At 67.3% G+C, this 51,737-nt stretch carries 52 protein-coding genes and 1 pseudogene; 23 read left to right on the plus strand and 30 right to left on the minus strand.

Annotated elements, in window-relative coordinates; all coding sequences use genetic code 11:
* Positions 1–60: 60 nt before the first annotated feature.
* Positions 61–1,200 (minus strand): MFS transporter, encoded by a 1,140-nt coding sequence (locus tag ACZ3HV_RS19930; protein ID WP_465686334.1) that lies wholly within the window; start codon positions 1,198–1,200, stop codon positions 61–63.
* 135 nt (positions 1,201–1,335) lie between these two features.
* Here ACZ3HV_RS19930 and ACZ3HV_RS19935 point away from each other — a divergent pair, with 135 nt between their 5' ends.
* From ACZ3HV_RS19935 to ACZ3HV_RS19980, 10 genes are all read left to right on the plus strand, one after another.
* Positions 1,336–2,130: an ANTAR domain-containing protein gene (locus ACZ3HV_RS19935; protein WP_465686335.1), complete on the plus strand. Its 795-nt coding sequence runs from the start codon at positions 1,336–1,338 to the stop codon at positions 2,128–2,130.
* A gap of 118 nt (positions 2,131–2,248) precedes the next feature.
* Positions 2,249–4,807 (plus strand): tetratricopeptide repeat protein, encoded by a 2,559-nt coding sequence (locus tag ACZ3HV_RS19940; RefSeq protein WP_465686337.1) that lies wholly within the window; start codon positions 2,249–2,251, stop codon positions 4,805–4,807.
* A gap of 141 nt (positions 4,808–4,948) precedes the next feature.
* Positions 4,949–5,785, plus strand: a complete 837-nt coding sequence (locus ACZ3HV_RS19945; RefSeq protein WP_465686339.1) for a hypothetical protein — start codon at positions 4,949–4,951, stop codon at positions 5,783–5,785.
* 165 nt (positions 5,786–5,950) lie between these two features.
* Positions 5,951–7,573 (plus strand): substrate-binding domain-containing protein, encoded by a 1,623-nt coding sequence (locus tag ACZ3HV_RS19950; RefSeq protein ID WP_465686341.1) that lies wholly within the window; start codon positions 5,951–5,953, stop codon positions 7,571–7,573.
* A gap of 3 nt (positions 7,574–7,576) precedes the next feature.
* Positions 7,577–8,536, plus strand: a complete 960-nt coding sequence (locus ACZ3HV_RS19955; RefSeq protein ID WP_360373786.1) for an ABC transporter permease — start codon at positions 7,577–7,579, stop codon at positions 8,534–8,536.
* Positions 8,533–9,408 (plus strand): carbohydrate ABC transporter permease, encoded by an 876-nt coding sequence (locus ACZ3HV_RS19960; RefSeq protein ID WP_465686343.1) that lies wholly within the window; start codon positions 8,533–8,535, stop codon positions 9,406–9,408. Before ACZ3HV_RS19955 ends, ACZ3HV_RS19960 begins: the two co-directional genes overlap by 4 nt.
* 23 nt (positions 9,409–9,431) lie before the next feature.
* Positions 9,432–10,439 carry a LacI family DNA-binding transcriptional regulator gene (locus ACZ3HV_RS19965; RefSeq protein WP_465686345.1) on the plus strand — a complete coding sequence of 336 codons (1,008 nt, stop codon included), beginning with the start codon at positions 9,432–9,434 and terminating at the stop codon, positions 10,437–10,439.
* Positions 10,436–11,170, plus strand: coding sequence for a phosphotransferase (locus ACZ3HV_RS19970; protein ID WP_465686347.1), 735 nt, complete (start codon positions 10,436–10,438; stop codon positions 11,168–11,170). The genes ACZ3HV_RS19965 and ACZ3HV_RS19970 overlap by 4 nt, the downstream gene beginning before the upstream one ends.
* Positions 11,171–11,188: 18 nt before the next feature.
* Positions 11,189–11,731 (plus strand): molybdenum cofactor biosysynthesis protein, encoded by a 543-nt coding sequence (locus ACZ3HV_RS19975; RefSeq protein WP_465686349.1) that lies wholly within the window; start codon positions 11,189–11,191, stop codon positions 11,729–11,731.
* A 43-nt stretch (positions 11,732–11,774) separates the two neighbouring features.
* Positions 11,775–12,476, plus strand: coding sequence for a class E sortase (locus ACZ3HV_RS19980; RefSeq protein ID WP_465686351.1), 702 nt, complete (start codon positions 11,775–11,777; stop codon positions 12,474–12,476).
* Here the strand turns inward: ACZ3HV_RS19980 and ACZ3HV_RS19985 are convergent.
* The 5 genes from ACZ3HV_RS19985 to ACZ3HV_RS20005 form a co-directional block, all read right to left on the minus strand.
* Positions 12,454–14,211: a hypothetical protein gene (locus ACZ3HV_RS19985; protein WP_465686353.1), complete on the minus strand. Its 1,758-nt coding sequence runs from the start codon at positions 14,209–14,211 to the stop codon at positions 12,454–12,456. The genes ACZ3HV_RS19980 and ACZ3HV_RS19985 overlap by 23 nt on opposite strands.
* 387 nt (positions 14,212–14,598) lie before the next feature.
* Complete coding sequence (locus tag ACZ3HV_RS19990; protein WP_465686355.1) at positions 14,599–15,153, minus strand: TetR/AcrR family transcriptional regulator; 555 nt, start codon at positions 15,151–15,153, stop codon at positions 14,599–14,601.
* A 94-nt stretch (positions 15,154–15,247) separates the two neighbouring features.
* The gene (locus tag ACZ3HV_RS19995) at positions 15,248–15,670 is read right to left on the minus strand and encodes a hypothetical protein (protein ID WP_465686357.1); all 423 of its coding nucleotides are present in this window, start codon (positions 15,668–15,670) and stop codon (positions 15,248–15,250) included.
* 43 nt (positions 15,671–15,713) lie between these two features.
* The gene (locus ACZ3HV_RS20000; protein ID WP_465686359.1) at positions 15,714–16,451 is read right to left on the minus strand and encodes an SAM-dependent methyltransferase; all 738 of its coding nucleotides are present in this window, start codon (positions 16,449–16,451) and stop codon (positions 15,714–15,716) included.
* Between the two features lie 53 nt (positions 16,452–16,504).
* Positions 16,505–17,272: an SDR family NAD(P)-dependent oxidoreductase gene (locus tag ACZ3HV_RS20005; RefSeq protein ID WP_465686361.1), complete on the minus strand. Its 768-nt coding sequence runs from the start codon at positions 17,270–17,272 to the stop codon at positions 16,505–16,507.
* A gap of 180 nt (positions 17,273–17,452) precedes the next feature.
* Between ACZ3HV_RS20005 and ACZ3HV_RS20010 the strand changes: the two genes are divergently transcribed.
* From ACZ3HV_RS20010 to ACZ3HV_RS20020, 3 genes are read left to right on the plus strand one after another with little or no spacing between them, the layout of a single operon-like run.
* Positions 17,453–18,709 carry a neutral zinc metallopeptidase gene (locus tag ACZ3HV_RS20010; protein WP_465686362.1) on the plus strand — a complete coding sequence of 419 codons (1,257 nt, stop codon included), beginning with the start codon at positions 17,453–17,455 and terminating at the stop codon, positions 18,707–18,709.
* A gap of 24 nt (positions 18,710–18,733) precedes the next feature.
* Entirely contained in the window at positions 18,734–20,077 is a 1,344-nt protein-coding gene (locus ACZ3HV_RS20015) for a neutral zinc metallopeptidase (RefSeq protein ID WP_465686364.1), read from the plus strand.
* A complete protein-coding gene (locus tag ACZ3HV_RS20020; RefSeq protein ID WP_465686366.1) occupies positions 20,077–20,994 on the plus strand; it encodes a neutral zinc metallopeptidase in 918 nt (305 codons plus the stop codon). The genes ACZ3HV_RS20015 and ACZ3HV_RS20020 overlap by 1 nt, the downstream gene beginning before the upstream one ends.
* Here the strand turns inward: ACZ3HV_RS20020 and ACZ3HV_RS20025 are convergent.
* From ACZ3HV_RS20025 to ACZ3HV_RS20095, 15 genes and pseudogenes are all read right to left on the minus strand, one after another.
* The gene (locus ACZ3HV_RS20025) at positions 20,987–21,442 is read right to left on the minus strand and encodes a GNAT family N-acetyltransferase (RefSeq protein ID WP_465686368.1); all 456 of its coding nucleotides are present in this window, start codon (positions 21,440–21,442) and stop codon (positions 20,987–20,989) included. The genes ACZ3HV_RS20020 and ACZ3HV_RS20025 overlap by 8 nt on opposite strands.
* 243 nt (positions 21,443–21,685) lie before the next feature.
* Positions 21,686–22,483, minus strand: a complete 798-nt coding sequence (locus ACZ3HV_RS20030; RefSeq protein WP_465686369.1) for an IclR family transcriptional regulator — start codon at positions 22,481–22,483, stop codon at positions 21,686–21,688.
* Positions 22,484–22,545: 62 nt separating this feature from the next.
* Positions 22,546–23,451: a beta/alpha barrel domain-containing protein gene (locus ACZ3HV_RS20035; protein WP_465686371.1), complete on the minus strand. Its 906-nt coding sequence runs from the start codon at positions 23,449–23,451 to the stop codon at positions 22,546–22,548.
* Complete coding sequence (locus tag ACZ3HV_RS20040; RefSeq protein ID WP_465686807.1) at positions 23,448–24,440, minus strand: CaiB/BaiF CoA transferase family protein; 993 nt, start codon at positions 24,438–24,440, stop codon at positions 23,448–23,450. The genes ACZ3HV_RS20035 and ACZ3HV_RS20040 overlap by 4 nt, the downstream gene beginning before the upstream one ends.
* A gap of 38 nt (positions 24,441–24,478) precedes the next feature.
* Positions 24,479–25,294, minus strand: a pseudogene (locus tag ACZ3HV_RS20045) (GntP family permease); the annotation flags it as partial.
* Positions 25,295–25,554: 260 nt separating this feature from the next.
* The gene (locus tag ACZ3HV_RS20050; protein WP_465686373.1) at positions 25,555–26,082 is read right to left on the minus strand and encodes a hypothetical protein; all 528 of its coding nucleotides are present in this window, start codon (positions 26,080–26,082) and stop codon (positions 25,555–25,557) included.
* Between the two features lie 54 nt (positions 26,083–26,136).
* A complete protein-coding gene (locus ACZ3HV_RS20055; RefSeq protein ID WP_465686375.1) occupies positions 26,137–27,123 on the minus strand; it encodes an N-acetylglucosamine kinase in 987 nt (328 codons plus the stop codon).
* Positions 27,120–28,373: a 6-phospho-beta-glucosidase gene (locus ACZ3HV_RS20060; protein ID WP_465686377.1), complete on the minus strand. Its 1,254-nt coding sequence runs from the start codon at positions 28,371–28,373 to the stop codon at positions 27,120–27,122. The genes ACZ3HV_RS20055 and ACZ3HV_RS20060 overlap by 4 nt, the downstream gene beginning before the upstream one ends.
* Positions 28,374–28,383: 10 nt before the next feature.
* The gene (locus tag ACZ3HV_RS20065; RefSeq protein WP_465686379.1) at positions 28,384–29,571 is read right to left on the minus strand and encodes an ROK family transcriptional regulator; all 1,188 of its coding nucleotides are present in this window, start codon (positions 29,569–29,571) and stop codon (positions 28,384–28,386) included.
* Between the two features lie 223 nt (positions 29,572–29,794).
* A complete protein-coding gene (locus ACZ3HV_RS20070; RefSeq protein ID WP_465686381.1) occupies positions 29,795–30,790 on the minus strand; it encodes a DUF2891 domain-containing protein in 996 nt (331 codons plus the stop codon).
* A gap of 10 nt (positions 30,791–30,800) precedes the next feature.
* Positions 30,801–31,772, minus strand: a complete 972-nt coding sequence (locus ACZ3HV_RS20075; protein WP_465686383.1) for a DUF979 domain-containing protein — start codon at positions 31,770–31,772, stop codon at positions 30,801–30,803.
* Positions 31,769–32,470, minus strand: a complete 702-nt coding sequence (locus tag ACZ3HV_RS20080) for a DUF969 domain-containing protein (protein ID WP_465686384.1) — start codon at positions 32,468–32,470, stop codon at positions 31,769–31,771. The genes ACZ3HV_RS20075 and ACZ3HV_RS20080 overlap by 4 nt, the downstream gene beginning before the upstream one ends.
* Positions 32,471–32,805: 335 nt before the next feature.
* Positions 32,806–33,483: a uracil-DNA glycosylase gene (locus tag ACZ3HV_RS20085; protein WP_360362908.1), complete on the minus strand. Its 678-nt coding sequence runs from the start codon at positions 33,481–33,483 to the stop codon at positions 32,806–32,808.
* 562 nt (positions 33,484–34,045) lie between these two features.
* Complete coding sequence (locus ACZ3HV_RS20090) at positions 34,046–34,612, minus strand: TIGR03086 family metal-binding protein (protein WP_465686387.1); 567 nt, start codon at positions 34,610–34,612, stop codon at positions 34,046–34,048.
* A gap of 1,225 nt (positions 34,613–35,837) precedes the next feature.
* On the minus strand, positions 35,838–36,383 hold the full coding sequence (locus ACZ3HV_RS20095; RefSeq protein ID WP_465686389.1) for a hypothetical protein: 546 nt from the start codon (positions 36,381–36,383) through the stop codon (positions 35,838–35,840).
* Positions 36,384–36,504: 121 nt separating this feature from the next.
* On the opposite strand from ACZ3HV_RS20095, the gene ACZ3HV_RS20100 reads away from it, so the two are divergent.
* Positions 36,505–37,038 (plus strand): hypothetical protein, encoded by a 534-nt coding sequence (locus ACZ3HV_RS20100; protein WP_465686391.1) that lies wholly within the window; start codon positions 36,505–36,507, stop codon positions 37,036–37,038.
* Positions 37,039–37,099: 61 nt separating this feature from the next.
* Here ACZ3HV_RS20100 and ACZ3HV_RS20105 read toward each other — a convergent pair whose 3' ends face one another.
* The 4 genes from ACZ3HV_RS20105 to ACZ3HV_RS20120 all read right to left on the minus strand — a co-directional run bounded on the left by ACZ3HV_RS20105 (position 37,100) and on the right by ACZ3HV_RS20120 (position 39,739).
* Positions 37,100–37,513 carry a DUF6086 family protein gene (locus ACZ3HV_RS20105; RefSeq protein WP_465686394.1) on the minus strand — a complete coding sequence of 138 codons (414 nt, stop codon included), beginning with the start codon at positions 37,511–37,513 and terminating at the stop codon, positions 37,100–37,102.
* A 153-nt stretch (positions 37,514–37,666) separates the two neighbouring features.
* Positions 37,667–38,056 (minus strand): hypothetical protein, encoded by a 390-nt coding sequence (locus ACZ3HV_RS20110; protein ID WP_465686396.1) that lies wholly within the window; start codon positions 38,054–38,056, stop codon positions 37,667–37,669.
* A gap of 105 nt (positions 38,057–38,161) precedes the next feature.
* Positions 38,162–38,497, minus strand: coding sequence for a hypothetical protein (locus ACZ3HV_RS20115; protein WP_465686398.1), 336 nt, complete (start codon positions 38,495–38,497; stop codon positions 38,162–38,164).
* 249 nt (positions 38,498–38,746) lie between these two features.
* The gene (locus ACZ3HV_RS20120; protein ID WP_465686401.1) at positions 38,747–39,739 is read right to left on the minus strand and encodes a phosphotransferase; all 993 of its coding nucleotides are present in this window, start codon (positions 39,737–39,739) and stop codon (positions 38,747–38,749) included.
* 252 nt (positions 39,740–39,991) lie between these two features.
* On the opposite strand from ACZ3HV_RS20120, the gene ACZ3HV_RS20125 reads away from it, so the two are divergent.
* The 6 genes from ACZ3HV_RS20125 to ACZ3HV_RS20150 all read left to right on the plus strand — a co-directional run bounded on the left by ACZ3HV_RS20125 (position 39,992) and on the right by ACZ3HV_RS20150 (position 43,536).
* Positions 39,992–40,285 (plus strand): barstar family protein, encoded by a 294-nt coding sequence (locus tag ACZ3HV_RS20125; RefSeq protein WP_465686403.1) that lies wholly within the window; start codon positions 39,992–39,994, stop codon positions 40,283–40,285.
* 130 nt (positions 40,286–40,415) lie between these two features.
* A complete protein-coding gene (locus tag ACZ3HV_RS20130) occupies positions 40,416–41,054 on the plus strand; it encodes a GNAT family N-acetyltransferase (protein ID WP_465686406.1) in 639 nt (212 codons plus the stop codon).
* 462 nt (positions 41,055–41,516) lie between these two features.
* Positions 41,517–41,828 carry a hypothetical protein gene (locus tag ACZ3HV_RS20135; protein ID WP_465686408.1) on the plus strand — a complete coding sequence of 104 codons (312 nt, stop codon included), beginning with the start codon at positions 41,517–41,519 and terminating at the stop codon, positions 41,826–41,828.
* A 63-nt stretch (positions 41,829–41,891) separates the two neighbouring features.
* Entirely contained in the window at positions 41,892–42,200 is a 309-nt protein-coding gene (locus tag ACZ3HV_RS20140; protein WP_465686410.1) for a hypothetical protein, read from the plus strand.
* Positions 42,201–42,382: 182 nt separating this feature from the next.
* On the plus strand, positions 42,383–42,646 hold the full coding sequence (locus ACZ3HV_RS20145; RefSeq protein ID WP_465686412.1) for a hypothetical protein: 264 nt from the start codon (positions 42,383–42,385) through the stop codon (positions 42,644–42,646).
* A gap of 296 nt (positions 42,647–42,942) precedes the next feature.
* Positions 42,943–43,536: a tyrosine-type recombinase/integrase gene (locus ACZ3HV_RS20150; RefSeq protein WP_465686808.1), complete on the plus strand. Its 594-nt coding sequence runs from the start codon at positions 42,943–42,945 to the stop codon at positions 43,534–43,536.
* Between the two features lie 175 nt (positions 43,537–43,711).
* Here the strand turns inward: ACZ3HV_RS20150 and ACZ3HV_RS20155 are convergent, their stop codons facing one another.
* The 3 genes from ACZ3HV_RS20155 to ACZ3HV_RS20165 form a co-directional block, all read right to left on the minus strand.
* Positions 43,712–44,275: a DUF1990 family protein gene (locus ACZ3HV_RS20155; RefSeq protein ID WP_465686414.1), complete on the minus strand. Its 564-nt coding sequence runs from the start codon at positions 44,273–44,275 to the stop codon at positions 43,712–43,714.
* Positions 44,276–44,319: 44 nt separating this feature from the next.
* Positions 44,320–45,342 carry an LCP family protein gene (locus ACZ3HV_RS20160; RefSeq protein WP_465686416.1) on the minus strand — a complete coding sequence of 341 codons (1,023 nt, stop codon included), beginning with the start codon at positions 45,340–45,342 and terminating at the stop codon, positions 44,320–44,322.
* 84 nt (positions 45,343–45,426) lie between these two features.
* Complete coding sequence (locus tag ACZ3HV_RS20165) at positions 45,427–46,230, minus strand: helix-turn-helix domain-containing protein (protein ID WP_465686418.1); 804 nt, start codon at positions 46,228–46,230, stop codon at positions 45,427–45,429.
* A 63-nt stretch (positions 46,231–46,293) separates the two neighbouring features.
* Here ACZ3HV_RS20165 and ACZ3HV_RS20170 point away from each other — a divergent pair, with 63 nt between their 5' ends.
* Positions 46,294–47,082 (plus strand): phytanoyl-CoA dioxygenase family protein, encoded by a 789-nt coding sequence (locus tag ACZ3HV_RS20170; protein ID WP_465686420.1) that lies wholly within the window; start codon positions 46,294–46,296, stop codon positions 47,080–47,082.
* A 129-nt stretch (positions 47,083–47,211) separates the two neighbouring features.
* Positions 47,212–47,505: an HU family DNA-binding protein gene (locus tag ACZ3HV_RS20175; protein WP_360362924.1), complete on the plus strand. Its 294-nt coding sequence runs from the start codon at positions 47,212–47,214 to the stop codon at positions 47,503–47,505.
* A gap of 3 nt (positions 47,506–47,508) precedes the next feature.
* Here the strand turns inward: ACZ3HV_RS20175 and ACZ3HV_RS20180 are convergent, their stop codons facing one another.
* Both ACZ3HV_RS20180 and ACZ3HV_RS20185 read right to left on the minus strand, forming a co-directional pair.
* Positions 47,509–48,540, minus strand: coding sequence for an SMP-30/gluconolactonase/LRE family protein (locus ACZ3HV_RS20180; RefSeq protein WP_465686423.1), 1,032 nt, complete (start codon positions 48,538–48,540; stop codon positions 47,509–47,511).
* 50 nt (positions 48,541–48,590) lie between these two features.
* Positions 48,591–49,526, minus strand: a complete 936-nt coding sequence (locus ACZ3HV_RS20185; protein WP_465686425.1) for an SMP-30/gluconolactonase/LRE family protein — start codon at positions 49,524–49,526, stop codon at positions 48,591–48,593.
* A gap of 130 nt (positions 49,527–49,656) precedes the next feature.
* On the opposite strand from ACZ3HV_RS20185, the gene ACZ3HV_RS20190 reads away from it, so the two are divergent.
* Positions 49,657–51,612, plus strand: coding sequence for a M13 family metallopeptidase (locus ACZ3HV_RS20190; protein WP_465686428.1), 1,956 nt, complete (start codon positions 49,657–49,659; stop codon positions 51,610–51,612).
* Positions 51,613–51,737 lie beyond the last annotated feature (125 nt).

Below are 51,737 nucleotides of genomic sequence, written 5' to 3' on the forward strand. Positions count from 1 at the left end.
TCATTGGTCCTTCGCAAGCCCAATTTTCCCTTACAGACAAGGCACTCTCGCCTTTTCACCTCACGTGTTGTCCAAATTCCCGTGAAACGCCGAGGCTAGGGTCAGGGCGATGGCGCCTTGGAGGATGTAGGCGACGAGGTAGACGGCGGCGACCGTGCCGCCGCGGTGGTGGGCGGGGGCGTGGGTGTTGATGAGGCCGAGACCGCCGGAGAAGAGCAGGCCGTACGCCGTGCCGCCGACGATCGTCGTGGCTACGAAGAGGGGCAGGGAGTGCGCGGTTGCGGCGAGCTCGAGGAGGGCGAGGTCGACGAGGGTGAGGATGGCGCCTGGTGGGACCAGGCGGCTCGCCGGGAAGCGGCGGCCGACGATCGCGGTCACGCCGGTCGCGAACGAGAAGATGGCCAGCAATAGGCCGATGACGAAGATGTTGCCGGTGCCGACCAGGTCACGGACGATCTCGGCGCCTAGGGCCAGGAAGACCGATCCGAACGCGTAGGCAGTGGTGACCGCTAGGGCAGAGGCGACGTACAGGCCTCGGATGCCCTTGGCGACAGTGATTGCGCGCGGCCGCCAGGGAGCCTGGTTCGCGTCCTTGATGTGGCGCGGCATCTGCCAAACAAAAGAGAAGACGATCGCGATCACGGCCAGCAGGACCCAGAAGTCCAGGTGCAGCGGTGCCGGCGCGTACTCGATCAGGCCGCCGCCGACGGTCGTCGCCATGGCCAGACCGACTGCGGTCGCGGCGGTCGTGATGGATGAGGCCCACGCCGCTTTCCCGCGGGCGCTGAACTCGACTGCCGCGGCCGTCGCCGGGGTGAGCGCCAGGCCGACACCTCCTCCCATCAACGCGCGACCGGCGTACACCCAGCCGACGGACGGGGCGATGGCGAAGAGGAGTACGCCGGCCAGCAGTGCGCCGACGCCGTACAACATGGTCGCCCGACGGCCGATGTAGTCGGAGAGCTGGCCGAAGACAAGCAGAAACGCGACCAGCACGACCGGGTAGACCGCGAAGATCGCGGTCGTCGCGGTGGGGGTGAGGTGCCAGGTCGAGGCGTAGAGCGGGTACGTCGTGGTAGGCGCGGCGCTGGTCCACAAGCTAATGCCCGCGACCGCGGCCGCGGTCCAGAAACTGGCGCTGCGGCTGAGGGTACGGCGAGGTTGGGTGGCGACTGAAGCGGGCAGATCGAGGGCAGTCATGCCGTTCCTTCGGGAGAGGAGAGCGATGACACCCACAACACCTGAGTTGCTGTTTGCAATCCAGCTAGCCGTAGTGATCCCCGTCACACGCCGTCCGCTGGGTCCGGCGGAGGCGGGCTGGCCCATGATGGGGGCATGGCGGAGGGGATTCTGGAGTTGGCCCAGGAGCTGATCGAGGTCAGCCGACTGGTCGAGGACGACGACGTCGCCACGACGCTGGGGCGGTTCGTCAGTCGCGTGGTGCGGACGGTGCCGGACTGCGAGGAGGCGTCGATCAGCGTGCTCGTTGGCGGCAAGGCGGAGACTGTTGCTCGGTATCACCAGACGACCGACGAGTCCGCCGAGCCGGCCCGGGCCGCGCTCGCCGAGCGGATGGTCGAGGCGGACGGGCCGTTGTACGAGACGATGACGTACGGCGAACCGCACCGGATCGGCGATTTGGCGGCGGACCACCGCTGGCCGGAGTTCGCGGCGAGTGCGATCAACGCCGGATACCGCAGCTGCCTGTTTCTCCCGCTACCCGCGGTGACCGGTGGTTCCGCTGCGGCGTTCAGTTTGTTCTCACCCACGAAGGACGCGTTCGGGAGTACGTCGTACGACGTCGTGCTGCTGTTCGCACTGCATGCCGGAGTGGCCTTCGACAACGTGCAGTTGTTCAACGACAGCCGGACACTGGTCGAGCAGTTGCGGACCGCCATCACGACCCGGACGGTGATCGGTCAGGCGCAGGGGTTGCTGATGCATCGGTACGGGCTCACGTCCGAGGTGGCGTTCGACGTCCTGAAGCGGTGCTCGATGGACGCCAACGTCAAGCTCCGGGAGGTGTCGGTCGACCTGGTGCAGGCACAAGATGTGGGCCAGCTGTCAGCGGCGCTCCGAAAGTACGGCCTGCAGTCCGAGGATGGGACCGAGCTGCCGCCGAGTCAGTGACCTCACTACAGCATGCAGGAAACGCGGCGTAGTGCTGAGGATACGCAACTGCACTATGGACCCGGCGTCTGAGCCTCGGGTCTCGACGACACGCCCCCAAGGCATCGAGACTGACCGCATGGGTGGGGGAATGGTGTCGATGTTGTTCTCGGACATCGAGGGGTCGACCGTACTGCTCCGGCGCCTGGGTGACAGGTACCTGGACGCGCTGGAAGGACATCGGCGCATCCTGCGTGACGTCTGGGCGACGTACGGCGGGACCGAGATGGGGACCGAGGGCGACAGCTTCTTCGTCGTCTTCCCGAAGGCCGCGGATGCGGTCGCCGCGGCCGTCGACGGGCAACGCGGACTGAACGAACACTGCTGGCCCGGTGGTGAGCGGCTCCGGGTGCGGATGGGGATCCATACCGGTACGCCGGGCGTGTACGACGGCGACTACTGGGGAATGGACGTCCACCTGGCGGCCCGGATCGCGGCCGCGGCGCACGGCGGGCAGGTGATCGTGTCAGCGGTCACGGGCCGGCTCACGCAACTGCCGGACGGCGCCACCCTCCGCGACCTGGGTACCCACCACCTGAAGGACATCCCCGAACCGGAGCACCTCCTCCAAGTCACCGTCGAAGGGCTCCAGTCCGACTTCCCGCCACCCCGCACCCTCGGTACGCCGACCAGCCTGCCGGCCACGGCCACTCCACTGCTCGGCCGCGAACCCGACCTCGCCCGCATCACCGGCCTGCTCGACGAACCGGAGGTCCGGCTGGTCACGCTGACCGGACCGGGTGGGGCGGGGAAGACGCGGCTGGCGGTGGGTGTGGCCAACGAAATGACGAGCCGATTTCCGGGCGGCGTGTACTTCGTTCCGCTGGCGTCCGTGACATCCGGGGAAGTGATGTGGACGTCGATCGCCGAAGTGCTCGACGTCCCGCCCCAGCAGCGTAAACGGGTCACGGCCTACCTGGCCGAGCGCACGCTGCTGCTCGTACTCGACAACCTCGAGCAGCTACCGGACGCGGACAAGGTCGTTGCCGAGATCATCGAAGGTGCGGCGCACGTCAGGATCGTCGCGACCTCGCGGCGCGCACTCGGCCTGATCGGCGAGTACCAGCATCCGGTGGTGCCGCTCGGGTTGCCGGACGACGAGGCCGACGCCGAGCAGTCGGCCGCCGTACAACTGTTCGTTCAGCGCGCACAGGCCGTCCGGCCCGCCTTCACGCTGACCGCGGACAACGTGGCCGAGGTGGTCGCCATCTGCCGTCGGCTCGACGGTCTCCCGCTCGCAATCGTGCTCTGCGCACCGCGGATCCGGTTGCTCAGCGTCAAGGAACTGCTGGCCCGGATCGACCAGGCTCTCGACATCACGTCGACGAGCAGTGTGACCCCGGAGCGGCAGCGCACATTACGCGAGACCATCGCCTGGTCCTACGACCTGCTTGGTCCGGAACACCGATCGCTGTTCCGCCGGCTCGCAGTCTTCTCCGGTGGCGCCGATTTCGCCGCGATCGAGGCCGTTGCCACCGGCACCGATCCGTTCGACGCCGTGGCCGAGCTCCACGACGCCAACCTGGTCACGCTGTCCGACAGTCCTGATGGCAGCACCCGGATCACTCTGCTGGAGACGATTCGCCAGTACGCCGATGACGAGCTGCGGGCCACCGACGAGGCCGACCTGGTGCGTGGCAAGCATGCGACCTACTTCGCCGGCCTGGCGGAGAATCTCGAGACTCTGAAAAGGTCGAGGTACGACGCGGCTCTCGAACGTGCCGAGACCGACCTCGACAATTTCCGCGCCGCCCTCGGCTGGGCCGCCGAGCAGGACGTCCCCACCAGTCTCCGGTTGTGCTCGGCCGTCGGCTGGCTGTGGTTGGTCGGCGGGTCCTTCGCGGAGAGCCGCCGCTGGCACGAGTACGTCGTCGCCCGGGCCGGAACCTCGTCCTCGCCGGTCCTGGCCGCTTGCCTCCGCGGGCTGAGCAATGTCCTTCTCGTGCAGGGCGAAGCGAGCCGCGCCCACGAGATCGCGGTTCGCGCCCTGGAGATGGCGCGGGAGCTGGAGGATCCGGCCGGCATCGCGTTCGGGATGACGGTGCTCGGCACGGTGCAACGCCGGCAAGGCGATCTCGAGGCGGCGCAACGAACCCTTGCGGAGGCCGTCGAGCGACTTCGTCACGTCGACGACGAGTGGCGGCTGGCGCGCGTACTCAGCCACCTCGGCGGCGTCGAGGAGGAACTGGGCAAGTTCGATCGCGCCGAGGAACTGCTGCGTGAGTCGCTCGCGATCACCGAGGTGCTCGGTGACACGCACGAAGTCGCCGTCCAAGGCCAGAATCTGGCGTACCTGCTCACGCTCGCCGGCCGCGTCGACGAGGCCGGTGAACTGGCTCGCGGACTGGTGCCGACCATTGTGGCACTCGGCAGTCCGACTCTCACGATGGCGTTCTCGAACACGATGATGAACATCCTCCTCCGGCAAGGGGATCCCGTGACTGCCGCTCGGTTGTTCGGTGCGGAGGAGGCGATGGGTGAGCGGCTCGGGATGCCGAACCCTTACCTGGAAGAGGAACTCGAGGAGGCACTCGCCCTCGTCGGCGACGCGATGTCACGCGCGGAGTGGGAGGAGCACCGCCGCGCCGGCCGTTCGGAGCGCGTCGAGGACCTCCTCGGGCGGCTCCCGCTCGGCTGAGTCGCCGGTTGTTGATGGCAACTGTCAAGCGGTTGACCACCGAGAGTGCCGCCGACATACTGCTTTCACCGCCATCGGCGGTTGTGGGGGCAGAGCTTTATCTGGGGAACCATCGAAGTGGGGGGCTCTACTATGCATGCCTTGAGAACGATTCGTGCTGCGCTGGTGACGGCGCTGGTGGGCGCGGGTCTGGTGACCGGCGCCCAGGCTGCGTCGGCCGTTCCGCCGACGAGTGCGATCGAGGTCAGTACGACGTCGGTCCAGCAGGGGCAGACGTTCACGGTCACCCAGACCTTGTACAACGACCGCGATTTCACGGTCACGGGTGGGAAGGCCACGCTGTACGCCAAGGAGACGTCGCTGCCCGGTCTGGTCGACCTGGTGTCGTGCCCGGGCGCGTTCGCCTGTGACACGTTGGGCGGGAGCGTCCGCGGCGGCGTCGCCGACGTTCCGGCGGGCGAGTCCCGGACGGTGGTGTTCACCTTCCGGGTCAAGGACGACGCCCCGGTCGGGACCATCACGCTGCAGCATCAGTTCGTCGGGGAGAACTACGCGTTCGAGACCTTCGACGGGCCGACGCTGACCATCACGCCGACGCCGCACGAAGCCGACGTCGCGGTGAGCCTGGCCGCGTCGGTGCGCGCGTCCCGGGTCACCTACACGGTCACGATCAAGAACGTCGGTCCGGACGACGCGACCAACGTGCGCGTGGTCGGCGCGGTCCCGACCCGGCTCACGTACGCCGCCGGCGGGACCTGCACGCGGGTGGGCACGACGCGGAACGTGAACTGTGATGTCGCGTCGCTGGCCAGTGGCGCGAGTACGACACGGACCTTCGCGGCCGATGCCAATCTGCTGACGGTCGGCTTGCTGCAGGCAACGGCCCAGCGGACGGCGAGCGCGCCGGCCGACCCGGTCGCCGCCAACGACAAGGCGGTCCGGAACTGTACTGCGCTGCTGCTGATCGTGCGGTGCTGACGTCGTCCTGAGCTAGCCAACCGGCCGGCGGCCGCGGGTTCTCGAAACCCGCGGCCGCCGGTCTTTTGCTGTCTGCATCTTGCATCGAGGGGCGGGAGGGGTTTACGGTCCCCGTTAACGTTTAAGTGAGTGTAACTGAGCACTTCCACATGATTTGGAGCAGCTATGATCAGTCGTCGGCGGTTCTTGCAGGTGACGGGCGCGGCGATCGCCGGATCCACGCTGGCGGCCTGCGGTGACGGTGGTACGGCGAACGGCGGTGCGCAGGCGTCCAGCGAGCTCACGCTGCCGACGTACAAGCCCTTCGAAGGGCTGCGGCCGGATCTGCCGGGCGCGGAGTCGGGGCTGGAGCCCGGGTTCCTGAAGTTCCCCTCGGACGCGATCTCCAGCGTCAAGGCGCCGCCGCTGAAGAACGCGGTGACCGCGCTGACCGAGACGTTCGCGACGCCTCCGCCGCCGATGGGCAGCAACGCCATGTGGCAGTCGCTGAACCAGTCGCTCGGCGCCGAACTGCGGCTCACCATCGGCACCGACCCGGGCTACCCGGAGAAGTTCGCCACCCTGCTGGCCAGCGACTCGTTGCCGGACCTGATGTGGCTGCCGCCGAACCAGGGCATCCCGAACATCGGGCCGATGCTCGAGGCCAAGTTCCAGGACCTGACCAAGTACCTGTCCGGCGACGCCGTCCTGGAGTATCCGAACCTGGCCGCGCTGAAGCCGGCCTCGTGGCGGACCGCGGTGGTGAACGGGAAGATCTGGGGCGCGCCGATCCCGTCGACGCCGTTCGGCCAGGTGATGATGGGCAACCCGAAGACCTGGGCGAAGGTCGGCGGTCTGCAGTGCTCGACCGCGGACGAGTTCTTTGCCAAGTGCAAGGAACTGACCAACGGCACCAACTACGCGCTCGAGCCGGCGATCATCAACATGCTGCATATGTTCGGCGAGTGGTTCGGTGCCCCGAACAACTGGCGGGTGAACCAGGACCGCTCGCTCACCCACCTGTACGAGACCGACAACTACCGGGCCGCGGTCGAGTACGCAGCCAAGCTGTGGGCGGCCAAGGTGTTCTACCCCGACCTCAACCTGGCCGACGCCACCCCGAAGACCGTGAACGGCCAGATCGCCGCGCAGGTCACCGTCGGCCCGCGCGCGACCGCCGACTTCCGGGCGCTGGACCCGACGCTGTTCGTGGACACGATGATCCCGTTCGGCCATGACGGCAAGGCGAAGCCGGTCTACGACATGGGCTACGGCACGGTCGGGTTCACGCCGTTCAAGAAGACCGACGAGGGCCGGATCCGCGAGCTGCTCGCGCTGATGGACTACCTGTCCGCGCCGTTCGGGACCAAGGAGTACCTGCAGAAGAACTTCGGTGTCGAGGGCAAGCAGTACGAGCTCGACGCGCAGCAGAACCCGGTCCTGACCAAGGCCGGCACCCAGCAGGCGCCCGGTCTGGTCAGTGCGCTGCAGATCATGACCGCACCGGAGAGCGTGATCTTCAACCCGGCGTACCCCGAAGACACCAAGAAGATCTACGCGACCGAGCAGAAGCTGCTCGAGCACGCGATGCGGAACCCGACCGCCGGAACCTACTCCGACACCAGCAGCAAGGTCGGCCCGAAGCTGACCGCGGCGTTCCGCGACACGATCGTCGACATCGTCACCGGCCGGCAGAAGATCGACGCGTACGACGCCGCGCTCAAGCGCTGGAAGTCCGGCGGCGGTGACAAGATGCGCGACGAGTTCGCGGCCGTGCTGCCGGCGAGCGTGCCGGTCACCGGGTCCTGACCGATGCTGAAACGAGCTGCCTCGACGGCCCGGGTGAAGACCGGTCTGCCGTTCGCGGTGAAGTGGCGCCGGGACTGGCAGATGGTGCTGCTGATGATCCCCGGGGTCGTCTTCCTGCTGGTGTTCTTCTACCTGCCGGTGCTGGGCAACGTGGTCGCGTTCCAGGACTTCCAGCCGTACCTCGGCATCATGCACAGCGAGTGGAACGGCCTGCAGAACTTCGTCAATCTCTACGGCAACCCGGACTTCTGGGACGCCTTGCGGAACACGTTGCTGCTGGCCGCCGTACAGCTGCTGCTGTTCTTCCCGGTGCCGATCGGGCTGGCGCTGATCGTCGACTCGCTGGTCAGCAACCGGATCCGGCGGTGGTTCCAGACGATCGCGTACCTGCCGCACTTCCTGTCCTGGGTGCTGGTGGTCACGCTGTTCCAGCAGTCGCTCGGCGGGGCAGGTTTCGTCAACAACCTGCTCCGGCAAGCGGGCCTGGATCCGATTCCGTTCATGACGAACCCGGACACGTTCCCGCTGCTCGTGGTGGCGCAGCTGGTCTGGAAGGACGCCGGCTGGGCGATGATCATCTTCCTGGCGGCGCTGACCACCGTGGACGTCGCGCTGTACGAGGCGGCCGCGGCGGACGGCGCCGGCCGCTGGCGGCGGCTGTGGCACATCACGCTGCCGTCGCTGCGGAACGTCATCGTGCTGCTGCTGATCCTGCGGATCGGCGACATCCTCAGCGTCGGGTTCGAGCAGTTCATCCTGCAGCGTGATTCGGTCGGCCCGGGTGCGGCCGAAGTACTGGACACGTTCACGTACTACGCGGGCGTCGTCGGCGGCGACTGGAGTAGCGGCGCGGCGGCCGGCCTGGCGAAGGGAGTGGTCGGGGCGTTGCTGTTGTGGGGTGCGAACTCGCTCGCGCACCGCCTCGGCGAACCAGGCATCTTCCAGAAACGAGGTGGCTCGTGAGGCCTGTGTGGAAGGAGAAGCCGGCGCCGGCGTACCAGTCGATCAAGGCGGTCGTGCTGGGTGGCTTCGCGCTGGTGATCGTGGTCCCGATCCTGGTGGTGATCTCCACGTCACTCGCCAGCGATCGCGACATCATCGATGCGGGCGGGTACGTGCTGTGGCCGTCGCATCCGACGCTGAAGGCGTACCAGACGTTGTTCAGCGGCGGCCTGATGGGCCGGGCGATCATGGTCAGTGTCTTCGTGACACTTGTCGGTACGGCGATCGCACTCGCGGTCACCATCGCCTTGGCCTACGCGACCTCGCGGCCCGTGCTGTTCGGGCGGCCGGTGTTGCTGATGGTGTTGTTCACCTTGCTGTTCGCGCCGGGGATCATCCCGATGTTCCTGGTGGTGAAGCAGCTCGGGCTGCTCGACAGCCTGTGGTCGCTGATCCTGCCGGGCGCGTTGGGTGCGTTCAACTTCGTTGTCCTGCGCACCTTCTTCATGAACGTGCCCGGTGAGCTGCTGGAGAGCGCGCGGATCGACGGCGCGAGCGACTTCACCATCCTGCGACGGATCGTGATGCCGTTGTCGAAGGCGGTGATCGCCGTCGTCGGGCTGTTCTACGCGGTCGGGTTCTGGAACGCGTTCTTCAACGCGTTGCTGTACCTGAACGACACGTCGAAGTGGCCGGTGCAGGTGATCCTGCGTACGTACGTCCTGCAAGGCAAGTCGTTGTCCGCGGACCAACTCGGGGTGGAACCGCTGCCGCAACCACAGTCCCTGCAGATGGCCGTCGTGGTGGTCGCGCTGGTGCCGATCGCGCTCGTGTACCCGTTCCTGCAGCGGCATTTCACCAAGGGTGTCATCACAGGCGCGGTCAAGGGCTGACTCTGTCTGCGAGAATCGGTGGTATGTCCACACCTGCGACTGATCGGCCGACGCTGCGGATGGTGGCGAAGGAGGCCGGCGTCTCGGTCGCGACCGTGTCCTACGTGCTGTCCGGACGGCACCGCAGCCACACCATCAAGGACTCGACCGCGGACCGGGTCCGCGAGGCGGCCACCCGGCTCGGGTACCGCCGCAACGACGCGGCGCGGGCGATCCGGACCGGCAAGTCGGACCTGGTCCTGCTGTCGCTGAGCGTGCTGGCCGATCCGTGGTCGCAGGCGGTCGCGGAGACGGTCAGCGCGGCGGTCAGCCCGCTCGGGAAGACCGCGTTGATCGTTGCCGACGGCGACTGGCGGACCGTGCTGTCGAACCGGACGCCCGACGTGATCTTCATCGACAGCGTCAGTCCGGACGCGCAGCAGATCGCGGAGCTGGAGGCCTTCGCGGCCCAGGGGGTGCAGATCGTCGCGTTCAGCGAGACGCTCGAGCCGCGCGGCTTCGACGTGATCCGCTCCGGTGCCGAGCCGCGCTGCCACCTCGCCGTGGAGCACCTGCTCGAGCACCACGACCGGGTCGGCGCGCTCACCTCGCGAACCACCGGATTCGCCAGGTACGACGCCTACCTGAACACGCTCCGCGCCGCCGGCAAGCCGATCCGGGACGAGGACATCGAGGTCTTCGAACGGCATCCGGAGGGCGCGTACCGGGCGGCGATGGCGTTGCTGAGCAAGCCCGACCGCCCGACGGCGATCTACTGTACGACGGACTTCGCCGCGATCGCCGCGGTCCGGGCGGCGCACCGGCTGCGGATCGACGTACCCCGGGGTCTGGCCGTGGTCGGCGTCGGGAACACGCCCGAGGGCGAGCATCTGGACCCGTCCCTGTCGACAGTCGGACCGGTTGGTTTCAACGAGGCGCTCGCCCGGATCATCGTCGGCCGGCTGACCGACCGCGAGGGCGCACCGGGCGAGACCTTCGACTTCCCCTGGCAACTCATCGTCCGCGACTCCTCCAGGGTGGTCCCGGGGTGAAGGGCTGGGAGCCGGTGACGGTCGGGGAGTCCGACACCTCGGTGTACCGGCGTGGTGAGGTCTTCGGGAAGTGTTGTGGGCCGGCCGGTGTGCTCGAGTTGCGCGACGAGCGGGACCGGGTGGAGTGGCTCGCGGGGACCGGCATCCCCGGCGCGACTGTGGTGGATTGGGTGGAGTCGGCGGACGGCGCGCGCCTGATGACGACCGCGGTGCCTGGTGTGCCTGGTGACTCGCTCCCTCCGGCGGCTCACGTGGGTGCGGCGGAGAGCCTCGGCCGCGTCCTGCGTGACCTGCATTCGCTCACCGGCTGCCCGTTCGAGCGGCCGCTGGCGTCGGTGGTCGCGCTCGCGGAGGACGTCGTACGGCGGGACGCGGTCAACCCCGCCTTTCTCACCGATGAGTGGCGGAAGCTGAAGCCGTCGGAGTTGCTGGACCGAGTAGTTGCCGAGCGCCCCTATGTGGAGAGCGTACTGGAGCCGGTCGTCTGCCATGGGGATGCGTGCTTGCCGAACGTCTTCTTCGACCCCGCGACGCTCGAGGTCACCGGCTTGATCGATCTCGGTCGCCTCGGGATCGCAGATCGCTACTCGGATCTGGCCCTCACGGTGATTCAGCTGCACGACGAGTGGTCCGCCGACCCCGCGCCGTTCCTCTCGGCCTACGGCCTGCCGGACGCGGACCCGCGCCGGTTGGAGTTCTTCCGGCTGCTTGACCCGCTCACCTGGGGCTGACCGCCGTACTGTGGGCGGATGGACATCCCGGTCGAGGTCGTCGCGCTGATGGTGTCGCGCGTGCACGCCTTCGAGGGCAGGCCGCAGGACGGTCCGCGGCCGGATCCGGAGCCGGTCGGGCGTTCGGAGATCGAGGTCCGCGCCGACCTGGGGATCGTCGGCGATCGCTACTTCGGGCAGACGGTTCACCGGAACGCCGCGGTCACCTTCGTGGACGCTGCCTCGCTGGATCAGTTGGCCCGCGACCTGGAGCTGCCGGCGGTGCCTGATCCGCTGCTGATGCGCCGCAACATCGTTCTCCGTGGGTATCCAATAGACGCCCTCGCCGCTCACCGGACTCCCGACGGCGCCCCCGTTCCCGGCCGCCGTTTCACGCTCGACACCGGCAGCGGGCCGATCACGTTCCAGGCCAACCGTCCCGCCAACCCGTGCGGCTGGATGGATATCGCCGTCGCTCCCGGTGCTTTCAAAGCTCTCCGTGGCCACGCCGGCATCCGTACGACGCCTCTGACGTCTGGCACCCTCCGCGTCGGCCCGGCCGCGCTCACCCTGCTGGACTGAGCCTTTTCGGGCGGTTTTCGGTGCGACGGCTTACCGTCGGAGGGTGAGGCTGGTGGCGGGACTGTTCGTGGTGGCGGCTGGGCTGGTCGCGTGCAGTGATGTGCCGCCCACCGGCGCGGTGTCACCCACGCCCACTCCCACCCGATCCGCCGAGCCGACTACGTCCACCCCGACGCCCACCGTGCCCTCGAGCCCCAGCTCATCTGTCGCGCCGACTACGCCGGTTTCACCGGTTTCCCGGGCGGTCAGCATGGCCATTCCGGCGATCGGGGTGCGGGGGTTGCGGGTGGTCGCCTACACGGGTACGGCGGATGATCGCGCCGGGACCGTGATCCAGAATCGTGGCGTTGCGGCCAGTCCGCGAGGCCGCGCGGGTGGGGTGGGACCGGGGGAGGTGGGGAACTTCATCATCACCGGGCATCGGACCAGTCACGGGAAGCCGCTCGCGCGGGCCCCGGAGTTGGTTAACGGGGACCACATCCTGGTGACCGCGGGCGGGACCGTCTACGACTACGTGGTGACCCGGACGATGACGATCTCGTTCCGCAAGCCGGCCGAGCTGGCTCAGCAGAACGCCGCCGTACCGGGCCGGCCGGGCGTGACGCCGACGCGGGCGATGATCACGATCTCTACCTGCGCCACCCCGGAGGACCACGCGGCCGGCAACTTCTGGCACGACGAACTGGGCAACCCCGAACACCGCATCAACAAGATCGGCACCCTCATCTCCACTCGTCCCGCTTGACTCGGTGGGCGCCGGTGGGGTTGACGTGGAAGACGAAGCCGTGGGGTGTGGTCCATTCCAGGGTCTTGTCGTCGAGACGGCGCACCTTCCAGCCGTGGGCGTGGGTCTTGACCCGGTGGCTGAAGCGGCCTAGGGGCGCGAGATTCGTTGTGCTGGTTTGACCTGGTGGGCCGAGCGGGTCGTAGGGCTGGATGTGGTCGAGGTCGATGGTGCGGTTGGTTTCTCTGTTGCCGTAGGGGAAGAGTTCGACCGGGTGGGTGAGTTTGATGCGTTCGCGGATCCGGTCGGGGACCTCGTAGGCGTCGACGCTGACGGCGTCGTTGAGGTCGATGACTGGCTTGACGGTGTAGGGGCCATAGCCGATCAGTTCGGTTAGTTGGTCGGCGAGGAGTGGGCCGATGGTTTCGGCGCGGAGTACGCCGGTGCCGGTGGCGAGGGTGTGGTCGGTGAGGTGAACGTAGATCTCGGTCTGTCCCGGGCGCACCCGTCCGCCTCGACCGCCCGCTCGGTCGGCGCCGTCGGTGGCGGGGTTGGTGTAGGCGTCTTGTTTGATATGGGCTAGCCGGGCGTCGAGTGCGCGTCGGGCGGCGGCGTCGAGGGGTTCGCCGTCGTCGTCGGGATCGGCGCACGGTGCGGGATCGAACGGCTCGATCGCCTCCGTGAACGGGGCATCAAGCGGATCGGGCAGATCACTGGACCCGGGATGCGGCGCGTCCCGGTCGGCATCGTCGTCCGGGCAGGGCTCACCCGCCAGGCCACCCACATCGGCCAGCAGATCCTCATCACCACTGCCCGCAGCCCCAGGGTCACGGTCGCCGCCTCCGGACCACGCCTCCGGGTCGGCCGACAGGTTGGTGCTGGAGTGTGTCGCCGGGTTGTCGCCGGTCGGGCCGGGACCTCGAGCGAGGCCTGTTGGTGCTGGTTCGGGGGCAGGCTCCGGCTGGGGGTGGGTGACGCGGTGGAGGCGGGCTTGGGTGAGGAGTTCTTGGGTGTAGCGGGCGTCGGCGATGATGCCGACGGCTTCCGCGCGGCGCACCTGAACCCGGCGGGTGTCGCCGAAGATCTTCAGGGCGTCGGCAATGGCCGCGATGGTGGCATCGTTGCGAGCGATCGCAGCGGCGGCGGCCGTGATGTACATCGTTCTCGTGCCGTGGTCGTTCGACCGGCCCACAAACACGCCACGCTCGCGCGCCTTCTCCTCAGCCTCGGCACGGGCGGCGGCGGGATCGGCATGCATCTTCGCGGCGGTGACGATCTTGTTCAGCCGGTACGGCGTCAGCGAGTCGACGACCGGCGCGACCCGCTGATCGACATAGCTGGCGGCCTCCTCGGACAGCTTCGAACACTCCGCCACGATCCGACACGCCTTCCATGGGGTCGCCTCACCGGCCCGGACGCAGGCCCAGGTGAACGGGAACCGGTGCCGCAACGCCAGCGCCTGACCTATGAAGTCGGCCGCTACACCCGGCGAGATGCCCTGCACAACACCGAACTCGGCCACCGCGAACTCCGCAATCGGCGGGCACCCCGCACCACCCAGCACGACCGCTCGTTCCCGGCCGTCACACGAGCGGCGACCCGGACGAGCAGCGCAGGCGTCGGGGTGGTGGCGGTCGGCATAGACCAAGGCGTGTTCGAGGAGCCGCGCGTCGCGGCGCCTGGCCTCGGCGCGGTGCTCGGCGGCCGACTCCAGCAGGTCGGCCGTCGACAGCGTCGCCAAGTCTCCTTCGAACATGTGTTCTATTGTACGCGCAGAGTGATGAGCCTTCAAATCCCTTGTCCACAAGGGAGAAACCGCGTCAGTCGATGATGCGCCAAGTGCCGGTCGACCTCGGCTTGTGGCTGAGGTCATGCGGGCAGGCCACGGTACTGGGGGCTTGCCTCGGCATCGGGTGGGCCGCGTCCTGCTCGATGCTGACCGGAACCACCGGGCGGTCGAGCAGCCGACCCCCTGCTTTCCGCCCATCCCACACGAGGACCCGAAGACCATGTGGCGTACGGCGGAATGGATGCCATCGGCACCTATCAGCAGACCCGCGTTCAGCGTCGATCCATCCGCCGGCCCAACCCGCAGTCACGGTGGTGATTCCGGCGGCGCAGATGATTGCTCGCGTGTTCCTCCTCAGGTGACGAGCCTCCGCAGGACGGTTGCTGTGCCCGTGCTGCGCGTGCCGAGGCCCCGATGCAGGAGCAGTCCGTCGACGGTGGCCGCGAGTACGGCGGCAGTCGCGGCCGGCTCGGGCACTTCGCGGAGCCGCAGAAAGTCCTCCAGCCGGCCCCGGAAGTCGGCCACCAACGCCGCGAGCTGCTCACGCAGTTGCTCGTCCCGGGTGGCGGCCAGGTAGGCCTCGACGAACAGCAGGGACATCGGGTCGGTGCCGTCGTACTGCTCGACCGAGGCGACCATCGCGTCGACCGCTTCCACCGGAGTCTCGGCTGCCCCGAAGACCTCGTCGGTCTCGGCCAGCACCTGACGCATCGCGGTGACGACCGACTCGGTGAGCACCGCCTGCACGGACGAGAAGTGATAGTGCACGACGCTCGGCGTGACGCCGGCGCGGTCGGCCAGGATGCGGGTGCTCACCGCGGACCAGCCACGCTCGGGGATCAGCTCCGCCGCGGCGGCGAGCAACCTCTGCCGCACCTCCAGACCCCGCGCGGCCGCCGGAGATGGCATCGAATCCTCCTGGACAATTGCCCTGAACAATCGTCCTGTACGATCGCCCAGATTCTAACGCACGCGTCAGCACCTCGACAACAGCGTTCGGGAGCTACTTGCGGCCGAACTTCCACCACTTCGGCTTGTTCATCTTGATCTCGTCGTCGGTGATCGGCGGCGGGACCGGCGGCCGGGACTCCTCGGTGAGGAAGTCGCCGGACTCGGTGTCGTACGGCGTGACGCCGAGGCGGCTGCTGATCTCCATCACGATCGGGATCGAGCGCGGGCCGTCGTTCAGGTAGAAGGTGATGTCGCGGACCTCGACGCCCTTGCCGATGGTCATCTCGACGTCGTACTCCGGACTTCGCAGCGCCAGCCAGGACGGCTTGCTCGCATCCACGTCCGGTACCAACTCGCGGACCACGGCCACCACGTCGGCCGTCGTACCGACCGATGGTGGTTCGTATCCGTCCGGAATGTCGTCGAGGCGGCGTACGCCTCCTGGCCCTCGCATCGCGTACACAGCCCAGCTCATGCCCCCAGCATCCCTCAACCCGGGCCGCCGGGCGACTCGCGGTCTAGGGTTTGCGCGCCGCGAGCATGGCGAAGGTGAGGAGTTCGCCCTGGTCGGTCTCGAGCATGTCGAGGGAGCCGTCGCGTTCACCCCGGTGCTCCGAGACCGCCTGCGCCCAGGCCAGCCAGTCCGCCCAGCCGGACTCCTGCAGTCGCGCCGCCGTGACCTCGACGAGCTCGGTGATCTCCCACTGGAACCGCCACCAGTCCGCGGTGTGCCAGGCGAGCGCCTCCCAGCCGACCACCTTCTTGATGTGGTCGGGGATGTAGCCGAGGTCGCGGACCTCCTGCCGCAGCGCGGGGGTGGCGACGCCGAGCTGCCCACCAGGCTTGAGGAAGCTGGTGATGTAGGCGAGGTAGTTGTCCGCGGTCCCGAAGTACTCGTAGGCGTCGATGCAGACGATCGCGTCGAAGAACTCTCGCGCGAACGGCAACGTGTGCGCCTCCGCCTTCACCGTCACGATCCCGTCCACACCCTGCGACGCGATGGCGGTGGCCGCGTCGGTCGGGTCGATCCACAGATCCGCGGCCCACACCTGTACGCCGTACTCCTTCGCGAGGAAGACCGACGTCGCGCCCTTCCCGGACCCGAGGTCGAGCACGCGCATCCCCGCCCGTAGGTCGAGATCCCGGGCCAGATCCTCCAACAGCCACAACGGATGCGGCCCCATATCGCCGGCGAGCACCCACTCGGCGTCGTACCCGTTCGACCGCGGATACGCGTCCCGCTTCAACTCGACCATCGCCTCACCCTAGCCGCACAGAAACCAGACGTGCCTGGCATTTTCGCCTGCGGTCAGTAGACCGAGTAGCCGCCGTCGATGAGGAGGACGGCGCCGGTCATGAAGGAGGACGCGGGGCTGGCCAGGTAGATGACTGAGGGGGCGATTTCTTCGGGGGTGGCGTAGCGCTGTTGGGGGGCGTCGAGGATCCAGTGTTGCTGGAACTCGGGCTGGTCGACCGGGGACATGTCGGTCCTCACGTAGCCGGGGGCCAGGGCGTTCACGCGGATCCCGTACGGCGCCCACTCGGCGGCGAGGCTGCGGGTCAGGTGGTGGACGGCGGCCTTGGACGCGTTGTACGACGCCTGCCACTGCGGCCGGTTGACGATCTGGGCGGACATGCTGCCGACGTTCACGATCACTCCGCCGCCCGCGTCGATCATCCCGCGGGCCACCGCCGTACTGCAGTTCCACAGCGCGGTCAGGTTGAGGTCCAGCACCTGCTGCCATTCCTCCGGCGGTACGTCGAGCGACGGCCGGTGGATCGCGATCCCGGCGTTGTTCACCAGGATGTCGATCCCGCCGAACTCCCCGGTCACGTCGGCGACGAGGCGGCGTACGTCGTCCGGATCGGTGATATCGGCCTGCACCGCAAGTCCGCGCCGGCCGCGGGCCTCGATCTCACCGACGACCGTCGCGTTCCGATCGGCGTCGCGGGCGGTGATCGCGACGTCCGCGCCGGCCTCGGCCAGAGCGAGGGCGAACGCACGGCCCAGACCGCGGTTTCCTCCGGTGATCAGGGCCCGTTTGCCCTTGAGGGCGAAGGTTTCCAGGGCGTTCATGTGACTCCTTACTCGAAGTAACTTCCCGCTGGGAACGGGTAGCGAAACGATGTCAATAGCTGCAAAGCGGTTTCCGCAAGGGTGGTTCAGGGCTTAGCATCCCGTTGGTTCGGGACAGGGGCATCCCGATAGTCAGTGGGTGGACCGGTGAATCCGGTACTGGGGAGAAGCGGGGAGTTCATGGCGGACAAGCCGGCGCCGAAGCCTGGCCACTTTCTGCCGGGCGGCGAAGGTGAGCAGGGTGCCAGAGGGGACGAGTCTCAGCCGGGGATCGCGGCGCCGCGGGTGGGCGCGGACGGGACTCCGGCAACGCCGCGGCTGGGTGACGGCGGTTCCACGCCGCTGACCGCCCCGACGCCGCGGCTCGGAGGCGAGGCGCCGCCGACGCCGCCGCAGCTGAAGGGCACCCGGATCGACCCGAAGCGTCCTGGCCTGGCCGGGTCGCGCATGGGTCCGCCGCCACCCGATGACCCGGCGGCAGCGGCGTACCGGGCCGTCTTCCACCCGGACCCGATCCCGTTCGTTCCGAAGAAGCGGTCCAAGGCCCTGGTCGCCGCGGTCGTCGTCGGGGCGCTCGTCATCGTCGGTGGCGGGGTCGCGTTCGCTGCCAAGGTGCTCTCGTCGTACGACGACTTCGTCGCCAACCCGATGGGATCGCCGTCGGTCCGGTCACCCGGCGAGCCCACGACCACCGCACCGGGTGCCAAGGCGACGCCGGATGCCGACGTGGTCGCGAAGAACCCGCTCTACACGGCCGGCAAGCTGCCCGTGGTCAAGTGCCAGGAGCCCGCGTTCCGGCCGACCTCGAAGGAGAACGTCCGCTCCTACTACCAGGCCCTGATCGCCTGTATGGACAAGGCGTGGAAGCCGACCGTCGAGAAAGCTGGGTTCGAGTTCCGGTCGCCGCGGCTGATCGTCTTCGACGAGGGCCAGGAGACGGCGTGCGGCGTCCAGAAGACGGTCGCGCAGTACTGCCAGGACGAGCAGGGCGGCAGCGTCACGATGCCGTGGCAGGACCTGATGGACGAGTACCCGAAGCACAAGGCGGCGAGCCGCGTCGAGATGGCCATGTCGCTCGGCTTCGTGTACGGCGCCCACGTGCAGAACCTGGCCGGGATCTTCGAGTCCTCCGACAACCTTCGCGACACCGCGGCGAACACGGCCGGGCAGTTGGAGCAGGACCGCCGGGCCGCGCTGCAGGCGAACTGCTTCTCCGCCGTCTTCTTCGGCGCGGCCAAGGCGACCTTCCCGTTGCGCGGTGAGCTGCTGCACCAGTGGACCTGGCTGATCCAGCACGGCGGCGACGAGCACTCCAAGGACAAGGTCCGCGACCACGGCTCCGCCAAGAGCCTGACCCTGTGGATGAACCAGGGCTTCGCCGGCAGCGATCCCGCCACCTGCAACACTTTCGTGGCAGCACCCGCCAAGGTCAGCTGACGGAGACGACGATGAGGACGACCGATGCCTGAGGACGACGCCGACACCGGTTCCTCACCCACCGCCGGAGCGGGTACGGCGGGGAGCGCGAATCCTCGGCCCGGACACTTCCTGCCCGGCGGCTCCGGCGATGTGCTGACCGACAGCGACCTGGCCGCGGCGCGCCCGCTCACCGCGAACCGTCAGCAGCCCCTCGGCCTCGGCAAGGCGCGTGACCTCTCGACGCGCGACGAGAGTCTGCGGCGCAAGGCCCGTCCGCTCCCTGTCGACCCCAACGCGGTCAGCGAGTACAGCGGACCTCCCGTGGCGCCGCTCACCTGTGCCCCGCTGACACCGCTGACCAGGACCCGTCGTCAGGGCGGATCCCGCGTCGGCTGGCACTCGAACCCGTCCCGCGCCGGCGCCCAGTTCTCCGCCGAGCCGCCGCCGGTCAAACCACCACGCCACTACTCGAAGGCCGTCATCGCCGGCCTCTCCGCCCTGATCCTGATCATGCTCACCGGGGCCACCGTCGCCGGCTTCAAAATGATCGACTCCTACGGCAGCCAGGTCGACAACCCCCTGGCCCGCCCGTCGATCAAGAAGTCCGAAGCCCCCCTGCCGACCCCACCAGACCCCACGTACACCGTCACGGTCCCGTCGATTCCCGACATGGTCCGGCTGCAGAAGAACAAGATCTACGCCGTCGGCAAACTGCCCGCGGTCAACTGCAAAGAGCCGGCCATCAAGCCGAACTCGCAGTCCGCGATCCTCAACTACTACAAGGCTCTCCTGCCCTGCCTGAACAAGGCGTGGCAGCCGGTGGTGACCAAGGCCGGGTACGACTTCCGGCCGCCGAAGGTGGTTCTGCAGAGCAGCCAGGCGACCACCGAGGACGACTGCACCGGTGAGGCGGACACCGCGTACTACTGCAGCGACGACGAAAGCATCAACATCAGCTGGAAGAACGACCTGGAGAACTTCAAGGACGACCCCCTCGGGGCCCGGGTCTGGATGCTCGACACGCTGGCCCACGAGTACGGCCACCACGTGCAGCAGATGACAGAGATGATCACCGCCTCCTTCTCCCGCGAAGGCTGGACGAAGTCGAAGTCGATGAAGCTGGAGTGGGCCCGCCGGCGCGAACTGCAGGCGACCTGCTTCGGCGCGGTCTTCCTCGGCGCGAACAAGAAGGCGCTCGGCCTGAGCGGCGAGAAGCTGCACGTGTGGGAGTGGGAGACCCAGCACAGCGGCGACGAGTACAACCCGAAGAAGATCCGTGACCACGGTTCCCGCAAGAGCCAGTGGGTCTGGGCCGGTCCCGCCTTCAAGTCCACCAGCCCGGCTTCCTGCAACACCTTCAGCGCCCCGGCCGCAAAGGTGAGCTGATGTCCAGTACCGCGAAGAGCGCGGGTCTCGCGGTCGTCGCCGTACTTGCTGCGTCACTCACCGGAGCGTGTGAACAGCCCACGGTCGCCGATACTTCGCCGATAACGATCTTCCCGACGCCAACACCTGAGCCGACACCTACGCCGTCAGCCGCTCCGACCACGCCCGTCGCGAAGCCTCCCGAGCCGGTCTGGATCGATCCGTCCCTCGGCGTACTGACGAGCAAGCTCTACACGGCGGGAAAGGTATCGGCGGTGCGGTGCGTGCTGCCGCGGCCGGATCTGACGTCCAAGGCGGGGATGTTTCGGTACGCCCGGGTGCTCGTCACTTGCATGGACAAAGCCTGGGCGCCGGTGGTCGAGCGCTCCGACGCGTACTTCGTGGCGCCTGAGGTCTTTGCCTACAGCCTGCGCAACCTGTCAGCCACTCCCGAGTGTGCGGACCCACCCAAGGAGGCCATCGCCTTCTACCACCAGAGCGGGAAGGCCGGGAAGATCTGCTTCGAGTGGGAGCCCTATCTCGATCCGGACGACCCGGTCCGAGGGCTGATCGACTTCCAGCTGACGCTGTCGCATGAGTACGGTCACCATGTCCAGCAGTCGGTCGGCATCCTCACTTGGTACTACCGCTCTCAGACGGCAACCGGCCTGCTGGAGGACGAACGGCGAATGGAACTGCAGGCGAGCTGTCTGGGTGCCGCGTTCCTGGGCGCCAACAAGAGCACCTTCCAGCTCACCGGCCGCCGCCTCGCCATCTGGCAGGACATCCTCCGGCATGACGGTGACGACTACAACCAGACCACGTTCCGCGATCACGGCTCCGGCGCGAACCACGCCTACTGGACGAACCGCGCCTTCTCCTCGATCGACCCAGCCTCCTGCAACACCTTCGCCGCGCCGGCCAAGCGGGTCAGCTGAGCTTGAGCTTGAAGCCCTCGTGGGAGTTGGTGAAACCCAGACGGTCGTAGAAACGGTGGGCGTCGGTGCGGGTCTTGTCCGACGTGAGTTGGACCAGGGTGCAGCCGCGAGTACGGGACTCGTCGATCGCCCACTGGATGAGCGTCGTACCGAGGCCGGAGCCGCGGGCCGGGGCCGCGACGCGGACGGCTTCGATCAGGCCGCGCGACGAGCCGCGGCGGGACAGGCCGGGGATGATCGTGAGCTGGAGCGTGCCGATCACTTCGTCGTCGCGTTCAGCAACGACGAGGACCTGGTTCGGGTCGGTGTCGATGAGCTCGAAGGCCTTCAGGTACGGCGTCAGGTCGTCGACCGACTCGCGGGTCGCGCCGAGCTGGTCGTCGGCGATCATCTGGACGATCCCGGCGACATCGGCGGCGGTGGCACGGCGGATCACGACATCGGTCATGACCACAGCATCTCAACTGGCTGAAGCGGTTCAGCAGCTGGGGTAACGACCGTCGTACCGAAACGGTCGTTGCCTTATGCAAACAGTCTTCGTTGTGGCACACGCCTGGGACGATTGGTCTCGCTTTCGGCCTCGGCGGCCGGGAGATGGCCGGCCGGGCCCTCACCAACCTGTTCGACCGCGACACGATGGTCAAGCCGTCCGGTTATCTGACGGGCGGCATCCTCGCGGATGCCGCCCGTTTCAGAGGGTGGCGCTTGTGGTGGGGAAGCGGCCGCCTAGGAGGCGGGTGGCTTGTTCGGCGGATTCGACCAGGAGGTCCAGCCAGTCGAGGCAGCGGTCCAGGGGCATGCGGATGGTGGGGCCGCTGATGGTGAGGCAGCCGGCCAGCTCGCCGTTGGCTTTGAAGACGGGGACCGAGAGGCCGGAGGCGCCTTGTTCACGTTCGCCGATGGTGATCGCGTAGCCGTCGGCGCGGGTCTGCTTGATCACCGCGGCGAGTTCGTCCGCGCTGGTGATGGTGCTGTCGGTGATCGGCCCGAGCGGCTGCGCGAGTACCGACCGGGCGAGTGAGTCGTCCCAGGCCAGCAGGACGCGACCGGCCGATCCCGCGTGCAGCGGCATGATCTTGCCGACGTGCATCTCCCGGCGGAGCGAGTGGTTGGTCTCGGCGAGGGCCACGCAGACCCGGTGACCCTGCTCGGCCCGGAAGAACGAGGCCGTCTCGCCGGTGACGTCGCGCAACTGGCGCAGTACCGGCACGATCAGGTCGAGGACGTCGACGCCCTTCACCGCGGGCGCGGCCCAGTACGCCATCTTGACGCCGACCCGCACCTGGTCGCCCTGCCGGTCCAGGAAGCCGAGCGCGACCATGTTCGTCACGAGCCGCTGCACGGTCGAGGTCGGGAACCCGGTGGCGTCGCGGATCTCGCCCAGGCTCAACGCCGGCCGGTCGAGCGAGAACGCGTCCAGAATCTCCCCGATCTTGCCGAGCACCAGAAGAGGCTGCCCGTTCCCACCACCCGGATCCGCTGTCGCCATGTGATCAGCGTAGGTGAAGCGCGAAGGGGAGCCGACCGGGGAGAGGAGGCCCGGCCGGCCGCTCATGATGCCCACGGGAAGGACGTCGTACTGGCGCGGGCGCCGTCGGCCGCGCGGGAGCGGTTCGGTTCGCCGAGGTCGGACAGGAGATCGCCGCCCAACTGGACGAGATCGCCGAACTTCGCGGGGGTCAGCCAGTTGGGGCGGAGGGCGAAGACCAGGTCCTCGGTGGCTGTGTTGCCGGCGGCGCCAGGAGCGAACGGGCAGCCGCCGAGGCCGCCGAGGGAACCGTCGACGGTGGTCGCGCCGGCGTCGATGGCGGCCAGGCTGTTCGCCACACCGAGACCCCAGGTGTCGTGACCGTGGTACACGATCGGCCGGTCGTCGACCGACGCCGTCCGCCCGACCAGGTGGCTGACCTGCGCAGGGATCGCCTGGCCGAGCGTGTCGCACAACACGACCTCGCTGGTCCCGTCGGTCCGGTGATCGAGCACGATGTCCAGCACCCGGTCCGCCGGCACCTCCCCTTCGAACGGACAGGTGAACGCGGTAGCGATGCACAACTGCACCTCTCCCGACACCTTGTCCGCCGCCTCCAGCGCGGCCGGCAACGCGGCCAGGCTGTCCTCGGTGGAGCGCCCGATGTTCGCCTGGTTGTGCTTGTCCGAAGCGGACAGGCAGTACTGGAAGTTCCGCGCACCCGCCTCGGCCGCCCGCGCCACATGACGCGGGGTCGCAACCCAGATCCAGCACTTCGCCAGCTCCGCCGGAGTCAGCGCCCGGATCACGTCGACCGTGTCGGCAACCGCCGGAACCAGATCCGGCCGAGCCATCGACCCGATCTCCAGCGATGGAACCCCCAGCGCCAGCAATGACCGGATCAGCGAGATTTTACGGGCCGTAGGCAACGGCTTCCCGGTGAGCTGCAGCCCGTCCCGCAACGTCACGTCGCGCAGCGCGGCACTCATGACGCCTCCTCGAGGTCGTGCGTCCCGCGCCGGATCTCGGCCGCGGTCAACCCGAGCAGCCCGCCGAGCACCTGTTCGGTGTGCTCGCCGAGCTCCGGCCCGAGACTGCGGATCGGCAACGACTGCCGGCCGATCACCGGTACGACGCCGGGGAAGCCGACATCCTTCAACACGTCCGCGCCGTTGGACACGTCGAAGCGCTGAATCATCGCGCGCGCCGCGTACTGCTCGTCCTGGCTGATCTCCCGCGCGGTGTAGATCGGCCCGCACGGTACGCCGGCCCGCTCGAGCTCCTCGATCGCCGCAGCGGCCGAACGCCCGGCCGTCCAGACACCGATCGCCTCGTCGAGCTCGTCACGCCGAGCCCACCGGCCGGCATTCGATCGCAGTCCGGCGTCGCTCGCGAGATCGCCGCGACCGATCAGCGTCATCAACCGCTGGAAGATCCGGTCGCCGTTGCCCGCGACGATGATGCTGTCGCCGTCCTGGCACAGGTACGCGTTCGACGGCGCGATCCCCTCCATCCGGCCACCGATCCGCTCGCGGAGTACGTCGTACGCCTCGTAGTCCGGGATCAGTGACTCCATCATCGAGAGCATCGACTCGTTCAGCGCCACGTCGATGATCCGCTCCGCCAGTGGCGCCGGGGGCAGACCCGCAGTACGGCGTACGTCGCGCTGGAAGAGCGCCATCACCGAGCCGAAGCCGGCGTACAGGCCCGCGATCGAGTCGCCGATCGAGATCCCGACCCGCGCCGGCGGCCGGTCCGGGTGACCGACGAGCTCGCGGAAGCCGCCGTGCGCCTCGGCGACCGCCGCGAACCCCGGCCGGTCTTCAGGATCTGGCCGCTCTCCTTGAATCCCCGGGCGATCGCCTTCTCGACCCGCGGCTGACCCATCGCGTACCGGCCGATCAGGCAGGTGCCGACGAGTCCGACCAGCAACGCGACCACGGGGTCGGAGATCAGCGCGACGACCTTGTTGCTCCAGTCGGAGGCTTCCGCGATCGCCCCGAAACCGATCAGTGCCAGCGCGGCGAGCAGCGGGACGAACAGGACGAACAGCGGGGGCTGCCCGGTCTCGTCGACATCGGCGGCGTCACCAGCACCACCGGGACGAGCAACCTCCGCAGAGGGTGCGCTGCCACCGCCTACGGTGACCGCTTCCTTGACCTCGACGGTCTCCGCCACGACGACCTGCTGCTCGTCCACTGCCTCGTTCCAGAAGCCGCGGCGGAACAGGAACGTCATGATGGTGATCGCGATCAGCACGGTCGGGATGATCAGCAGCAGGCCCCACAACAGCATCTTGCCGAGCGGGACGTGCAGCAGCGCGGACAACGCCAGCGCGCCGACTCCGGGGACCATCAAGACGATGCCGCACTCGAGGCCGATCGCCAGCGCGGTCGCCATCCGGGCGTTGCCGAGCGGGCCGATCCGCTTCGCCGCCGAGCGGGCCAGCGGGGCCGAGATCACCAGCAGGACGTCGAGGTAGATCGACTGCAGCAGGGTGGCGATGGTGAGGGCCATCGAGTACGGGAGCCGTTTCGGGCCGATGAGGTTGAGCAGGTGCTTGACCAGGCGCTCGATCGCGCCGAGCTCCTGCAGGATCGAGCCCATCAGCACACCGAAGGCGATCAGCAGGCCGACCTCGGCCATGATGTCGCCGAATCCCTTGGTGATGGTCTCGACCGTCTTGTCCAGGCCGAGCTTGCTGACCAGGCCGAGGTACAGCGAGCCGACCACCAGGGAGATCACCGGGTTCACCCGGAACCGGACGATGAGAACCACGATGGCGAGGATCGCCACCGCGGTGTTGATCAGTACTCCGACGTCAGAAGTCATGGGCCGTGGTCCTTCGATCGGGGAGTGGGCAGTTGAATCGCGGACTGTTGGCTCACAATGTGAACATAGACCCACAAAGTAGGCAAGATGTCGGCCGCGCTACATCTGGAAAAGTTTCGGAAGCACCGGCTACGGCCCTCCGCTCCCCACCGTGCGCCACTTGTAACAACAGGTGACGAAGATCTCAGTCCACCAACAAAAACCCGCCCACCTCCGCTATGCGCAGAGGTGGACGGGTGTAAGAGCAGGCGTGAGGTGGGTCAGGCTTGGGTGTCGGGGCCGGTGCGGCGGACGTCTTCTACCTTTGTCATGGCTTCGCGGAGGTCGGTCAGCCAGGTTTCGCTGTGTTGGGCTACCAGCTTGACGCACCAGCCGAGGGCGTCGCTGCGGGAGCGGGCGACGCCGGCGTCGACGAGGGTGTCGAGGACCTGGCGTTCGGGCTGGCGGAGGCGGGTCATCACGGGCGCGGACAGCGACGTGAAGATCGTCCTGGTCTCGCCGCACCGGATGCCCCAGGCGACCTTGCGGCGGGTGGCGTGCTCGAGTTCGCGGGCGATCTCGATCCGGCGCTCCCGGGTGTCCTCGCGGAACTGCTTGATCCGGCCGTCCTCGGCCGCCGACCGCTCGGCGGCGCTCACGTCGTCGGCCTGCTCCGGCGCGGGGATCCGGCCGACGATCAGGATCTCGTCCCGGTCGATGGTCAGCTCCGGCTCGCCCTCGAACCACTCACCCGGCAGCCGGCCGGTCAGCCACCCGCGCACCTTCTCCTGCTCTGCGTTTGTACTCATGTAATCATGATTACACCTCTACAGAACGCCTTTCAAGAGATCTCACGCAGCAGGTCAGGGAGCGAACGCGGCCCGCAGCCGGGCCTGAGCCCCTGCCTCGGCCGCTGTGTGATCCAGCCCCAACAGCGCCGCACCAACAACAGGCGGTACGTCGACCACCCGCGGCACCGCCTTCGGCGCGACCTCCGCCAGCAGCCGTACGACGCGATCGATCAGCACCGAGTGCCCACCCGTGAGTACGCCGCCACCGAGCACTACGGTCACCGGCTCGTCCAGCAACGCGAGCCGCCGTAGCGCACTCACCGCCATCGCGACGATCTCCTCCGCCTGCAGCTGAATGATGCCAAGAGCAACGACATCCCCAGCCGCCGCGACCTGGAACAGCACGGGCACCACCTCCAGTTGCCGCTCGACCGCCAACGAGCCGAAGTGGAACGCCTCGATCACTGCAGTAAGTGACGGCAAACCGAAGTACGCCGGAAGCGCGGTGAGCAATGTGGTCGCGGGACCACGACCATCGTCGGCCCGGGACGCGGAGTAGAACGCCTCCTCGGCCAACTGCGCCCCACCACCCCAATCGCCGGTCAGCTTGCCCAGTGCCGGGAATCGAGCCGTCCGCCCGTCCGGCAGCAGACCGGAGCAGTTGATCCCCGCACCGCACACCACCGCAACACCGCGCGGCTCGTCCACACCCGAACGCAGCAAGGCGAAAGTGTCGTTGGTGACGTACACCGACTCCGCCCAGCCCTGAGCCTCAAACGCCGCGGTCAGCCACTCTTCTTCGATCGGCAGGTCCGCGTTCGCCAGGCACGCCGAGATCTGCTGCACCAACGGCACCTCACCCAGCCGCAAGCCGGCTTCCGCCGCCGCGGCGCGGACCAGCGGCTCCAACTCAGCCACCGCCGCGTCGGGTCCGACCTTCTGCGGCTCGAACCCACCACCACGCGCTCTGCCAAGGACTCTTCCGTCCGCAGCCACCAGGGCCACGTCCGTCTTGCTGTTCCCCGCGTCGAAGGCGAGCACGCCGCCGGGGACGGTCACGCCCACGGCAGATAGGCCTGGTTGTGCGCCAGCAGCTTGCCCGTCAGCTCGCGCGCGATGGAGATCTGCCCGACCAGCGGATGCGCCAGCAAGGCCTCGAACACCCGCTCCGATCCACCCTTCACCGCAGCGTCCAGCGCCAGGTTCTCGTACGCCGTCACATGCGCGACCAGACCGGCGTACAAGGGCTCCAGGGCGGTCACCGGCTCGGGTGTCGCACCCTCGGCGCCGACCGTCGCCGGCACCTCAATGACAGCATCGTCGGGCAGGAAGGGGAACGTGCCGTTGTTGAGGGTGTTCACCACCTGCACATCGCCGGTGTTGTTCAGCAGCGACGACACGAGTGCCACGGCGGCCTCGGAGTAGTACGCCCCGCCGCGTTGCTCCAGCAGTGCTGGCTTCTCGTCGAGCAACGGGTCGGCGTACATGTCCAGCAACTGCTTCTCGAGCGCAGCCACCTCAGCCGCACGTGACGGCTTGGTCAGCAGCTCTTGCACGACCTGGTCGTGCGCGTAGTAGTAGCGCAGGTAGTACGACGGCACGACGCCCAGCTGCCGCACCACGTCGGGCGGCAGGAACAGCTCGTCGGACAGCTCGTCCAGATGCTCGGACAGCAGCTTCGGCAGCATGTCCTCGCCGTTGACACGGACAGCGCGCTCCCAGGTCAAGTGATTGAGTCCGACGTGGTCCAGCGACACCTCCTCCGGCGTGACCCCGAGCAGCCGGGCGAACTGCCTCTGGAACCCGATGGCCACGTTGCACAACCCGACCGCCTTGTGGCCGTGCGACAGCAGAGCCCGTGTCACGATCCCGACCGGATTGGTGAAGTCGATGATCCATGCGTCCGGGTTGGTACGCCGTACCCGCTCGGCGATGTCCAGTACGACGGGAACCGTCCGGAGCGCCTTCGCCAGACCACCGGCTCCCGTCGTCTCCTGACCGACGCATCCGCACTCCAGCGGCCACGTCTCGTCCTCGTTGCGGGCGGCCTGCCCACCGACCCGCAGCTGCAGCAGTACGGCGTCCGCACCGTCGATCCCCGCGTCGACATCGGACGTGGTGATCACCCGGCCGGGATGACCTTGTTTTGCGAAGATCCGACGCGCCAGACCGCCGACCAGCTCGAGCCGGTCGGCCGCTGGATCGACGAGGACCAGCTCGGACACCGGGAGCGTGTCGCTCAGCCGGGCAAAGCCGTCGACGAGTTCGGGCGTGTAGGTGGATCCGCCACCAACGACTGTGAGTTTCACCCTTTGACTCCTAGGGGATTGGTGGACCTGCTGTATCGAACACTTCGTCGCGGGTGGTGCTCAGGGCGGACTGGAGTGCTCCGGCGAGCACGGGGTCGGTACCGAGCGCGGTCATCAGCAGCCGCGGCCGGGGTACGGCGAGATCGGCGAGCTCGTCCTGGACCAGGCCGCGCAGGCGCTCGCCGCCGGCCGTGATCACGCCGCCGGCCAGCACGATCAGCTCGGGGTCGACGACCGCGACGATCGCGGCCAGACCGACGGCCAGCCGGTGCGCAAACTCGGCGAGTACGGCGTCGCCGGCGCCTTCGGTCTCCAGCGCGATCGCGATCGCGGCCTCCGGGGTTCGGGCCTTCAGGCCGTGTTCGCGGGCCAGTTGCAACACGGGTTCGCCGCCGGCGAGCTCCTGGAATCCGCCGGCGTTGTTCCGGCTGACGTTGCGGACCAGCGGCGTACCGGGCAGAGGCAGGAACGCGACCTCGCCGGCGCCGCCGGTCGCGCCGCGGTGCAGCCGGCCGTTGATCACGACCGCCGCGCCGATGCCCTCCTCGCCCCACAGCAGCACGAAGTTGTCGGTGTCCCGGGCATGGCCGACCTGCTGTTCGGCGACGGCGGCCAGGTTGACGTCGTTCTCCACCTCGAGAGGTACGGCGATCGCCGCGGACAGCTCGTCCAGCAGATGGGGTGCATGCCAGCCGGGCAGGTGGGTCGCGTACCGCAGGCGGCCGGTGGTCGGGTCGAAGCCACCAGGCGTGCCGATTGCGACGCGGCGCAGCCGCTCCCGGTTCAGACCCGCTTCGCCGACCGCGCCGTCGAGGGCCTTGAGCACGCGATCCACGGTGCCCTTGGCGCTGCGACCGGGGGTGGGCAACTCGTAGGTGCCGACGACCTTGCCGGTCAGGTCCGCGACGGCCGCGCGGATCCGGGCCGGCGTGACGTCGAGGCCGGCGACGTACGCGATCCCGCCGTTGATCTCGTACAGCTGCGCGTTCGGGCCCGGGCGGCCGGCGCTGGTGCCGCTGGCCCGGACCAGACCGGCGGCCTCGAGCCGCGCGAGCAGCTGCGATGCGGTCGGTTTCGACAGGCCGGTCAGGTTCCCCAGAGTGGTGCGGGACAGCGGACCCTGGCTGAGCAGCAGGTCGAGGGCGGCGCGGTCGTTCATCGCGCGGAGCAGGCGCGGCGTTCCGGGTGTTGTTGCCATGAGCTAACCCTGCCTCCCTCCGCCGTATCCGTGCGGTCAACTCGCGGGTTGCAAGAACTGTTAGGAAAGTTTCCTATTAACGCGAGACCGTACGGCGGACTGACCGGGGTGTCAATCAGTCAGGGTGGGTTAGGGTTACCTAAGCACTCCGGTGGTACCTGCGCCGGTCGGCGCCGTACTGGACGAGGCGACTGCTGAAGCGGGTAGTGCGGGTGCGCGCGAGCTAGAGCGGGCCAGCGTTGCCGCGATGATCGGCCAGAAGGGCGAACGACACCAGCCAGTGCGTCGACATGAAGTCTCCGCCGGTCACTGTCGGCAGGATTGCCTCGATCTGACGGTCAGCGCCTGCTCTGAGCTTGTCGGCGACCTCGGGCAGGGCTGGGGCGATCGTGCGGAGCTGCCAGGCTCGTGACAGCGCCAGACCGGACAGGTGCGCGAGCTGACCGTCGCCGGAGTCGTCGGTGACGGGCAGCTCCAGCAGGTGCTGGTGCGCGTCGGCGCCGAGACCGGGGAGGAACGCGGTCAGCCAGGTGACGAACTCGTCGGCCGGAAGCACGCGGCGCATCAGCTCCGCCTCGGTGAGCGCCGGTGACAGGAAGTCGGTGCCGGACGGTTCGAACCGCGTGTCGTACGCCGTGTCGCCGCCGAACCATTCGAGCGCGCGGCCGCGGATCGCGTCGACCACGTCCGGCCGCTGAAGGTCGCCGTACGCCTCGTGCAAAAGAGCCAGGGCGAAGGCGCTGTTCAGGTGGACGCCGTGCCGGACCGGGTAGGCCTGGCGCGGCAGCCAGCCGAGGACGAGGTCGGCGATCACGTCACCGAGCGGGGTCAGTGCGGCCGCCCAGTTCTTTGCCTCGGGCAACTTGTGGGCGGCGGCGACCAGCATCGCCGCCCAGGCCCAGCCGTACGGGCGCTCGTACGACGGACGGTCACGCAGGTACGCCGCCTCCGTCCCGATCGCCTCGGTCGTGAGTCGCCTGTCCAGGACTTCGATCGGGCGATGGCCCACCTGGTCCGGTGCCAGCGTGAGCAACCGGACCAGGGACCACTGCATATGCGCGCTGGAGTGCCAGTCGTAGGACCCGTGGAAGGCCGGGTGCAGGCGATCCGGGGTCACGTCGACGTCGTCCGGGCTGCTCGATGCGTGAGCGGATCCGTAGGGGTACGGGGTTTCGAGCACCTCGCAGGCGATGGCGGCCCAGTCAGCGGCGTACTTCATGGAACTCCTTCTAGAAGGCGAACACGTACATCAGGACGATGTTGCAGGCCAGCAGTGGGACGGCAGTCGGGACCTGTGCCTTGATCGGTCCGTACTGATCTTTCATTTCCAGGAGTGCTGCCGGGACCAGGTTGAAGTTGGCGGCCATCGGCGTACAGAGGGTGCCGCAGAAACCGGCCAGCATGCCGATCGCGAACACGACAGCCGGCGTACCGTCGAACTGCTGCACGAGCAGCGGCCAGCCGACCGCTGCCGTCATCACCGGGAACGCGGCGAACGCGTTGCCCATGATGATCGTGAAGACCGCCATGCCGATGCAGTACAGCGCGACCGCCGCGATCAGGGAGCCCTTCGGCACCAGGTGATCGGTGATCCGGCCGACCGCCTTGCCGACGCCCGACGCGTTGAACAGCAGACCGAGCGTCGCCAGCATCTGCGGCAGGATCGCGGCCCAGCCGATGTGCTCGAGCAACCGCCGGCCCTCGTGCAGCGGGACGGCCGGCGACCTTGGCCGGAGCAGCGCCATGCCGACCGCGAGCGCCAGCAGCGAGGCGACGCCAAGGCCGATGATGGTCGCGGAGCCGGACTGGAGCAGGAGCTTGCCGTCGCCCGACTTCACCTTGGCCAGCCATGCGCCGAAGATGGCCGCGACGACTGGAATCACCAACGCAGGCAGGAAAAGCTTGTTGCCGAAGCGGTCGGCGAAGCGGGCTCGCTCCGCCGGAGTGGTGGTCTGCTCGTGGCCGCGACCGGGGAAGCCGGAGCCGGCCAGGACGGCCAGGCCGATGACCGCGATGCCGAGCAGCCAGGACGGAGCCTGCTTGTTCACCACGAACGTGCCGTAGCCGAAGGACAGACCGAGGATGCCCCAGAACGCCGCGCTGCCGAGGCGCTTCGGGTTGGTGCGGTCGTTGACCACCTGCAGGGCGATCAGGACGAAGAAGATGCCGCAGAGCCAGTAGAACCACTCGACCTTGATCACCGGGCCACCTCCTCGGCGTCGGCCTTCGCTTCATTGGCCAACTTGTCGAGCTGGCGGTCCAGCAACAGGAGCCGGGTGCCGTGGATGAGCAGCGCGCAGATGCCGGTCGGGATCGCCCAGAGCGCGATGTCGATCGCCTCCAGGTGCAGGCCGTACGTCGTATCCACGAAGCCGGTGATCAGCAGGATCGAGCCAATCGCGACGAAGATGTCCTCGCCGAAGAACAGCCCGACCGTGTCGGCGCTGGCGGCGAAGCCCTTGATCTTCTCCTGGAGCTTCTCCGGGAGCTTGCCGTAGCGGCGCTCTGCGGCGCCGGCGGCCATCGGGTGGATCAGCGGCCGGACCGCCTGCGCGGGACCGCCGATGCTGGTCAGGCCGAGGGCCGCCGTGCCTTGCCGGATCAGCAGGTAGACCGCCAGCAAGCGGCCGGTGGTCATGACTTTCAGCTTGCCGATCAGCTTGCGGGCCTGGTGCTGCAGCCCGTAACGCTCGATCAGCCCGATCACGGGCAGGGTGACGATGAAGACGGTGACGGAACGGCTGCCGGCGAAACCGTCGCCGAAGGCGTTCAGGATCTTGATCGGTGACAGGCCGCCGATCAGGCCGGCGACGATGCCGGCCGCGGTGACGACCAGCATCGAGTTCAGCCTGAGCGCGAACCCGACGACGACCACCGCGATGGCGAGCAGAACCCACATGGTTCCTCCCGGGGACGGACGGACGCGATTGTCCGGCCACCATAAGAGATTGTTGAACGATCCTGCAATGGATCATTCGAACAAGTTTTGGTTGTGGGAGAACGATTGCCGCGCGGCAAGCAGTCCTGGAGTGCCATGCGCCTCAGCGTGGGAGCTGCGTCCTTCGGTACCCGGGTCGTGGTGCGCGGACCGACGGCTCTCGGGGGGTGGGGCACCTTCTGGGGTGCTGAGACAAGAAGTAACTTGTTCAAGCCAACCGGTACCTGTGCCAGCCCGCAGTGCCCTGCCGACGGCGTGTCTCTTCAGGCGACTCAGGCCACCGGTATGTCGCTCAGCTACGGCAGGCGCCAGTCGATCGGGGTGGCGCCTTGTTCGACCAAGAGGGCGTTGACGCGGCTGAACGGGCGGGAGCCGAAGAAGCCGCGGTCGGCGGACATCGGGCTCGGGTGCGCGCTTTCGACGTACGGCGTACTGCCGAGCATCGGCTTGAGGGTCTGGGCGTCGCGGCCCCAGAGGATCGCGACCAGTGGGCCGCCGCGGTTCACCAGCGCGTGGATGGCCTGCTCGGTGACCGTCTCCCAGCCCTTGCCGCGGTGCGCGCCCGACTTGCCCGGCTGCACGGTCAGCACTCTGTTGAGCATCAGCACACCCTGCTCGGCCCATGGCGTCAGGTCGCCGTTCGACGGAGCCGGTACGCCGACGTCCGCCATCAGTTCGCGATAGATGTTGGCCAGACTCCGCGGAATCGGCCGCACATCGGGCGCCACCGAGAAGCTGAGCCCGACCGGATGCCCCGGCGTCGGGTACGGATCCTGGCCGACGATCAGCACCTTCACCTGTTCGAGCGGACTCTTGAACGCGCGCAGCACGTTCTCCCCAGCCGGCAGATACGGCCGCCCGGCCGCGATCTCCCCGCGCAGGAACTCCCCCATCTTCGCCACCGTGTCCTCGACCGGTGCCAACGCTTCCGCCCAGTCCCGGGCCACCAGATCCGTCAACGTCTTAGGGCTCACCCACCAAAGCATCCCAGCCCAACGGCCCACCATGCACCCCGGGTTGTCCCCTGCTGTTCGCGTGTCGGTCAGACCCGCGTTTTGTCACGCGGGGTAAAAGGACGCGGCCCCGCAAAGGTATGAGCTTGGCCATCCCGGGTCCGGTCGCGTCCACGTCAGTTCGCAGACTCCTTGTTTTAAGGGTGATTGAGCGATCGCGAACAGCGGCGTACTGCAACCGGCATTGCAACCACGTCATAGACGGTCCGGTCGCCTGCCGACGCCTGTCCTCCCGTTGCTCGTTGTGGCTCGGGCCAGGGTCTGGATCGGTGGCCCCGCCGGACCTGTTCCTCAGTTTGGCACCGATCGAGTGTGCGCCGAGCTGGCTATCCACAGGGTTGGGTTGACATGTAGGAGTCGACTTTCTATCGAACATAGGTTCCCTGAGGCTCCGAAGATGACTCTCGGGGCGTGACCTGGGAGGTTGCGTCGTGGACGGTGTCTGTGAAGGGGGGCCGGCGGGGTCGCGGCGACCGTGGAACCTGACGTGACTGGCGCGGTCGCATCGGGTTCGGCGCGCAGATTATCGACGGCGGCCGAGAAGGGCGGCCAGTTGTTCGGTTGTGTCAGCGTCCTGGGCTGGGCTGACGACCGCTGCATACATTCGAGCCCGGGTGCCGGCCGGGATGACGGTGTCGACGTGAGGCAAGACCGCGGCTGCGAGTCCCTCCGGGGCTTCAGCAGGTCGATCTGTGGCTACGGCGAGATCCCAGCCGTGGACCAGTGTTTCAATGGTGAACCCGCGGACCGCGTCCTGGGCTGAACACGGCCCCCATGGCGCGGAAACCTCGGTCACCGCCGTGGTCCCTGTCCAAGCGGCCGTGATCAGCTGGCTCAACCGTAGGTACTGATCTGCTAGGTCTGCGTCGGCGACATCCACGACCACGTGGGGGATTTCCTTGGTCGACCGCCGTTGTGCGGTGCCGAGAGATCTCTTCGCCGTCCCGATCAGATGACCGATCAGCGCGCGGACGTCGAAATCGTCGCAGGGCGTCGAACACTCCAGCGAATGCAGCGGCGTAGCCGCGATCAGTTGGCCCACCCAGCGGAGGGCGCCGTCGTAAACTCGAAGGTTAGAAGTCCAATCCACGGCGCGAGTCTCGCAGACACCATCGACAGCTCCGACGCACGAGCGGTCGGAGATCACGAGACGATCCGGCTGTCGTGATACTCGAGCTGTTGGAGATCGCCGGAGTCCACCTCGGCGGCACGATGCAGGTCGCGATCGAGACCTCTTGCCCTCTCGCCACCGGCACGCCATCCCGCCACGCAAGCCCTGAGGTGGAGCGTCGACGGCACTCCAGATAACGACAATCCGACACGCCAGCTAAGCGCCAAGTAGCCGCGTCGACTACATCAAAGACATCGTTACAGAGGCTTAAGGGAACATCTGTTCTATAGTTCTCATCATGGGGAGCAATCGTCGGTACTCTCGGGAGCCACCCCCGAACTTGGCTACTCGCCACTGCTGGGTCCTGCGTACGGCGCGCGAGCGGGGACCGTGTCCAGGTCTGATTCTGGAGTGGCGTCGTACCAACGGCGGCGACTGGGCCGCCCGCGTGGTCTATGTGCCGGATCATCGTGCCGGCCGTTCGGTCGAGGACTGGTTCGCCCCCAGCTATCTGCGACCGATCGACGTATGGCCGACCAAGGCTACACAGGAGGCGGCCCGTCGAGGCGTCTGTCGTGGGTGACACTAGCTCAGCCAATTTGAGGCGTTGACGGTTACGTGTCAAGTGCGGGCACGGCTGTCGCATCGCCCCGATAGCTGCCAACCTCAGGTCCGGTGCGGCACGGGTCAAGGGGTCGAAGATCCCGCAGGGACGCCGTAGGCGCCCTTGACGCGTGCCGTGCTGGACCGTCTCTCCCATGATTGCTAGCGGGGCGATGCGGCAACCACAGTCAGGCGGCGGTGTGGGCAACCTGGTCGGAAGCGGTGGCCGGCCGTTCTGGCGAGCGGTGCATCTGGCAGGGTGTCGAGCGTTGATGGCGAGTTGTGCTGTCTTCGACCCGGCACCCTGTTGGCGCGTGCGCGCCAAGCCAAGGGACGCGCCCAGAACGCAGCGAAGCGGAGTGGCGGGCTGGCGTCCCGCCCTGTGGTGGCGGCGCGCTTTCGGGCCCTGAAGGGGCCTGTCTTGAAGACGTAGAGAAACTTGAAGACGTAGAGAAACTTGTCAGGCGGATGAGAGGCTGGCCCTGTCCTCCGTCGGGTGATGCGCGACACTCATCCGCCAGGTGATCTGCGACAGTCTGGAGCACGGATCGCGGCAGTTCCGGACCTTTCACCCTCGGCGGCAAAGCGGGCGCCTCAGTGGCTAGACACAGATCCAGCAGTAGAGGTTCTGATCGCCAGCCCGCGCTCGCTGGGCAAGTCCGGCCAACTCCTTCAGGAACTCCGCGAGGTCAGTTGGGTCGGCCGCGCTCCAGAACTCTTCCGTTTCAGACCAAGGTCTGGCCACTCGCTCCAAGGTCTCGTCGCTGGCCTCGGCGAGGGCCGCGGTCAGGGAGTCAGTCAGTGTGACCACGAGGCGCTCACCCCCGTCGCGCATTGCGAGGTTGTGACCGCTTCGAGGATCGTCGACCACCTCGTCGTATGGCCGCCCCGTGAGTAGTTCCTCGAGCGTTCCGAGTTGCACGACGGGGTCAATGCCCTTGACCGAAAGGGTGTCGTGAACGACGAGGTCGGGATCTGTGCCGAGCGCGGGCTCTGGCGCGGTGTGCTTGCGCCGGAATATCCCGCGCTGGCGCCTTTCAGGGGGAGTAACCATCGTCGCCTGGGACCCGGGGCCACCAACACGATCAATGACGGTCGCCGCTTCCTCATCGGATGCAGCTGCGAAGTAGTCGAACAGCACGCCCATGGCGAACATCCTGCACGACGCGCGATGCTCTGAGATCGGCAGGACGGCAAAGCGCGCTCATCGGCATGTTGGTTCGCCCTGACAGCGGCAGATGAGTTCGGGGATCCACTAGCCTCCCCGTGTGAGCTACGACCTGTACTTCCTCACGCGTCAGCCTGGGCAGTCCTGGGAAGACGACATGTCGCAACTTGAGGGCGACGACTCGGAAAACGTGCCCTTGGACGATGAAACAGTCGCGGCCTGGGATCGAGTCAAGGCTGCTGTGGGACCAGTCTTGCCCGACGCCAGCGAGTTCGCGGTGTCGACCAGCCGCCAACTCAACGCTGATGCGACGGGTATCCAGATCTCGATGGTTCCGGGCGAACTTAGCCTGACGGTTCCGTATTGGTACACGGGGCCCGACGCCGAGCGGCTCGTAGGCATCCTCCATGAAGTCGCCGCGGCGATCGAGCAAGTGACCGGACTCACCGCATACGACCCTCAATCCGAAGCCCCATTCCTGGGCGAAGGTGAGTATGGCGCAGCCCGGACGCTCGACCGCATCCACACATCGGTTATCCATAGGCACGCCGCCTCTGAACCGGCTGACCGTGCGCCCCGATCGGAACGGCCCCGCGGGCTGTGGGCGAGACTCTTCGGACGCAGGCCTCGCTGAGCGTGCGCTCATCGGCAGTATCGAGCTTTCACCCTTCGCGGCATGATAGTGCGGTTGCTGCCTAGCGCGGCATGAAGCGCAGCATGGCATGCGCCCGCTGGCGCAGTTCGTCCTCGGTTTCGACTGAGGGTCCTTGTCCGCTGCCAACCTGGATGTCGTGTTTACGGCCGTCGAAGCGGGATGGCCGGACCTCGGTACCAGCCCGCTCGGCAAGTGCAAGGACCGTGATGACGAACCCGTCCGTCAAGGCGTGGAGAATTGGGTGATTCGAGGCTCCGCCGTAGGTGAGGAGTGCCTGGGCGAACGTTCTGAACTGCTCGAGCTCGACTTGGCACTCGTCGGCCTCCATCGTGCCTACGCCGGATGCCTGCGACAGTTCATCCTCGAAGAGGCGCACCTGGCCGAGAAACACTCGGGAGACCCCCGATGACGGGTTCCAAAGCATGATGTCACCAGCCCGGTAGTACTGGCTCATCAGACCGCCCCTTCCTTCACCCGGATGAGGATAGGCGCATCGCCAGCGCACTGACCGCTTATCGGCATGGTCGCGCTTCACTATCGGCGGCAGATCCGGACGGTTCCGCTCAGGTGCGCCGATTCCGCACGCGCGCATCGCCGGTGGCGGGCTCTAGCCCTTGGGCACGACGTCGTGCGCCCGGTATGCAATCCCAATAAGGTGAGCCAACGCGGCACGCACGTCGGCGTCGCGGTCGAGTCTGGGAAGTTCTGCCAGTCGCTCCGCGGCGATGTCGAAAGTGGTCAAGGCCGCCTCGGCCTTCGGGACTATCGCCTCGAACAGCAAGAGGCACCGGTACGCGCGCAACGCCTCGAAGCGCTCCTCGCGCAGAAAGGTCATGAGCAGAATGGGCGCATCGAGAACCTGACGTCGCAGCGCCTGGACGGATGTCCAGCGGGTCGAAAAGCCGTTCTGCTCCGCGCTAGTTTGAAGACCCGCCAGTTCATCAAGCGATATCGTGCAGACTCGAAAGTCGTCGTCTGTGCTCTGAATCGCGGACACGGGCGTCAGCCTATGGGGTACGACATCTGGCCCGCTCGGACGTCATGAGCACTCGCCCGCTCAACGGCATGACCGCGCTTACCTCTCGGCGGCAGATCCGGACGTTCAGCGCTGGCGCCGCGCACGCTTGAACTCGGCACGGGCGTCACGTCTCCGCTGCTCGTCCTTCGCCCGCTTTTCGGCGCGATCAGGCATCGTTACGTGGTCGACATCGGCGTCTACATCGAAGTCCGGGTAGGCAGCCGCGAGGGCAGGACGCACTAACTCAAGCTGAGCACCCTGACTGAGCAGCCACCAGAGCACATCCTCCGGGTCGACGTAGCCGGAGTCTTGGTCAACGTAAGCGAAGGATGACCAGCCGCTGGCCTGGCGCCAACTGATCAGCACCCGGTCCTTGCTCTGGGGCGAGACTGCGACCTCATCAACCTCCGTCAGGTCCACGCAATGACTCTACTGGTGCCGCGAACGCTTGTCGGCGGAAGCGCGATCATCGGCAGATCCGTGCGTTGCTCCGACACGCTGACAGCCTGGCGACCACCTGGGACGCCGGCCAACGCACGGATCAGCCGAGTTCAGGACGGTCGGACGATCTTGTCGGGCAGGCTGGGGGTGCTGGCATGACGGTGTCTGGGACCGCACTTCTCCGGTGAAGACGCCCTCTCCTGGCCGTCATGTTCGCCCAGTGCCTCGTCAGGAACGCTTTGCCTGCCGGACTCCGTGCGCAGGATCTATCGAGGTTGGTTTCGAGTTGAATAGTGCCTCGCGGCCGAGCTCCAGGAGCAGCGCGGCAAGGCTGTGGCGCCGGGTGAGGACTTCCTGCAACGGGCGCCGGTAGAACCTTTCCGCTGCTTCGCGTCGATCATGATCGATGATCATTCGAAGCACTGGCCCGACCTCCAACAGTCCGAGCCCCAGCGCCAACTGTGTGCAGTACGTCAGGCGTATCGCAGCAGTCTGTACCTCTCCGATCGCGCCGAGACCGCGGATGTAGCCGTCGAAGATCGCCTTGTCCAAGCTGTCAGCTTGTTCCACGTCGAAGTCAAAGTAGGCGATGGCGTAATGAAAGAGTGTCGCAGCGTCCAGGCCAATCGGAGCGATTGCAAGGTTCGCCCAGTCGATCGCGGTCGTCCTGCGAGACGATCGCGGCAGCAGGTTGTTGCGCTGGGCGTCGCCATGACAGACACCCCGGGGTGCCGACGCGGCAGCCGCTACGATCGGTTCGCGGCACTCCCACAGCTGATGCAGGCCGCGGGAGATATCGGCCGGGTAGACCTGTCGGACCAGCCGATCGTTCGAGTGCTGGTCGAGCAATTCCAGGCTCCGCTCCATGAGATCAGGACGGCCACACAAGTCGCGCGTCGGGACCATCCTGGCCGCCGTGACGGTCACGGGCGGACACGATCCCGTGAACTGACCAAGATGCTCTGCTACCTGGGCAAACGCCTCGGCTGTCCATTCAGCAGCCGCACTACTTTCGACCAGTTCCAGCCAGATGCCAACACCACCCCCAGGACCTTCCGAGATGCCGTAGAACCTGGGACAGCTGAGCCCGCTCCCCCCAGCCGGAAGCGCAGCGCTGGCATACAGATCTGCTTCCCGAGGCAGGTTGGAACACTGTGATGACCCGTCGACGAACTTCACCACCAATGCACTCGGACCTCCGCTGACTTCGTCCAGGTCCACGCGATACACGCCCCGGGTAGACGCCAACCGCGGCTGCCACAGTCCACGCACTCCCGTGACCACCACGCCGTCACATCCCAGGACTCGCTGCACCTCAGAGGTGACATCCTCCGGCCGCAAATCCATACAGCGATCATCTCAGCGACACTGCCCGGCAGGATCCAACGCCCTCATCTGCCGCTGATCGCGCGGTCATAGCCGATGTGCGGCCGCGGCATCCTTCTGATCCGACCAAGGACATATCGTCTGCACGTGGTCGAGATCCAGATTTGCGGCGCGGAGGTTCGGACGGAGCTCGACGTACACCGAACTCTCGAGCGGCAACTTGAGTTTGGCGAGCACTACGGGCGAAATGTCGCCGCACTTCGGGATCGTCTCCTGACCGACGTACCGAGGCCGGTGCGTATCGTCTGGCTTGACTCGAGCATCAGTCGATCGCGGCTCGGCGAGGAAGTCTTCGACAAGATCGTTGGGGTCTTTGCCGAGGCGGCGGACCAAGATCTCACGTTCGGTTGGAGCGAACGATTCGAGTTCGAGCTTCGCTAACTGGCGTCTTGAGCCAGCCGGTCACGGAACTGCCGCGATCCTGGCGCACGGGCGACCGATGGCAACCGTGTGGTGAAGGCGCCGGGATATGCGCGCGCGATCTCGGCAAGTGTCGCGTACGGTCGCAGTCGTGAGCCACCGATACTGGCCCCTGTTCGACCTACGACTGACGACGCCCGACCTTGAGTTGCGAGTCGCCACCGAGGTCGACCAGATGCGGCTGGCCGACGTGCTGCCGGTCGACGTCGAGATCGACCCTAGGCTGCCGATGTACGATCTCGGCGACCCGCGAGCCAGCCGCGGCGCGGCGACCTTCCAGGGCTACTGGCGGGCGTTCGGCAGCTGGCGGCCGGAGTCGTGGGCGGTGCCTTTCGTGGTGATTCGGGGCGGTGAGCTGATCGGGGAGCAGGCGCTGGAGGGCGACGACTTCGCACGGCTGCGGACCGTCGACAGCTTCTCGCTGCTGGTCCCCGAGGCCCGCGGCAAGGGGTACGGCAAGCAGATGCGCGATGCCGTCCTGGCGTTTGCCTTCGGTCCGCTCGAGGCTGCGTGCGCGATCACCTCGGCGTGGCAGGACAATCACGGCTCACTGGGTGTCTCCAGCGCTCTTGGCTACCTGCCGAACGGGGAACGGCGGCAGCGACGTGGCGACGGCGTCGACGTGATGGTGCACCTGCGGCTTACCCGCGAGGACTGGCTGGCCCGGACAGACCGACCGCCAGTCGAGATCACCGGCTTCGAACCTTGCCGCCGGCTGTTCGGGCTCTGACTCGAGACGATCCCTGCGTCTCACGGCCACGCACCAACCCGCTTCCTCCAGCCGAGTACCTGGCCGTGCTGGAGATTCGGGGCCTCTCGCAGCGCTTGGAGTATGTCGTCATCATTGACTGACTGCGACACATGAACCCCCGCACGTGCCTCGTAGAGGGAGGTCCCGAACCTGGCGGGGCATGACCTGAGCCGATTGGGTGGAGCTGGGTCCGACGCTGCACATGTGAGGTCTCGATCGCAGACCACGCGTGCGGCGTTCCACGTGCCGCTCTTTCCTAGCGACGGTTTGGCAGAGCCTCGGGCGCCCCAGCGCCGCCGGTTGAGTGGATTGCCCCAGTGTCCCGCACGTGTCCGCGAGACGCACTTAATTGCCGCGATCCGCGCGCTCATAGCCGCGATCCGCGCGCTCGTGCCGATGAGCGGACAACTCGATGATCCGATGCGATGACACAATCGACCCGTGGCGATCACCATGTCGGTCAGGGGATTTGGGGCTGCGCCGGGCGAGCGACTTGCCGAGGCGAATCGGCCATGGACGCCTCCCTATGATCTGCTGACACCTGGGGAGACCCCACTGCTCTACGGCGTGGATCCGTACGATGACACGGTCTTCAATCGTCGGCAGTGCGAGCAACTGCTGCTGCAGGAGGTCACGCACCTCAGGACTCAGCGCCTCATACCGGATCAGGTCGCCATGCTCGATGAGCTAGACCGGCTCATGGAGGAGACGGACCGCGGCCCGCACCGCTACCTGTTGTTCAGCGGGGACTAAAACGTCCTCAACAAGTAGCCGCTGTTAGTGCTGCCCGATCGCCGATGTGTATAGCATCTGGCCATGCCGAATGGGAATGAATCGATCTCAGATGACCATCGGTGGTACGGGCGCCGGGAGGCGCTGGTTGAAGAGCGCCTCGCCGAGTACCGGCGTACCAACGTCTACGTCTTCGACATGTTCATCGACGCCGACGACGACTCGACAGATGGACCGCCCAACCTATGGGTTGCACGTGACCACTACACCGGTGAACTGATCCAGCGGCTGGCAGGGGCAGAACTGGAGGACTTCTACGCCGAGCACGAGAACTGGGTCGAATACGCCGGACTGGTTGACCAATTGCAGGACCAACTTAAGTACGAACTGTAGCTAGACACCAACGCGACGAGAACCCGGGGCCACTTGTGACCCCCCAACAGATCCGCAACACGTCACCAGCTGATGTACGACGGCCGGAATTTCTCGCGACCGAGAATCCGACAGCAAGCACGGATCTGTCGCAGACAGGTAACGAAGCTGCTCATGGACAGACGTGGCCGTACTCTTCCTGCATGGATGACCACGCCCGGCGGGTATGCGCACCTCTCAAGGAAGCGTGGGTCGACTTCGAGGCGGGCCGCGCAAGCCTTCTCGACCTGTCGCGGCTGGCCGAACAAGCAGCGAACGCACTGGACAACGCCAATGCACCACTACCTGGGCTACTTGCGACGGCTGCCAGTGACCTGGAGTACGCGTACGACGTCAACGAGCGGGAGAACCACCGGCCGGAGGGGCGCCGCATCCTGGGATCCGTGCTGTCGCTCATAGACGGCTAACCCGGACGTCCGGATCTGCCGCTTATGTTGATCTGAGGCGGGCCGGGCTGAGCACCAAGACGGTTCTCGATTACCACCGCATGATCAGCAGGGCTCTGAAGATGGCGACTCGCCGGAACCTCGTGAGTGTCAATGTCGCCACGATGATTGATGCGCCGAGTCATCGCGATACTGAGATTGAGCCCCTATTGCAAGAGGATGCGCGTGCCATCCTCGCCAAGGCGGACTCAGCGCGCAATGGTTCCCGTTGGTCCGTAGCGTTCGCGCTCGGGCTCCGCCAGTGCGAGGCGTTGGGAATGAGGTGGAAGTGCGTCGATCCAGAGAAAGGTCAACTGCGCGTCTACCAACTAAAGCGCCGTCGATTTGCTCACGGATGCGAGGACCCGGCCGCGTGCGTGCGAACTCGGCATACCGATGCCTGCGGGCCCGATTGCAGCGGGCACGCACGTTATTGCCCGGACCGCGTTGGCGGCAACTGGGAGTTTCGAGAGCCGAAAGGTGGTAAGAGTCGTCCCGCAGCGATCCCGGAACCCTTGATCCCATTGCTCAAGGCGCACAAGGCCGCGCAAGCCGCGGAACGTCTGGCGGCAGGCAGCGCATGGGAGGACTGGGGCCTGGTCTTCTGCCGCCCGGATGGCCGGCCGATTGATGCTCGCGATGACTGGGGTGCGTGGCCGTCGCTACCGGTCGATGCCGGGATTCCGCACACTCGGCTTCATGACGCTCGGCACACCGCCGCCACCCTCCTCCTCGAGCAGGGAGTCGACATTCGCGTCGTCCAGGAGATCCTCGCGCACTCGTCGATCACGGTGACCAAGCGGTACGCCCATGTGACCTCCCGGCTCGCCCGAGACGCCGCCGACCGTATGGGCCGAGCGCTGTGGGGCTGACACCGACTGCAACCGCAACTGCAACTGCAACCACAGGGCGAGTTGCCGCCTGGTCCCTCACGCTGAGGACTTGGCTGATCGTCTTATTGTGTTGGCGTGTTGGTCATCTGCTGCGTTTGAAGCGGCTGGTACAAAGGATCCGGCCCCGCAAAGGTATGAGCTTGCGGGGCCTTTGCTATGGGGTGGACAGGCGTTCGAGTGCGTTGACGTAGCGGCGGGCGGCGTACTGCTGGCCTTTGCGGGTGGCGGGGCCGGCTAGGTGGGTGTACCAGGTGGCGGGGCGGCTGTAGGCGCGGACGGTGAAGTAGACGCCGTCGGACTCGCGGGTGACGACGAAGGACTCCTCGCCGGATGCGGGGTGGCCTTCGAGGGTGCCGTACGCGAAGCCGACGCGGTCCGGCTCGTCGACGGTCCAGACGACGCGGCATGGGACTGGTAGGCCCAGAGCGCCTAGTGGGGAGAGGGTGCGGAGGCGGCCGACCAGGATGCCGGCGCCCAGGCGTCCGAGGGTGTTGGTGCCGATCGTCGGAGGTGTGTCGGTGGCGGTCGTCGGTACGCCGGCAGCGCGGTGCATGCGCCAGTTCAGTAGTGCCTCGCCGGCTCGCGCGAACACCTCACTGCCCCCACCGATGCGAGCCCGGTGCTCGAGTCGGTGGTAGCCCTCGGGCGTCTCGTCGTACCGGGTCGATCCCACCACGTCATAGCTGAAGCGCAAGTCCGCCAAGTCCTCGAGCTTCACCGAACACCCTCCCAACTCGTCGCCTGCGCGTGGACCAGGGGTGGTCAACTGCTCTTCAGGCCGCTGGTGTTGTCGGACTTGAGAGCGTTGAACAGGGCCTTCGCCTTGGTGGTGTCCCACTTCACCGCGACCCCGCGGCCGCTGCCCAACTGGTAGTTGTCGTCGCTGACTGGCACGGTCAGGGTGACGCCGCCGCTGCCGGAGACGGCCCGCATGCCACGGGCGAAGCGGATGAAGTCGAACAGGCCCATGTCCTTGTCCACCGTGAGCGCGTCGACACCCTTGGTGGCGACGTTGTAGTAGCGGATCGGGTTGAGGAACGTCGACGGCGAGCTGGCCTTCTTCGCCACAGCGCCGACCATGGCGCGCTGCCGCTCCACCCGGCCGAAGTCGTTGTTGCCGTCGGCGTGCCGGGACCGTACGTACCCGAGCGCCGTGACGCCGTTCAGCTCCTGGCACCCGGCCGGCAGGTCGATGTGCGCGTCCTTGTCCTTCATTGCCTTGGGCAAGCACATGTTGACGCCGCCGACACTGTCGATGACCGAGGCGAAGCCGCCGAAGCCGACCTCGACGTAGTGGTCGATCCGCAGTCCGGTCACGTTCTCGATGGTCTCGATCAGCAACGCCGGCCCCTTGTTGAAGGCCGCGTTGATCTTCTGCTTGCCTTTCACACCCGGGATGTCGACCGCGCTGTCGCGCGGAATACTGATGAGCACCGTCGGCCCCGAGTCGGGGACGTGCATCAGCATGATCGAGTCGGTCCTGGCCGGTCCGGCGTCCCCGCCGGTGTGCAGCCGCGCCCGCTCGGCCCGGCTGAGGTCCTCTCGGGCGTCCGATCCGACCATCAGGTACGTCGTACCAGGGGTCTCGGCGGGGCGGTCGCCGGTCGGCATCGCGTCGATCTTGTCGATCCGGCTCCACGCGTACAGGGGGACGGCGACCAGCATGAGGATGAACAGCAGGACGATCAGTCCGACGGTCCGGAGGAACCAGTTCCGCCGCTTCTTCGGGCGTGCCTGCGGTGGCCGGTTCGCGTATCGCGGGTCGATGGGCTGCGGTTGACTCATACCCACGACCGTATCGGTGTCCGGCGTCCGCGCACGTCACCCCACTGAATGGTTTTACACGTCGGAAAGTCGGTCCCGCCTCCTTCAGAAGGAGGAAATCGGCCCCGAAACCGAACCAAAGCGCCGGAACGCGCGCGGCGAAACCCCTACTCGCGCGGTGAACAAGCGGGTGAAGTAGGCCGGATCGTCGTACCCGACCTCCCGGGCGACCGCGGCGACCGATAGCTCCTCCTCGACCAGCAAACTCTTTGCAGTGTTGAGTCTGGTGGTCAAGACCAGTTCCTGCGGCGTCGAGCCCGTCGTACGGCGCACTGCCTCGCGCAACTCCCTCACGGTGAGTCCCAGCTCGGCGGCATAGTCCTGAACGCTGAGCGGCGTACAAGCAAGCTCTGCCAGCCGTGCCGCCACTTCATCGCCGGACACCGGTGCGGCGCGAGCGATGAGGTCATACAACGCAGCAACGGTCTGTACGGCGCTATGCGCGGTGCTGACGCGCAAGAGCCGAGTGAAAGCCCGGTCCACCGGCCGTGGGTCGGCGTACCGCCGGACTGGTTGGTCAGCGTCCAGATGGCCGAGTGTTGTGAGCGCAGTGGTTGCTGGACCGCTGAAGAGTGTCCACACCTGCCGCCAGCGAGTGGTGGGCCGGTAGCCGTGCAGTACTCCGGGATAGAGCCAGAGCATCGCCGGCGCGCGTACCTCATGCAGTTGGCGGTCAGGTCCGTGCAGCAGATGGCCCCGGCCCTCCTTGAGCCAGACCAGGGCATGGCAGCCCAGGGCTCGCTCCGGTGTCGGGCCGGGCGGGTTCTCCTGCTCGCCGGCGCCGAGACAGAAGAGTCCAAGTTGCTGCTCCGCAGCACCAGGAGTCAGGTAGATCGACCAGTTCGCCACCGAATCAGAGTCCAAGAAGTCGGCCTCGGATGTCCATTCCGGTCGCTGCGGAAGCACGCTGGAATGAGTGACGTGCTGACTTCCAATGGATACGTGCTCGATGATCGGCGGCTTGGCGAGCTCGAGGTGGTTCCCGAGTGGGGGCGTGAGGATCGCGGCCTGCTGCGAGAGCGACTGGAGCGGGATGGATACCTGTTTTTGAAGGGTTTGCTGGCGCCTGACGTGGTGTGGGCGTTCCGGGAGTACTACTTCGGCGTGACTGGTGCCGCTAGCGACCGAGCGTCGTACCGGAAGGTGCTGTTCGAGCAGATCGTGCCGGGGGAGGAGTACGCCGCCTTCTGTGCGCAGCTCAAGGGCTGGTTCGAGTGGTTCCTCGGTGGGGAGCCGTTCCTGCACAAGCGGAAGATCATCCGGCAGACCGCGCCGGGCGAGAACGGCATCGGTACGGCGACTCAGGCACACTACGACCTGCTCTACCTCAGAGGCGGAAGTGACCAGGTCCTGTCGGCCTGGATCCCGCTCGGCGACTGTCCGGTCAGCAGAGGCGGTCTGACCTACCTCGAGGGCAGTCGCCACCGAGTGCTCGAAGAGGAGGCGGCTGGACGGCTCAAACGGCCCGCAGCGTCCATCACGGCCGACCTGCCCAGCCTGGCCGAGGAGTACGACGCCAACTGGCTCGTGACCGACTACGCGGCCGGCGATGTGGTCATTCACACCGCGCACACCGTCCACGCCGCGCTGGACAACGTGTCGGACCAGATGCGGCTGTCGACAGACATCCGGTACCAGCGCGCCGACGATGCGATCGACGCGCGCTGGCAGAACCACTGGCACGACCAGGACGGCCTCTGATGACGGTCACCGGCTCGGCAAAGTTCCCGTCGCACCCGGTTTGACCGAACTGCGGACGCTTCTCGCTAACGACAATCATTTTGGTTAAGGTGCCGAACGAAAGGGTTCATACCGAAGCTGAGGAGAGCCGTGAACCGCAACGAGCTGGTCGCCGGGGTGGCGCAGAAGGCGGGCATTCCGCGGAATCAGGCCGAGAAGGTCCTCGACGCGCTGGGCGACGTCGTCACCGAGGCCGTGCACAAGGGCGACAAGGTCTCGCTGACCGGCCTGCTGAGCATCGAGCGCGTGCTGCGCGCGCCCCGCACCGGCCGCAATCCGCAGACCGGCGAGCCGCTCTCCATCCCGGCCGGCTACTCCGTCCGCCTGTCCTGCGGAAGCCGCCTCAAGGCTGCGGCCCGAGGCGACCTCCGCACGATCTCCTGACGATCAGCGCCGGACGGCTGTGGCCCAGTAGGGCGTCGTGGCGGTCGGTGTGGTGCTGAATCGGGCGTTGGGCAGGTAGAGCCGGCGCCCGAACGCCGCCACCGTGGTGGGTACGTCGAAACCGGGATCGGTGATCGTTCGGACCAGAGTGCCCTTGGTGCCGGTCCGGTTGAGCTTCACTACCGCGACCTGGTTCAGGAAGTTCTGGACGACGTACAAGGTCCGCCCGATCAGCAGCATGCCGTCGCCACTGGTCATCAGCGTGGCACCGAGGTCGACGCGCTTGGTCACGCCGGTCCGCGGATTCACCTTGAACAGGAACCCGGTCGACGACTGGACGATGATCAGCGCCCGGCCGTCCGGTGTCAGCGTGATGCCGTTCCCGTTGAAGCCGGTCGGGTCGTGCACATAGTCACCGGTGAGCGGGACGGTCCGCGTTGTCTTCAGGAGCTTGCCGTTGCGGCCGATCGGCACCTGGTAGATGGCCGGTTGGCTGGTGTCGGTGAACCAGGCGGCGTTCTTGCTCAGCACCACGTCGTTCACGAACGTCGGCGTGACCCCGGTCAAGCTGTAGCTCTTGAGGATCTTGCCGGTCCGGATGTCGACCACCCGGCCCGTCCCAGTGGGCCCACCGGCAATCCACAGCCGGCCGCGGTTGTCCGCCTTCAGACCGACAGACGGCGTACCAGGACCTTGGCTGATCACCTTGCCGCGGCCGGTTCGCAGGTTGGCGGCGTAGATGTCGCCGTCCACCAGTGAGCCGAAGTACGCCGTACTGCCGCGGATCGCGATGCCTTCGGGCTGGAACCCGTTCGGCAGCTCGATCCGGGCCGGGAACGCGGTGGGCTTCGACGACTTGGCCGAGTTCGCCGACGTCGCCGACAGGAACCGGATCTGGTCGCACTGGCCGTCGTCGACGGAGTGCTTGACGGTTGACGATGCCGGTGTGGGGACGGCGGCGGCCGCCGACGTGGTCACAAGGCCCAGCAGGAGGGCCGGCAGCCCGAGTGCGGCTGCGATGCTACGGATGTTCATGTTTCCTCCCCACCCTGACCGTAGGACAGCGATCCGCGGTCGGGAACGGTTCAGCGTGGGACAGCGGTGACCCAGTACGGAGTGGTCGGTGCCGGTGGCGTAGTGAAGCGGGCGTTCGGCAGGTAGAGCCGCTTCCCGAACGCTGCGGCGGTCGTCGGTACGTCGAAGTCCGGGCTGGTGATGCCCCGGATCACCTGGCCCGTGGTGCCGGCGCGGTTCAAGGTGAGGACCGCGATGTTGTTCAGCCGGTTCTGGACGACGTACAGGGTGCGGCCGATCAGCAGCAGGCCGTCGCCATTGGTCATCACCGCGTTACCGATGTCGATCCGCTTGGTCACGCCGGTGCGCGGGTCGGCGCGGAACAGGAAGCCGGTTGACGACTGGACGATGATCAACGCGCGGCCGTCCGGCGTGAGCGAGATGCCGTTCGCGTTGGTGGCCCCGGGGGTGTGCTGGTAGTCGCCGCTCAGCGGGATCGTCCGAGCCTTCGCGGCCAGCTTGCCGTGCCGGCCGAACGCGACCTTGTAGAGGACCGGCTGTTGCGAGTCGGTGAACCAGGCCGCGTCCTTGCTGAGGATCACGTCGTTCACGAACGTCGGAGTCGTGGTGGTGAAGGTGTAGCTCTTGAGGATCGTGCCGGTCCGGGTGTCGATCACCCGTCCGTTGCCACCGGCCGCACCAGCGACGAACAGCCGGCCGAACCGGTCCACCTTCATGCCGAGCGAGCCGGTGCCCGGGCCTTGGCTGATCACCTCGCCGGTGCCGGTCTTGAGGTCGGCGGCGTAGATGTCGCCGTTCGCGCGGGAGCCGAAGTACGCCGTACCGCGGGCGATCGCGATGCCCTCCGGCTGGAACCCGTTCGGTAGCTCGATCCGGGTGGGGAACTTGGTCGTGGTGTGGGTGGCGGAAGCCGGGGTGCTCACCAGGCCCAGCATCAATGCGGGCACGCTGATCAGCGTGGCGAGCCGGCGGACGAGGTGTGACATGGCGGGTCCTCCTGATCCGTGGTCTTGCCCAGGAGAACGGCACCGGCCTGTGGAAAGTTCACAACGGCGGTCGCGGCAACCGGGTATGTTCGCTGACAAGCAATTGGACACGGGAAACAAGGGGTCAGGGATGACAGCAGGGATCGACAGTTCGAGTCTGTCCGCGACCGTGCGGGCGCAGGACGACCTGTATCGGTACGCCAACGGGCCGTGGCTGGAAGAGCATGAGATTCCGGCGGACAAGGCCATCTACGGCGCCTTCCACGCACTCTGGGACACGGCCGAGCAGGACGTCCGGACGATCGTCGAGAAGACGGTCGCGGCCGGGCACCCCGAGGGCAGCGAGCCGCGCAAGATCGCCGACCTCTACAGCAGCTTCATGGACTCCGAAGCGATCGAGCGGCTCGGAGCCGAGCCGATCGCCGAGCAGCTCGCCCTGGTCCAGGGGATCGAGGATCTGGCCGGCCTGGTAGCGGTGCTCGGTCAGCTCGAGTTGCAGGGTGTGCCGGGTGTCTTCCACTACTGGGTCGACGCCGACGCCAAGAAGTCCGACGAGAACATCGTCTACCTGACCCAGGGCGGCCTCAGCCTGCCGGACGAGTCCTACTACCGCGAGGACAGCTTCGCCGAGGTGCGTACGGCGTACGTCGCGCATGTCACGCGGATGCTCGAGCTGGCCGGGCTGACCGATCCGTCCGGTGCCGCCGAGCGGATCATGGAGCTGGAGACCAAGGTCGCCGGCGCGCACTGGGACCGGGTCAAGAACCGCGACGTCCAGCTGACCTACAACAAGGTCGACCGGGCCGGGCTGGACGAGCTGACCCCCGGCTTCGACTGGTCGGGCTGGCTGGTCGGCGCCGGCGTACCGGAGAGTGCCTTCGAGCAGGTCGTCGTTCGCGAGCCGGACTTCTTCACCGCGGCCGCCACGGCCCTGCAGGAGGTCGGGCTCGACCAGTGGAAAGAGTGGCTGAGCTGGCGGATCGTGCACAGCGCGGCGCCGCTGCTGAGCACGGCGTTCGTCGATGAGAACTTCGCCTTCTACGGCAAGACGCTGACCGGGGCGCCCGAGCTGCGCGAGCGGTGGAAGCGCGGCGTCGCGTCGGTCGAGTCCGCGTTGGGCGAGGCGCTCGGCAAGCTGTATGTCGCGGAGCACTTCCCGCCGACTGCCAAGGCCCGGATGGTCGAGCTGGTGCAGAACCTCGTCGAGGCGTACCGGCAGCGGATCGACGCGCTGGACTGGATGGGCCCGGACACCCGGCAGCGGGCGCTGGACAAGCTGGGCACGTTCGTGCCGAAGATCGGCTACCCGGACCAGTGGAAGTCCTACGAGGCGCTCGCGATCGACCCGGCCGATCTGTTCGGCAACGTGCGCCGCTCGGTCGCGGTGGAGACCGAGCGGGACCTCGCCAAGCTCGGCCAGCCGGTGGACCGGACCGAGTGGAAGATGACGCCGCAGACCGTCAACGCGTACTACAACCCGCGGATGAACGAGATCGTCTTCCCGGCCGGCATCCTGCAGCCGCCGTTCTTCGACCTGGACGCCGATGACGCCGTCAACTACGGCGCGATCGGGGCCGTGATCGGGCACGAGATCGGCCACGGGTTCGACGACCAGGGCTCGCGGTACGACGGCGACGGCAACCTCAACGACTGGTGGACCGACGACGACCGCGCCGCCTTCGAGCAGCGCACCGACAAACTCGTCGCGCAGTACGACGTTCTTTCGCCGGCCGAGGCACCTGGTCAGCACGTGAACGGCAAGCTCACACTCGGCGAGAACATCGGCGACCTGGGCGGGCTGTCGATCGCGTACGTCGCGTACCAACTGTCCCTGGACGGTGCCGAGGCGCCCGTGGTCGACGGGCTGACCGGGAGCCAGCGGTTCTTCGCGTCCTGGGCGCATGCGTGGTCGACCAAGACCCGGCCGGAGGAGGCGGCGCGCCGGCTGGCGATCGACCCGCACTCACCGCCGGAGTTCCGCTGCAACGCGGTGGTGAAGAACATCGACGAGTTCCACACCACCTACAACACCACCGAAGGCGACGGCATGTGGCTGGCGCCCGAGGACCGCGTCCGCATCTGGTGACAAACGCCCGCCTGTTCGCCGCCCGCGGCGGCGAAAAGGAGGGGTCGTAGGGGGGGGGTGTGGCTCCGGACAAGCCCCGGGGGGGGCCACTGCGGGCGCCGACCGCGTACCGGTTCCCTCGGTCT

It is taken from the genome of Kribbella sp. NPDC020701, assembly GCF_055562215.1.

What these genes read in the sequence shown, in the direction of transcription:
- ACZ3HV_RS19930 (WP_465686334.1), bottom strand. Translation starts at nt 1,200, where the DNA reads ATGACTGCCCTCGATCTGCCCGCTTCAGTCGCCACCCAACCTCGCCGT.
- ACZ3HV_RS19935 (WP_465686335.1), top strand. Translation starts at nt 1,336, where the DNA reads ATGGCGGAGGGGATTCTGGAGTTGGCCCAGGAGCTGATCGAGGTCAGC.
- ACZ3HV_RS19940 (WP_465686337.1), top strand. Translation starts at nt 2,249, where the DNA reads ATGGGTGGGGGAATGGTGTCGATGTTGTTCTCGGACATCGAGGGGTCG.
- ACZ3HV_RS19950 (WP_465686341.1), top strand. Translation starts at nt 5,951, where the DNA reads ATGATCAGTCGTCGGCGGTTCTTGCAGGTGACGGGCGCGGCGATCGCC.
- ACZ3HV_RS19955 (WP_360373786.1), top strand. Translation starts at nt 7,577, where the DNA reads ATGCTGAAACGAGCTGCCTCGACGGCCCGGGTGAAGACCGGTCTGCCG.
- ACZ3HV_RS19965 (WP_465686345.1), top strand. Translation starts at nt 9,432, where the DNA reads ATGTCCACACCTGCGACTGATCGGCCGACGCTGCGGATGGTGGCGAAG.
- ACZ3HV_RS19975 (WP_465686349.1), top strand. Translation starts at nt 11,189, where the DNA reads ATGGACATCCCGGTCGAGGTCGTCGCGCTGATGGTGTCGCGCGTGCAC.
- ACZ3HV_RS19985 (WP_465686353.1), bottom strand. Translation starts at nt 14,211, where the DNA reads ATGTTCGAAGGAGACTTGGCGACGCTGTCGACGGCCGACCTGCTGGAG.
- ACZ3HV_RS19990 (WP_465686355.1), bottom strand. Translation starts at nt 15,153, where the DNA reads ATGCCATCTCCGGCGGCCGCGCGGGGTCTGGAGGTGCGGCAGAGGTTG.
- ACZ3HV_RS19995 (WP_465686357.1), bottom strand. Translation starts at nt 15,670, where the DNA reads ATGAGCTGGGCTGTGTACGCGATGCGAGGGCCAGGAGGCGTACGCCGC.
- ACZ3HV_RS20000 (WP_465686359.1), bottom strand. Translation starts at nt 16,451, where the DNA reads ATGGTCGAGTTGAAGCGGGACGCGTATCCGCGGTCGAACGGGTACGAC.
- ACZ3HV_RS20005 (WP_465686361.1), bottom strand. Translation starts at nt 17,272, where the DNA reads ATGAACGCCCTGGAAACCTTCGCCCTCAAGGGCAAACGGGCCCTGATC.
- ACZ3HV_RS20010 (WP_465686362.1), top strand. Translation starts at nt 17,453, where the DNA reads ATGGCGGACAAGCCGGCGCCGAAGCCTGGCCACTTTCTGCCGGGCGGC.
- ACZ3HV_RS20015 (WP_465686364.1), top strand. Translation starts at nt 18,734, where the DNA reads ATGCCTGAGGACGACGCCGACACCGGTTCCTCACCCACCGCCGGAGCG.
- ACZ3HV_RS20020 (WP_465686366.1), top strand. Translation starts at nt 20,077, where the DNA reads ATGTCCAGTACCGCGAAGAGCGCGGGTCTCGCGGTCGTCGCCGTACTT.
- ACZ3HV_RS20025 (WP_465686368.1), bottom strand. Translation starts at nt 21,442, where the DNA reads ATGACCGATGTCGTGATCCGCCGTGCCACCGCCGCCGATGTCGCCGGG.
- ACZ3HV_RS20030 (WP_465686369.1), bottom strand. Translation starts at nt 22,483, where the DNA reads ATGGCGACAGCGGATCCGGGTGGTGGGAACGGGCAGCCTCTTCTGGTG.
- ACZ3HV_RS20035 (WP_465686371.1), bottom strand. Translation starts at nt 23,451, where the DNA reads ATGAGTGCCGCGCTGCGCGACGTGACGTTGCGGGACGGGCTGCAGCTC.
- ACZ3HV_RS20050 (WP_465686373.1), bottom strand. Translation starts at nt 26,082, where the DNA reads ATGAGTACAAACGCAGAGCAGGAGAAGGTGCGCGGGTGGCTGACCGGC.
- ACZ3HV_RS20065 (WP_465686379.1), bottom strand. Translation starts at nt 29,571, where the DNA reads ATGGCAACAACACCCGGAACGCCGCGCCTGCTCCGCGCGATGAACGAC.
- ACZ3HV_RS20070 (WP_465686381.1), bottom strand. Translation starts at nt 30,790, where the DNA reads ATGAAGTACGCCGCTGACTGGGCCGCCATCGCCTGCGAGGTGCTCGAA.
- ACZ3HV_RS20080 (WP_465686384.1), bottom strand. Translation starts at nt 32,470, where the DNA reads ATGTGGGTTCTGCTCGCCATCGCGGTGGTCGTCGTCGGGTTCGCGCTC.
- ACZ3HV_RS20095 (WP_465686389.1), bottom strand. Translation starts at nt 36,383, where the DNA reads ATGGGCGTGCTGTTCGACTACTTCGCAGCTGCATCCGATGAGGAAGCG.
- ACZ3HV_RS20105 (WP_465686394.1), bottom strand. Translation starts at nt 37,513, where the DNA reads ATGAGCCAGTACTACCGGGCTGGTGACATCATGCTTTGGAACCCGTCA.
- ACZ3HV_RS20140 (WP_465686410.1), top strand. Translation starts at nt 41,892, where the DNA reads ATGCCGAATGGGAATGAATCGATCTCAGATGACCATCGGTGGTACGGG.
- ACZ3HV_RS20145 (WP_465686412.1), top strand. Translation starts at nt 42,383, where the DNA reads ATGGATGACCACGCCCGGCGGGTATGCGCACCTCTCAAGGAAGCGTGG.
- ACZ3HV_RS20150 (WP_465686808.1), top strand. Translation starts at nt 42,943, where the DNA reads ATGAGGTGGAAGTGCGTCGATCCAGAGAAAGGTCAACTGCGCGTCTAC.
- ACZ3HV_RS20160 (WP_465686416.1), bottom strand. Translation starts at nt 45,342, where the DNA reads ATGAGTCAACCGCAGCCCATCGACCCGCGATACGCGAACCGGCCACCG.
- ACZ3HV_RS20170 (WP_465686420.1), top strand. Translation starts at nt 46,294, where the DNA reads ATGAGTGACGTGCTGACTTCCAATGGATACGTGCTCGATGATCGGCGG.
- ACZ3HV_RS20180 (WP_465686423.1), bottom strand. Translation starts at nt 48,540, where the DNA reads ATGAACATCCGTAGCATCGCAGCCGCACTCGGGCTGCCGGCCCTCCTG.
- ACZ3HV_RS20185 (WP_465686425.1), bottom strand. Translation starts at nt 49,526, where the DNA reads ATGTCACACCTCGTCCGCCGGCTCGCCACGCTGATCAGCGTGCCCGCA.
- ACZ3HV_RS20190 (WP_465686428.1), top strand. Translation starts at nt 49,657, where the DNA reads ATGACAGCAGGGATCGACAGTTCGAGTCTGTCCGCGACCGTGCGGGCG.